Raw genomic sequence first — 57,671 nt, forward strand, 5'->3', positions numbered from 1 at the left:
AAAAACAGCTTTCCGAATTTTAAGAATTTGCTTGGCGACCATAGCGTTTTGGACCCACCTGATTCCATTCCGAACTCAGAAGTGAAACGAAACAGCGTCGATGGTAGTGTGGGGTTTCCCCATGTGAGAGTAGAACATCGCCAGGCTTTAAATTTTAAGAGCCCGTTGTCAGACGGGCTTTTTTAGTCCACGGACAAAAGATTTCGTGTGCTGATATGGCTCAGTCGGTAGAGCGCATCCTTGGTAAGGATGAGGTCCCCAGTTCGATTCTGGGTATCAGCACCATTTATTCGATACGCGACACGCGGTCAAAAAATTTGTTTGGCGACCATAGCACTTTGGACCCACCTGATTCCATTCCGAACTCAGAAGTGAAACGAAGTAGCGCCGATGGTAGTGTGGGGTTTCCCCATGTGAGAGTAGGACATCGCCAGGCTCTATTCTAAAGTCCTGACTGAAAAGTCAGGGCTTTCTCGTTTTCAGCTAATAACGTTATCACACACTATTCTATCCAAGTAAAAAGCCTCGATTGTATCGAGGCTTTTTACTATTTGTTCTTCTGGTCATTGAGTTGCCAGTTATACTCGTATTTCAACTTGCCTTGATAATCTGCAAGTTCGGGGCGGTAGGTGGCTAAATGCTGTATCAGTGCTTGTTGGGAGCCAAAGTCTTCGCTAAACCAGTCGTAAATGGAAGAAATGACCCACTGATTTCCCTCTTTGTGTGCGCCTTTCGTGCTATTGATAAACGTGCGTGCCGCTCGCTCCAATAATCGTTCACGGTTCTCTGCTGTAAAAGCCTCTCCTTGCAAGTTGGGACAACCTAAGCTGGCACAGTTCACCGCATAATGGGTCCGAGGGTCACGCCAAATCGGGCGTAAAATGCGATGCTCGATATCATTTAATGTTACCGCCTGACCTTGAATCGTAAGCAGCTCTTCATCCCAAGGGCCAAAGCTTAACCAGCTACCTAATTTGGTGATGGAAGATACCGGGTAATTCGCCATGATCAACTGCACCGTTGTTGCATTATACAGATTGACCCAATAGGCATACTGCTGAGGCTTCGTTAACGTGCGAGGGTCAATATTGCTAAGATATTCGATGTAGTGATTGAGAGACTGCTGATCCTCATTGCTCACGGCAGAATAACGGAACAAGCTGTATTCACCTTGTGTGACTAAGTAGCGGTCAAGTATTTGCTGCCAGGCTTGATGTGAAATGGATACCGATTGAGTTACTGAGCTGCTGTTCCAAAGAGGCCAAAGTTCAGCTTTAGGTGCAGCCCAACTTGTGGCAGATAAGGTTGATAACAGAATGGCGATAAGAGGTTTCATAACATTGGACCGGTTTAGTATCGTGCTGATAAGACCCGATGATGTTGGACTTTCTTTCAGGGATAAAAAAGGGCTGCGAAGCAGCCCGTATGGTTATTTCAGAAAGCTTGGGATTTTCGCTTCATATTCGGCAATTTTGCTCTCATGTTGCAGAGTTAGACCGATGTTGTCCAAGCCATTCAGTAAGCAGTGACGACGAAACTCGTCAATCTCAAATGAATAACTTTTTCCATTTGCGGATACTGTCATTGACTCTAAGTCGACAGTAATTTCTGCACCTTCGTTGGCCTCAACATAAGTAAACAGTTCATCTACCTCTTGTTCGGTCAGACGAACAGGCACCATTTGGTTGTTAATGGAGTTACCATAGAAGATGTCCGCAAAGCTTGGCGCGATCATGACACGAATGCCGTAATCAGCCAGCGCCCAAGGAGCATGTTCACGCGACGAACCACAACCGAAGTTTTCACGCGCCAGCAGAATGCTAGCCCCTTGATAACGCGGTTTATTCATCACGAAATCCGGATTTGGCTGTTGACCCGCATCATCAAGGAAGCGCCAGTCGTGGAATAGGTGCTTACCAAAACCGATACGGTTTACTTTCTGCAGAAATTGCTTTGGAATGATAGCATCCGTATCGACGTTTGCCGCATCCAGAGGAACCACTAAGCCTGTATGTTGTTGAAAACCTGCCATTGAATATTTCCTCTGTCCTTAGTTAATTTCACGAATATCGACGAAGTGGCCTGCAATTGCGGCGGCCGCGGCCATCGCCGGGCTGACGAGGTGAGTACGACCATCGCGACCCTGACGACCTTCGAAGTTACGGTTTGACGTTGATGCGCAGCGTTCTCCTGGACCTAAGCGGTCATTGTTCATCGCCAGACACATCGAACAACCCGGCAGACGCCATTCAAAACCTGCTTCGATAAAGATCTTATCCAGGCCTTCAGCTTCCGCCTGAGCTTTAACTTGCTCTGAACCTGGGACGATCAGAGCCTGAACGTGACCTGCTACTTTCTTGCCTTTCGCTACGGCAGCTGCGGCACGCATGTCTTCAATGCGCGAGTTGGTACAAGAACCGACAAACACCTTGTCTACCTTGTAGTCAGCCAGCATTTTACCCGCTTCTAAGCCCATGTAGGCCAGCGCTTTTTCAGCCGAAGCGCGCTCAACCGGATCACTGAATGAGGCTGGAGATGGAATCGGTTGATCGACCGCGATAACCTGACCTGGGTTCGTGCCCCAAGTGATTTGTGGTTTGATGTCGGCAGCGTTGAGCGTCACCACAGCATCAAACTGTGCATCTTCATCAGTCTTAAAGGTTTGCCAGTATTCCACTGCCGCATCCCAATCTGCGCCAGTCGGCGCGAACTTGCGACCTTTGATGTAGTTGAAGGTGGTGTCATCCGGCGCAATTAAGCCCGCTTTGGCGCCGAGTTCGATCGCCATGTTACACACGGTCATGCGGCCTTCCATGGACAGGTCGCGAATCGCTTCGCCGCAGAATTCAACGACGTAACCTGTACCGCCTGCTGCAGTGGTCTTGCCAATGATCGCAAGCACGATGTCTTTCGCGGTAATGCCCGGTGCCACTTTACCCTGAACGTCGATTTTCATGGTTTTGGCGCGGGCTTGCTTCAATGTTTGTGTCGCCAGTACGTGTTCTACTTCTGATGTACCGATACCAAACGCTAGTGAGCCAAACGCGCCGTGTGTTGCGGTGTGTGAGTCACCACATACGATGGTCATTGCTGGCAGAGTAATGCCCAACTCTGGTCCCATGACATGGACGATACCCTGATATTTGTGGTTGATGTCATACAGAGTCACACCGAACTCTTCACAGTTTTTTGACAGCGTTTCCATCTGGATGCGAGCCATTTCACCAGAGGCATTGATGTCTTTAGTGGTGGTTGACACGTTATGGTCCATGGTGGCGAATGTTTTACCGACCTGGCGCACTTGGCGCCCTTTTTCACGCAGGCCATCAAAGGCTTGCGGAGAAGTCACTTCGTGCACTAAGTGACGATCGATGTACAAAATTGGGTTCTCGCCCTGCGCCGCAACGACAACGTGCGCATCATAGATTTTTTCGTATAAGGTTTTTGCTTGTGACATTGCTTCTTCCTTGAGCTCAAAGAGCTAAATGGAGCCGGAGCGTCGCCGGCTCTGCGAATTATGCGTTCTGAATGTAGGCGGCGATGATATCGCCCATTTCACTGGTCGACAGTGCAGGTTTGTTGCCCGCCAGGTCCGCCGTTAGCTGACCGGCTGACAGCGCTTTGCCTACTGCGGTTTCAATCGCTTGAGCCGCTTCTTCTTCACCCAGACTGTAACGTAGCATCAGAGCGGCTGACAGGATCTGCGCAACCGGGTTAGCGATGTTCTTACCCGCGATATCCGGTGCGCTGCCGCCTGCTGGTTCATACAGGCCGAATTTGCTTTCGTTCATACTTGCCGAAGGCAGCATGCCCATCGAGCCTGTGATCATGGCGCATTCATCAGAGATGATGTCACCAAAGATGTTGGAGCACAGCATCACATCAAACTGCGCAGGATCTTTAATCAGCTGCATGGTCGCGTTGTCGATGTACATGTGTGATAGCTCGACATCCGGGTAATCTTTGGCAATCTCGCTGACCACTTCACGCCACAGAATAGAGCTTTGCAGCACGTTGGCTTTATCGATAGAACAGACTTTTTTACGACGCGGACGTGCAGACTCAAACGCAATCTTGGCAATACGCTCAATCTCAAAGCGGTGGTACACCTCGGTGTCGAACGCTTTCTCATTGGCGCCTTCGCCTTCACGGCCTTTGGGCTGACCGAAGTAGATGCCACCGGTTAACTCGCGAACCACAACAATGTCAAAGCCGCGGTCAGAGATGTCAGCGCGCAATGGTGAAAATGCTTCCAAACCCTTGTGGATTTGCGCCGGGCGCAAGTTGCAGAATAGTTGGAAATGCTTACGCAGAGGCAACAGTGCACCACGCTCAGGCTGATCATTGGGTGGCAGATGTTCCCATTTCGGACCGCCAACTGAACCGAACAGAACCGCGTCAGAATCTTCACAAGCTTGCAGCGTGCTTTCTGGGAGTGGGCAACCGTGATTGTCAATCGCGATACCGCCGACATCATGTTCTTCACGCACGAAAGCTAACTGAAATTTCTGTTCGATAGCGTCCAGCACTTTGTGTGCCTGCTGCATTACTTCTGGGCCGATGCCATCACCCGGAAGTACGGCAATCTTGTAAGTTTTGTCTGTCATGCGAATCCTTTACTTATTTAATCGTTATTCGTTCAAAGTTGTGTTTGTGATAGCGGCGGCATTACACCGACGCTACTTTCTTTTTCTGTTTGATTTCGGCGATTTGGTCTGCGCGATGAATGCTGTTGATGACATGCAGCAGCGCCTGACCTGAGGCTTCAACGATATCGGTAGATACACCGGTACCGTGATATTTACGGCCTTTGTAGTTAGCAATAATGTCAGCCTGGCCCAATCCATCTTCGCCTTCCCCTTTCGCAGTCAGGTCGAATTTATCCAGTACGATATCGTAACCAGTGATGCGGTAAATACACTGATATAGAGCATCGACCGGGCCATTACCGACGGCCGCTTCACACTTCTCATCATCGCCACATTGCAGCTTAATTGAGGTGGTCGCCATTACACTACCAGATTGCACGCTCAAGTAGTTCAATTTATAGAAATCATCTTCTTCACGCAGATTAGAGAAATGCATCAACGCTTCCAAATCGTAGTCAAATACCTGGCCTTTACGGTCGGCTAATTTCAAGAAGTCTTCGTACAGGGCGTCTAGGTTATATTCGTTTTCGTTGTAACCCATGGATTCCATGTGGCTCTTCACCGCTGCGCGGCCGCTGCGGCTGGTTAGGTTCAACGCTTGGTTTTTCAGACCAATGGACTCTGGAGTCATGATTTCGTAGGTGTTTTTGTTCTTCAGCATGCCGTCCTGGTGGATACCTGAAGAGTGGCTGAAGGCGTTGGCACCGACGATAGCTTTGTTGCTTTGAATCGGCATATTGCACAATTGGCTAACCAGTTTGCTGGTGCGGCTGATTTCATCGTGTTTGAAGTTGGTGGTCACGCCAAGTAAATCCTGACGCGTTTTGATGATCATCGCGATTTCTTCCAGCGCACAGTTACCCGCACGCTCACCAATACCGTTAATGGTACCTTCAATCTGACGGGCACCGGCTTGCACAGCGGCAATGGAGTTGGCAACGGACAAGCCTAAGTCATCGTGGCAGTGTACGGAAATCACGGCTTTATCGATGTTAGGTACTCGATTGAACAGTTGCTCAATGATGCCACCAAATTCGCTTGGCAGGGTGTAACCCACGGTATCTGGAATGTTGATGGTGCTTGCTCCCGCATTAATGGCAGCTTCAACCATACGACATAGGTTGTCGATGGGAGTACGGCCCGCATCTTCACAGGAGAATTCCACATCGTCAGTGTACTGACGTGCATGTTTCACGGCTTTGACGGCCATCTCGACCACATCGTCGTAAGTGCGGCGTAATTTGTCTTGAACGTGAATGGTGGAAGTAGCAAGGAAGGTGTGAATACGGAAGGCTTCAGCGACTTTTAACGCTTCGGCAGCGGCGTCAATGTCTTTCGCAACGGCTCGCGAAAGTGCACAGATGCGACTGTTCTTAATATGTTTGGCGATGGTTTGTACGGATTCGAAATCGCCAGGTGATGATACAGGGAAGCCTGCCTCGATCACGTCGACACCCAGACGCTCGAGTGCGAAAGCAATTTGCAGCTTCTCCTTAACGGTTAAGCTGGCTGATAATGCTTGTTCACCATCGCGTAAGGTGGTGTCGAATATAATGACCTGATCGTTCATGTTTGCTTCCTCATTCCGAGAGTTAATCGTTTACTTCCTGGATTTAGTTATAAAAAAACCCGCATCATGTGCGGGTTTTTGTGTTTCTGTTGTGGTGTCTTTCTTCCACAGCCTACCCGCGCGATTGGTTCACGATAAGGAGCAGGCTCAGGAGTAGAGAAAAACGAGTTGTCATTAGTAACAATCCACAATTTAAGTTAACAAATTAGTACCGCACTCGCTGAGTGACGTCAACCCTAAAGTTGATTTTTTATTCATGCTCAAGAGCTTTTGGTTTCAAGGCTCTGAAAATTAGCATTTTCTGCTGAGTCGGCGGTTTTTTATCCTGATGCTATTCAGTCACAAAAGATACTTCTATAATTCATCGATTGATGAATAGGCGGAATCAAAAATGAGTACAAGGAAAGCGGGGCGTCCTCAACAACCCACGGATGTGCGTGAATTGCTGTTGCAGCACGCCAAAGAACTGTTCACCGTGATGGATTACGACAAAGTGTCGACCCGGTTGATTGCCCAAAAAGCGCAAGTCGATATTGGCATGATTCGCTACTACTTTGGCAGCAAAGGAGGGCTGTTTGAAACCATGTTGCGTGAAACGCTGGCTCCTATGAAAGAGCAGATCGATCATCTGCTGGCAGACAGCAATCACCAGAACCTGACTGAAGTGATGCGGACCTACTATCGCGAGATGATTAAGGTGCCACATTTCCCGCGCTTGATCATGCAGGTGATGCAGATGCCGCCATCGGAACTGCAGCGCCAGTTGATCGAAAAAGTGATTCTGGATGTGACTAAACCTGTTCAGGATATGATGTTCCAGAAATTGATTCAGCGTGGCGTGGTTCGTCCCGATGTAGATCCTCAGCTTTGCAGGGTCTCTTATATCAGCTTGATGGTGTTTCCGTTTATCGCCCCGCGGGCTTTGCTGGCCGTGCATGGTATTGAACTCAATGAGGAGTTTCTGGATCGTTTGATTGAACACAACATTCGCTTAATGGAGCAGGGCTTTCTAATCGTGGATTAGCATCCGCATTGATTGTCATCCATTTACAAACAAAGCATCACGGATTTGTCATCTCCTCCTCTTATCTTGTGCCTAGATAGGAGACTCAACAAGGAGAGGAGGTGCTTATGCGTGCCATCGAGCCTATCGCTAAGCTGGACTTAGCCTTTTCAATTTTCTGCTTACAGCACAAATTCAATCAACCTATTGCCCGCGTAAGCAAAGCAGTCTCGCATACCGGCGATGGTCATCTTTATGCTTTGTTTGGCGCTCTGGCATGGTGGCTGGATGGTCAACACGGCCAGTATTTTCTGTTGGCTGGCTTGCTCGCCTTTGCGATCGAACTGCCAATCTATTGGGGGCTGAAAAACAGTTTTCAGCGCCGCCGCCCACAAGAGCTCTCACCACTGCTGACGGCTTTTATCACACCATCTGATCGCTACAGTTTACCTTCAGGGCACACCGCTGCGGCTTTTGTAATGGCAACGCTCATCGGGCAGTTTTACCCGGAAATCTACGGCCTTGCACTGATGTGGGCGGTGTTAATTGGCAGTGCGCGTATTCTGCTTGGGGTTCATTTTCTTACTGATGTGATTATTGGTGCCATGCTGGGAACGGGATGTGCCACGCTCTCATTCACACTGCTGGAGTATATGGCTTGAAAATATTGTATGGCGTACAAGGTACAGGCAATGGCCACATCACGCGCGCGCGCGCGATGTGTGAAGCATTTTCACAGCGCGATGCAAACGTTGATTTTCTTTTTTCAGGTCGTGAGCAGAACAAGTATTTTTCGATGGAATGTTTTGGCCGTTACCAAACTCGCCGCGGATTGACGTTCTCGACTCATCAGGGGCAAGTTAATTACGTCAAAACGGCTTTTAACAACAGCCCGATGCAGTTAATGCGAGAAATTAAGCAGCTTGATTTGTCTGCTTACGATTTGATTATTAACGACTTTGAACCTGTCTCAGCCTGGGCTGCCAAGCGTCAGGGCATTCCTTGTATTGGCATCAGTCACCAGAACGCATTCCGCTATCCGGTACCGCTCAAAGGAGCGAATTGGCTGGACAAGCTGATCATGCAACGCTTTGCGCCTGCCGATTATCATCTGGGGTTGCATTGGTATCACTTTGACCAGCCAATCCTGCCACCGATTGTGCATACGGCCGGGCTTTCCTCCATCAGTCAGGATTACATTCTGGTCTATTTGCCGTTTGAGCAGATTGACCATGTGTGTGAGTTACTGTTTCGTTTTGTGAATCAACATTTTGTTTTCTATCACCCGAATGTGATGGAAGAAGAGGTGATTGAGAATGTTGAATTACGCCCACTATGTCACAGCAAATTTCACCAGCATCTGCAGCACTGTGCTGGTGTGATTGCCAATGGCGGATTTGAATTGCCTTCTGAGGCGCTCTCGTTGGGCAAAAAGCTGCTACTGAAACCGCTGAATGGCCAGTTTGAACAACAAAGTAATGTCGCGACCTTAGATATTTTGGGGCTCGCTTCGGTGATGGATTTTCTTGACGCTTCTGCGGTGAGTAAGTGGTTGGATGAAAAGCAGGCTGAACGCGTGGTCTATCCGAATGTCGCCAATGCGATCGCCGACTGGGTATTGCAGGGACGCTGGCATGATCATTCTGAACTTTGTCATTCACTGTGGCAGCAAGTCGACTTCCCGAGTTACGTTTCCATTAATTAATGACGCTGTAGATTGCAAAAATGCTAACTTATAGCGAGCGTGAATATTAGTTGTTGCGCATAAGTTCAATCATTAATCTCGTCAATGTTTTATAAAAAAGCCATTGATATCGATTTTTATGTTTTTTTATAAAAAGCTAATATTTTGAAAAATATTGGCTTTTTTTCTAATTGGGTAAAATAAACTGAGATTTTATCAATCTTATTGCTATTCGATAAATTAATGGTTGATAGTAACGGCCAGCCCGGAAACATCTGGGGAATAAATACTACAAATAGCGGTTATCTATTCGCCAACCCAAATTCATTGTGTCACTGATCATCCAGCGACATAGATCAGAATAACAATAAGAGGCGTGCCTAATGTTAGACAAAAAAGATCCGATGAGCGCGATTGCGAGCTATCGAATGGAAAGCACTCTACGTGGTGTGGACCTCAACCTGTTGACGGTTTTCGATGCCGTAATGCAAGAGCAGAATATTACTCGTGCCGCGCACAATCTCGGAATGTCACAACCTGCAGTCAGTAACGCGGTTGCTCGTCTGAAAGTGATGTTCAATGATGAACTCTTTATGCGCCAGGGACGTGGTATTCAGCCAACCCAACGAGCTCGTCAGCTTTTCGGTCCTATTCGTCAGGCACTGCAACTGATCCGTAATGAACTGCCAAGTTCCGTGTTCTCTCCGGAGACATCGACCCGCCTGTTTAAACTGGCAATTTGCAGCCCATGTGATATCCGTTTTGCACCTAAAATTATATCCAGCATCTATGAGCAGGCGCCAAGTGTGCAGCTGCATCTGGATGCGGAATTCGATCGCAAACTGGCTGAGCGCATGCGCTACCAGGAAATTGACTTTGTGATTGATTATGCTCGCTTTGACGAGCAGGGTTTTTCCAGCACCGAAATCTTCCAGGATGAGCTGGTGGTAGTGGCTGCAAAATCTCACCCTCGCATGCAGGGTGCAGTCACTCGTGAAGCGCTGGCCAACGAGCAACACGCTAAACTGTCAAAAATTCATGGTCAACGCAGCTTCTCTGAACAGGCGTATCGTGATTTGGATTGCCAGCCAAGCTATGAAGGCACCAGCCTGAGCAACGTACTCTACGTGGTCGGTCAGTCTGAACTGGTGACGATTGCGCCGCGTTGGATGGTAGAAAATGCCGCCAATAAAGATCAGCTCCAAGTTCTGGAATTCCCGTTTGATAATGGCAGCATCAGTGGTTATCTGAGCTGGCACGAATCAAGCGAAAAAGACAAAGGACACATTTGGTTACGAGATCAATTGATGATGATTTGCGGAGAAGTGGTTGCGTTGAAATAACGCCAAACGCCTCTTTATTTAGCCTTAGGTTAGGAAGCCCTGATCTAAGGCTTTTTTATTGGCTGTAAGCCAAGGTTTAGTTGATAACTTTGACATCCGTCAGTTGCCTTTTTTAAGGCTGAATGTACACTTGTGCGCTCAAAAGAGCTTACAGGTGTAAGCTATAGGTAAATAAGATGGCCAATTTAGATTTTCATATCGTAAAACGCATTCGGGAGCAGGTTGCTTCTGGCGGTAGTCGTATCGCGTTGAAACATAAAATGGACAACGAATGGCAGGGCATCAGCTGGACTCAGTTTGGCGATGAGATGGATGCAATGTCGATGGCGTTACTGACATTCGGAATGGATGTTCAGGACAAGATCGGGATTTTTTCCAACAATATGCCTCAATGGACGATCGCCGATTTTGCAGCGTTGCAGATCCGGGCAGTAACCGTGCCGATTTACCCGACCAATACTGCCGAACAGGCTGCTTACATTCTGCAGGATGCGGATGTCAAAGTGTTGTTTGTTGGCGAACAGCCGCAGTTTGATGCTGCCGTCGCCATGTTTGAACAATGTGGTCAACTCCAGCTGATCGTGGCGATGAGTGATGCGATTGAGCTTGGCGACTTTGAATTTGCCATGAGCTGGAAAGCGTTTGTTGCTTTGGGCGAGAATACATCGCGCGCGTTGCTTGATGAACGTCTGGATCAGGCCAGCGATGATGATCTGTTTACACTGATTTATACCTCGGGGACTACAGGTAAACCTAAAGGCGTGATGCTCGATTACCGCAATGTCGGCGCGCAGCTTGAAGGTCATGATCTGCGCCTGAACCTGAGCCGTGATGACGTGTCGCTGTGTTTCCTGCCGCTGTCACATGTGTTTGAGCGCGCTTGGACCTGCTACGTGCTGTATAAAGGTGCAACCAACTGCTATTTGCAGGACGTGGGGCAGGTGCGTGATGCTCTGAGTCAGGTCCGTCCGACTGTGATGTGTGCAGTTCCGCGATTCTATGAAAAAATCTTCTCGGCGATTCATGAAAAAGTCGCCCGCGCGCCGCTGCATCGTAAAGTCATGTTCACCTGGTCGGTCAACATGGGCGCGAAGATGGCGTTGTGTCATCAGGAAAAACGCTCGCCATCCTGGCTACTGAAAAAGAGCCATCAGTTGGCAGACAAACTGGTGCTGAGTAAACTGCGTGCGTTATTAGGTGGACGTATTAACTTTATGCCTTGTGGCGGTGCGAAGCTGGACGAAACCATTGGCCGCTTTTTCCACGCCATCGGTATTAATGTCAAACTGGGCTACGGCATGACCGAAACCACCGCGACTGTCTCCTGTTGGGATGACCAATGTTTTGACCCGGACTCAATCGGCATGGCTATGCCGGGTGCTCAGGTGAAAATTGGTGAGAACAATGAAATTTTGGTTCGTGGCCCGATGGTGATGCGTGGCTACTACAAGATGCCGGAAGAAACGGCACAGTCGTTTGATGAACATGGCTTCCTGAAAACGGGCGACGCCGGACATATTGACGAGCAGGGTAACCTTTTTATTACTGACCGTATCAAAGAGCTGATGAAAACGTCAGGTGGTAAATACATTGCACCGCAAGTGATCGAAGGCGCGATTGGCAAGGATCATTTTATCGAGCAGATCGCTGTCATTGCTGACACGCGCAAGTTTGTGTCCGCGTTGATCGTGCCATGTTTTGATACTTTGGAAGAGTACGCCAAAGAGCTGAACATCAAATATCATGATCGTCTGGAGCTGATCAAACACAGCCAAATCATTGAGATGTTTGAAAAGCGGGTGAACGAGTTACAACATGGCTTAGCTAAGTTTGAGCAAGTCAAACGCTTCAAGTTGCTACCAAAAGCCTTTTCGATGGATGATGGTGAACTGACACCAACGCAAAAACTGCGTAGAAAAGTCATTAATGACCGTTATCAGGATGAAATCGAAGAAATGTACCAAGATAAGCCAAAAGACAAACGTTCTTAGGTTTGTTTCCGCTTTATACCGAGCCTTTATATCCCCGCCAGGTTTTCCTTACGGGGATGTTTATTTTTACGCAGTGACAAAATCCATCGCTCTTACCTATTTTCTGTGGTTTTTATTTGGCTCTAACAAAATATTCCACTTTTTTTAATCCACTAAATTGCTCTCTGGTCTGAATCTCGCGTCAGATTTGGAATTGAATACTTAATATCCGTTTTTTTGCCATATCTTGTTAAAAATGCGCCATTTTCACCGTTAGACCTGATGAAAAGAAAGCGTTACAGTTGTTGCGTTACCTTAGTGCTTGTTATGACAAGTACGGGACATAGCCGAAAGCGGAGAGTTTTCGAATTAGGCTACGAATAAGCCCTAACTATGTATAACCAGATCCTTTTACTGACCTTGTGATTGGCACTGGTAAGGAGAAAATATGGCAATGTTATCCGGCGCAGAGATGGTGGTTCAGTCTCTGATCGAAGAAGGCGTAGAACAAATTTTTGGATACCCTGGCGGTTCCGTTCTTGATATCTACGACGCCCTCCACGAAAAAACCGACAAAATCAAACACGTTCTCGTTCGTCATGAACAAGCCGCAACTCATATGGCCGATGGCTACGCACGTGCAACTGGTAAGCCGGGTGTGGTGTTAGTCTGTTCAGGCCCGGGTGCGACCAATACCGTTACTGGTATTGCCACTGCTTATATGGATTCCATTCCGATGATCGTTATCTCTGGTAACGTTGCGACCAATCTGATTGGTAACGATGCATTCCAGGAGTGTGACATTGTCGGCGTATCGCGTCCGATCGTAAAACACAGCTTTTTGGTGAAGAAAGCGGAAGATATTCCTGATACGATCAAAAAAGCCTTTTATATCGCCTCAACTGGCCGTCCCGGCCCGGTGGTGATCGATCTTCCTAAGGACGTGATGAACCCGCAGATCAAACTGCCGTACCAATACCCTGAATCGATTAAGATGCGTTCTTACAACCCGACCACATCGGGTCATAAAGGACAGATCAAAAAAGCACTGAAAGCGTTGCTGGAAGCGAAGAAGCCAGTGCTGTACATCGGTGGTGGGGCAATCATCTCTGAAGCGCACCAACAAGTGTTCAAGTTGGCAGAATCGTTAAACTTGCCAGTCGTCAGTACTCTGATGGGATTGGGCGCGTTTCCTGGTACGCATAAAAACTTCCTCGGTATGTTGGGTATGCATGGGATGTATGAAGCCAACATGGCGATGCATAACTCGGATCTGATTTTTGGTGTGGGCGTCCGTTTTGACGACCGTACCACCAATAACCTCGAAAAATACTGTCCGAATGCCAAAGTGATGCACATCGATATCGATCCGTCTTCGATCTCGAAAAACGTCAAAGTTGATCTGCCGATTGTCGGTTCGGCAGATCAGGTGCTGGAAACCATGCTCAAGCTGCTGGCCGAACAGGAAGGCAGTAATGACGAGCAGGCGATGGACAGCTGGTGGAGTGAGATTCAGAGCTGGCGCGAGCGTCAGTGTCTGGCTTACGAAACCTCTGCTGAGCGTATTAAACCGCAGCAAGTTATTGAAACCTTACATAAGCTCACCAATGGTGATGCGTATGTGGCGTCAGATGTGGGCCAGCACCAAATGTTTGCCGCGCTGTACTACCCATTTAACAAGCCGCGTCGCTGGATCAACTCGGGTGGCCTTGGCACGATGGGCTTTGGCCTGCCAGCTGGTATGGGCGTGAAGTTTGCGATGCCGGATGAAGAAGTGGTGGTGGTAACAGGGGATGGCAGTATCCAGATGAACATTCAGGAGCTGTCGACTGCACTGCAGTACGATATTCCAGTCAAAATCATCAACCTGAACAACCGCTTTCTGGGGATGGTGAAACAGTGGCAGGATATTATTTATCAGGGCCGTCACTCTAACTCGTACATGAGTTCTGTGCCGGATTTTGCAGCTATCGCAGAAGCTTACGGTCACGTGGGTATTCGAATTTCAACACCGGATGAATTGGAATCTGGCTTGAAGAAAGCGCTGGAGATGAAAGATCGACTGGTGTTTGTGGATATTAACGTTGATGAAACGGAGCACGTCTACCCAATGCAGATAAAAGGCGAGGGGATGGACAAAATGTGGTTGAGCAAAACGGAGAGAACTTAAGATGAGACACATTATTTCGCTATTACTAGAAAACCAGCCAGGTGCTCTGTCTCGTGTTGTCGGTTTGTTCTCGCAGCGTGGTTACAACATCGAGAGTCTGAACGTATCGCCAACTGATGATGAGACGTTATCACGCCTGAACATCACAACTACCTCGGATGAAATGCAGCTGGAGCAAATCCAGAAGCAGCTGCATAAGCTGATCGACGTCCTGAAAGTTCAGGAAGTGTCTGAGTTTGAGCACATTGAGCGTGAGTTGATGTTGGTGAAAGTCAAAGCCAGTGGTTTTGCCCGTGCTGAAGTAAAACGTACCGCTGATATTTTCCGTGGTCAGATTGTGGATGTGACAGCCTCGCAATACACCGTGCAGCTTGCAGGTGCCAGTGAAAAACTCGATGCTTTTATTGATGCGATTGCTGAAGTCACCGAAGTGATTGAAGTGGCCCGCAGTGGTGTTGTTGGGATTGCGCGTGGAGAACGAGCGCTACGTGGTTAATCAGTATTCAATGAAATAAAAAACCAGCCGTTTGGCTGGTTTTTTATTTCTCAATCAAACGGAGCTGAGACTCCATTTTGCTGCATTAGTGCAGAATACGCGCACGAATCGTGCCGTCGATCTCTTTCAGTTTCGCCAATGCTTCTTCTGAACGTTCCGCTTCAACATCGACAACCACGTAGCCAATATCAGCAGACGTTTGCAGGTACTGCGCCGCAATGTTGATACCGTCTTGAGCAAAGATGGTGTTGATTTGAGTCAGAATACCTGGACGGTTCTCGTGAATATGCAATAGACGAGAAGTGTTGCGGTGTTCTGGCAGAGAAACTTCCGGGAAGTTGACGCTCGACAGCGTTGAACCGTTGTCTGAGTATTTCGCCAGTTTGCCCGCGACTTCAATACCGATGTTCTCTTGCGCTTCCTGAGTTGAGCCGCCCACGTGCGGAGTCAGAATCACGTTGTCGAACTTCATCAGTGGTGATTCAAACGCTTCTTTGTTTGACGCTGGCTCAGTCGGGAATACGTCGATGGCTGCACCAGACAGATGACCCGATTCCATTGCATCGCAAAGCGCTGGGATATCGACCACGGTGCCGCGCGCTGCGTTGATGAAGATTGAGCCTGGTTTCATGCGTGCAAATTCTTCTTTGCCCATCATGTTTTTAGTTTCTGGAGTTTCAGGCACGTGCAGAGAAATCACGTCACATTTATTCAGCAGTTCGCTCATGGTGTGAACTTGAGTGGCGTTGCCCAGCGACAGTTTGTTTTCAATGTCGTAGTAGTAAACGTGCATACCCAGGTTTTCAGCAATGATACCTAACTGAGTACCAATGTGACCGTAACCGATGATGCCCAGGCGTTTTCCACGTGCTTCGTAAGAGTTGTCGGCACTCTTTTTCCAGATACCGCGGTGAGCCAGAGCGTTTTTCTCCGGAATGCCGCGCAGCAGAAGCAGGATTTCGCCCAGAACCAGCTCGGCCACACTGCGAGTGTTTGAGAACGGTGCGTTAAACACCGGAATACCACGTTTAGCTGCAGCGCTCAGGTTAACTTGGTTCGTACCGATACAGAAACAGCCGATCGCAACCAGTTTATCTGCAGCGTTGATGACGTTTTCGGTCAGATTAGTGCGCGAGCGGATACCAATGAAGTGAACATCTTTAATGGCTTCGATCAGTTCTGATTCTTCCAGGGAGCCCTTGTGGTATTCAATGTTGCTATAGCCGGCAGCTTGCAGAACTTCTACTGAAGATGGATGAAGTCCTTCAAGGAGTAGGATTTTAATTTTGTCTTTTTCCAGTGAAACTTTGGCCATTATTCTCGTCCTTAAATATGGGAAGGTGGGCTAATGAAGCGAACATAAAGCGAAACGTGCAATAACTGAGCCTTTTATAAGAAAGCAAACGTTTGCATTGTGTATCTTCTACGCAATAAATTAACAAACTTTTTTTGTTTTGGGTAAGAAAATTACGGAATAAGGCATAATTTTCTTAGAGAAAAGAAACAAAAAACGGCACCCTGAGTGCCGTTTGTAATCTAATGACGGAAAAAAGACGCTTTTTCCAATCTTATTCTTCGATTTTCGCCCCTTCAGGGGTGCCGGTGATAACAACGTCAGCACCACGGTGGGCGAACAGACCGTTCGTTACCACACCTGCAATCGCGTTGATTTTGCTTTCCAGATCTTTCGCATCTGTAATGCGCATGTTGTACACATCCAGGATGATGTTGCCATTGTCTGTGACTACGCCTTCACGGTAAACCGGATCGCCGCCCAGTTTGACCAGTTCGCGCGCGACATAAGAGCGCGCCATCGGAATCACTTCCACTGGCAGTGGGAAAGCCCCCAATACGTCAACTGCTTTGGTGCCATCAACGATACAAATGAATTTGTCCGCAATCGCTGCCACGATTTTTTCGCGGGTCAGCGCCGCACCACCACCTTTGATCATTTCACGGTGTGCGTTAATTTCGTCTGCTCCATCCACATACACATCCAGACCAGCGACGTCGTTGCAGTCGAACACTTCAATACCTAAACCTTTCAGTTTTTCCGTGGAAGCAATCGAGCTTGATACAGCCCCTTTGATGTCATCTTTGATCGAACCCAGAGCGTCGATGAAGTGATTCACCGTTGAACCGGTGCCAACACCGACAATGCTGCCTTTCTCTACATATTTCAGTGCAGCCCAACCGGCGGCTTTTTTCATTTCATCTTGAGTCATGCCTATCTCCTGATTTCGATTCTGTGGGGGAACGCGTTTGCGCGGCGCGATTATACCCTCAAACCAACGGGAGATGTACTCTGATAGCGGCATAATCACCTCACTTAATTATGCAGAGATCACGCTTTCCACTGCCAAATTTGGCTGGGGGTGATGATCTTCGGTAGCGGTATATCCCAGGCTTCGGTAGGCAGCTGTTCAACATGCTGACAATCATGTGCCAGTCCCATAGGCTGGGCACCTTCCCCGGTTTTAAACCAATGCGCCAACGTACGATCGTAATAGCCGCCACCCATGCCAAGGCGATGGCCGTGAGAGTCGAATGCAACTAAAGGTGTGCAGATAAGATCGAGCTCTTTAACCGGTTTCACCAGTGTTTGGTCGAGTTTTGGCTCCAGAATACCGAATTTGTTATACGTCATCGGCGTGGAGCTTTGATAGTGAAGAAATAGCAGGTGACCCGCAGAAAAGGGATGTAATACGGGCAGGTAGACGGCTTTGCCTTGCGACCATAACCATTCGATCAGCGGTTGAGTGTCGAGCTCGCCGTCGGTCGACAGGTAAAGAGCAATATGATGACAGGTTTGCATTTCAGGCAGAGCGGCAAAACGGCGGATCAAATCCTGGCTCGCTTGATATTGAATGTCGCTGGACAGCTGATTGCGTTGTTGGCGAACGAGCTTACGCAGCTCATGACGAGAGTATTGCATAGAGGGACCCCAGAGTGCCGTTGAGGATTGTAGCCCTTGAACCAGCTGGTTCAAGGCGGATCAGCAATGATAACCGTAGGCTTCTCGGTACAAGCCGAGCATGCTCAATAGCTACCAAGTACTAACCCTTACGTGTTGCTTATCGGCTCAGGGACATAAATCCGCTGACGAACACTCCAGGGAAAATCTTTGGATGGTAAAGGCTACAGCTCTCCTGGCTTGACTTTACTGAGTGCTTCTTCAAGCGAAGCCGTGAGCTTTTCCATTCGCTCGCTCATTTCCGACTGCTGGCCATCTTTTTCTTGCTGCTTGGTTTGCAGCTCATAACAGATGTTCAGTGCGGCGATTGTCAGTAACTTTACCTCATTCGATACCTTAGTACGATCAGCCATTTCTTTCAATCGTCGGTCGAGGTCCTGTGCGGCACGCAACAATGGTTCTTCTTGCCCTGGCGGACAATTGACCCGTGTTACTTTGCCTAAAATTTCAACGTCAACCGCTTGATTACTCATGATAAATGAACTCTATTGGCGTAACTAAAGATGATATCGCTTACGTGACCATCGAGGGTCAAACTATAGGTAAAGCGTTCCTAAGATTCAAGCTTTTCACACACGGAAGCTAGATTTGGTTGGGCAAAAACACAGTTCTTGGGCAATTTGCATAAAAGCTGGTCACAATTGGCGACGCGAGCGTTTTCGCCGGATCGTTGAAGTGGTACGATTGGACATATTTTTTTAATGACGAGCCCATTATGAGCGACAACACTTTTCCAAATTATGCAAACTTAGCCTCCGAACTGCAATCGGCATCACTGGGTGTCACGCCGGCAGAGTTGCACGGTTTGCTCACCGGTATGCTGGCTGGCGGGTTGAGTTTGAGCGATAAAAGTTGGCAGCCGCTGATTTTTGATTACACCAATGATGGTATGGGCTGGCCGATGCAGGTGCTGGCACTGGCTGAGCAGACGCTCAAAGCGACTAACGCAGAACTGACCAGTACCGATTTAGAATTGACTCTGATGTTGCCAGTCACAGAAGGTGAAGAAGCACTGTTCCAATTTGCTGATAGCGTGGCGGAATGGGTTAATCATTTCATTTCCGGCCTGGGGTTGGTCGGCGCGAAATTACAGAGTGCGTCAGACGTCGCGAAAGAAGCGCTGGAAGATCTGGAAGAGATCGCCAAGCTGGGTATCGATGAAGAAGATGATTTTGAAGAGCAGGCTCAGTTACTGGAGCAAGTCATTGAGCACGTGAAGGCCTGCGTTCTGACGCTACACGCAGAATTCGGCGTCAAACCACAACAAGATTCTGAACCAACCATTCATTAAGTGAGGCGGCAGTGAGCGAGGCAAAGTCTTTTGATGTGATTATTGCTGGTGGCGCGATGGCTGGTGCCACTTTGGCACTGGCGTTGGACTCCCTCAGTCAGGGAGGTCTGAACATCGCGGTGATCGAAGCGTATCAGACGAATCACCACGCCCACCCGGGATTTGATGCCCGCTCGATTGCTCTCTCATATGGCACGGTTGGGGTTCTGCAACAACTGAAACTGTGGCCTGCGATTCAACCCGTGGCTACACCGATCACTCACATTCATGTATCTGACCGCTTTCATGCGGGGATGACGGATATTACTCGCGAATCTGCTGGCGTTGATGCGCTGGGTTACGTCGTTGAACTGGCTGATGTCGGCCGTATTTACGCGGAAAAAATGGCGCAGTGCGCTGCGATTCATCAATTTTGTCCAGCCAGTGTATCGACGGTAGAACGCAGTGATGCATCGGTCACAGTGACACTGAGTAACGGTGAATGCCTCAACGGTAAATTGTTGGTGGCGGCTGATGGCGCGGTATCTACCTGTTGCCAGCAGATCGGTTTAGAGCTTAAAGAACACGATTTCGAGCAAGTGGCCATCATTGCCAATGTTGTTGCCAGCCAACCACACAAGGGCCGCGCCTTTGAACGTTTTACGTCGACGGGGCCGGTGGCGCTGCTGCCGATGAGCGACAACCGTTTGTCGCTGGTGTGGTGTTTGCCTCCCGAAGAGGCGGCAAACGTGATGCAATACAGTGAGAGCGAGTTTCTGGCTGAATTGCAGCAGGCATTTGGCTGGCGTTTAGGTCGTTTGACGAAAGCGGGTGAGCGCAGCGCGTATCCGTTGCTGCTGCGTTATCGCGAGCAGAATGTTTCTCACCGCTTTGCGATTGTCGGTAATGCCGCGCAAACCCTGCATCCTATCGCCGGTCAGGGATTCAACCTTGGTATTCGCGATGTCGCGACGTTGGCAGAAGAACTGACCCATGGCGATGAAATTGGCGGCTACGCGCAGCTGAACCGTTTCAGAAAGCGCCGAGAAGCCGATCGAGAGGCGACCATTGCTCTCACTTCAACCCTAGTGCACTTGTTCTCGAATGACTGGCTGACATTAAGAATCGGACGAAATCTGGGCCTGGCTGCGATAGATAATCTGCCAGTGCTGAAAACTCCGTTGCTGCGCCGCACGCTGGGTGTGGTAAATCGATAAAAGGTACAAAATTATGATGCAAAGCGTGGATATTGCGATTGTCGGCGGCGGAATGGTCGGACTGGCTTTAGCGGCTGCATTCAAAAACACCGATTTGCGAATTGCCGTGATAGAAGGCAAATTGCCGCAAGAAGGGTTGAGCGAGCTGCCAGATGTGCGTGTTTCGGCGCTTAGCCGTTCCAGTGAAATTATTTTGCAGAACCTGAACGCCTGGCAGGGAATCAAGGCCCGCCGAGCGGCACCTTACACTGCGATGGAAGTGTGGGAACAAGACAGTTTTGCCCGCATTGAATTCAGCGCAAATAGTCTCACTCAGCCTAATCTGGGGCACATTGTCGAAAATCGCGTGATTCAACTGGCGCTGCTGGAGCAGGTTAAACAGCAATCCAACGTCTCTTTGTACATGCCGGCAAGTTGTCAGAGCCTGGCGATTGGTGAAAGCGAAGCGTGGCTGACACTGAGTAACGGTCAGTCGCTGACAGCGAAACTGGTTGTGGGCGCAGATGGGGCGAACTCCTGGGTACGCAAACAACAAGACATTCCGCTGACGCACTGGGATTATGGTCACAGCGCGGTGGTGGCAAACGTGCGAACGACTGAACCGCATGAATCGGTGGCGCGTCAGATCTTTACGCCGCAAGGTCCGCTGGCATTTCTGCCTATGGGCAATTCGCACATGAGTTCCATTGTCTGGTCGACAGACCCGAACCGCGCTGAACGCTTGGTCGCTATGGATGCGAGTGAGTTCAATAAAGCCCTGACGGCTGAATTTGACGTCAAACTGGGTGTGTGTGAAGTCGTTGGTGAACGCCATGCGTTTCCGCTCAAAATGCGTTACGCCCGAGACTTTGTCGTCGAGCGCGTCGCCCTCGTTGGTGATGCGGCGCATACCATTCATCCGCTGGCTGGACAGGGGGTCAACCTTGGTCTGCTGGACGCCGCGAGTCTGGCGCAGGAAGTGATGGCGTTATGGCATCAGGGGCAGGACATCGGCAGCAAACGTAACCTGCGCGGATATGAGCGCTGGCGTAAAGCGGAAGCGGCGAAAATGATTGCCGCAATGCAAGGCTTTAAAGATCTGTTTGCTGGCAATAACCCAGCCAAGAAATTGATTCGTGGTATCGGTATGCGTTTGGCGGGGCAACTGCCTGGGGCGAAAGATGAAATCATGAAACACGCGCTGGGCTTAAAAGGCAACTTGCCTGAACTGGCGAAAATAAATCGTGCTTCTCATATCGCGTAACATGATGTGTGACAAAATGGCAAAAGGGTTGGCAATCGCCAACCCTTTTTAATTCGTTTCGAGAGCGTTACGCGTAAGCACAGCGTAATCTTCTTATCTCCAGATTCACTTCTTTGACGGTCTGGAAGTGCCGCTGTTCTGCGCGGTCTGGCAACATCAGTTTGCCGTTGTCGAATTCAAATTTACCTACGCCGTAGATATATATTCTTCCCTTAAAAAGGCGACTTACGTGTTTAGCAATCATACCTGGTGTATAGCGCTTAAACAGTCTCATACTTCGATCCTTTGTTTGTTTTCGCACTGCAAAGTATATGGAAACCCCTGAGAAAATAGTGTGATTGAGCTAGGGATACATGCAGTATTAGCTGACCAATTTAGATATTTGTGCTGCTGTAAGCAAATTCATGGATAAATATCCACAATTGTGTGACTTTTACCTCAAATAGATAGGGTTGACGAAACTTCCTCTCTAACCAAGACGGCGCTCATTAAGCCAGAGGAATATGACAGTTTTAAGAATAGTTGGCTTTAAGAAAAACGGGTAAAAAAGATGTCATATTTCTGCATAAAAAAAGCCCGCAATCAGATGCGGGCGAAATAGTCACAGATGCATTACACAAAAAGTGGATGTCCTGAAACAATCAGTGGATTCACTTTTTTGTTGGAGAAGGATATCAACAGAGTCGTACCTCTGTGTGAACTTTAACCAACGAAACAGAGAGTAAACTAAAAAAAATGGCGTGACTATTTATGTTTTTAAATTGGATAAAAATTCATAACAAAATAATCTTAAATTAGAAGTTGATCACGATCACATGTAATGGATTGCATGGTTTGCATCACTTATTCACGTTGAATGTGTGCAAACTGAGGCTGACAAAGTTGTACGAGATCGTTTACGTCGAGCGCGATACCTGCCAACGTCGAACCGCTGCTGATAGTGACCAGTGGTTGTTGCAAAATAGCGTGATCAAAAATGATCGGCATGGGGGTTTTGAGTAACAGTGGTGTGACTGTGCCGAGCGCATAGCCCGTGATCGTTTCCACTTGCGAGAGATCCACGCACGTCATTCGTCGCCAATTAAGTAAGGCGCGCACTTTTTTGGGATCCACATTGCGATCGCCCGGAGCGCAAGCCAGAGCGAGATGATCCCCCATATCACGCAATAAAATACATTTGACCATTTGGTTGGGCTTAATGCCGCGTTGGCGCGCAGCATCTTCGATCGTGGTCGCGGGTGTAAGGTGCGGCAGCAGGCGATAGGGTACCTGCTGCGCATCCAGATATTGGGTGATTGGTGTGCTGATGGTGCTATTCATCATCCAGTGAATACGGCAGTGGCTGAATTGTCCAACGGGTTCCCGGTTGAGCCGTCAGACGCAGTTCCGTGCCTTCTTCCAGATTGTTAGGTAACACAATCAAACCAATAGCTGTGTTATCGGCAAAGGTGTAGTGCGCTATTAAGCGGCCTGCGCTGCGCCAGTTTTCACCGACAGAACGTTCCATTTCCTGTGCATCACTGTTGGTCAGTGCCTGAGTGACATCGCCCGCTACGATGTACATCGCGCGTTTATTGATGCCGCGGTATTTTGCGCGCGCGACGGTTTCCTGACCAGTGTAACAGCCTTTGGTAAAGCTGATGCCGCCGACCGCCTGAACGTTGACTGCTTGAGGAATGTGTTCGTTTTGGTCAGCGCGCTCGATCACTGGAATTGCTTCTTCAATGTCAAAGCGTGTCCAGAGTGTGGCGTCGACTTTAGTGGCATCGGTGCTGGTCGCCAATTGTTCTGCGGTCTCTGGGGTGACGAACAGTAACCAGCGTAGGTCGCTGATACGAACCGCTGTTCCGCCTTGGATTGCACGCACGTCGCCTTGTGAGTCGCTGAGACGATCAATATAAGCCTGTGCTTGCACGCCCATCACGCCGAGCGCGATATCCTGGCTTTCAGCGATCTCGACTTTGGAGAAAATGGCGTACTTTTTCAGTTCACGCAGCTCTGCTTCAATCGCGGATTGCGGCTGAAACATGGCGTAGCCATCGTGATGATGAAACAGTCGAAATACCGACCATACTTTGCCTTTGGCATCGCAGTGGGCACCGAATGTGGATTGATCGCTGGCCAGAGTCACAACGTTACAGGTGACCTGACCTTGCAGATAGCTTTTCTTGTCTGCGCCGACCATAGTGATTGCGCCCCAAGAATCAAGATAAGTGAGCATCAGCTCAGGCAGAGCATCGCTTGCGTTGACGCTGAGCGGAGAGAATGTGTTTTTCCAGTCCATGTCCTTCACCTAAGTGAAATAATTTCCACTATGTTAATCTGGATCAACTTTTTTGTCAGCTTGAACAGGGACTGTGACTGAGCTACTAGTTGAGCAAGCCCGGTGTTTGATAAACTTGGCCGCAAATAATCATAAGGTGAGGATAACCGATGTACACCGCGGAAGAAAAAGCGCGTATTAAATGGGCCTGTCGTCGTGGAATGTTAGAGCTTGATGTTGTCATCATGCCATTTTTCGAAGAGTGTTTTGATACGCTGACTGAATCAGAACAACAAGACTTTGTTTCTTTGCTTGAGTGTGATGATCCGGATTTGTTTACCTGGGTCATGGGTCATGGTCGTTCAGAGAATCTTGGTCATGCCGCTATGGTAGACAAGATTGTCGCTCATAACCTCAGCAAAGTGCGTTAAGCTCCACCTAACTCCTTCTTATAACGCCCGCGTTGTCGCCGCCATGGTCTTTGGTTGTGTGCTGTGGGCGTTACTTCTCGCTCCAATTCCCCTTGTTGTTACATTACTCATTATCGGTATGGGCATGACTCTGCCTATGCAGCAATGGTTGACTCCTGCGCTCTGCGGCGATGTTGAAATCGATTTTTCCGGTAGCGTTCAGATCGGTGACGAGCGGTATGCAATTTCTCGCATGCAGTACCTGTTTGCTTTTGCGTTTATCGTAATGGAGGGGCAAGGGCGGCGCTGGCTGTTGTGGCGCGACAGCTGCTCCGAACGGGAATACCGTCAATTATTGGTGAGACTAAAACGGGAGCTGTAGCGCTCCCGTTTTTAGGATTTATTCCTGCTCCGGCGTCAGAATCGTCGGACCGCTATCTTCCTGAAGTTCCGGGTAATCGAGCGTGTAGTGCAGGCCTCGGCTCTCTTTGCGCTGCATCGCACAACGTACCATCAGCTCTGCGACTTGCAGCAGGTTACGCAGTTCCAGCAGGTTGTTCGATACACGGAAGTTGCTGTAGTACTCATGAGTTTCCTGTTGCAACAGTTGGATGCGGCGTAATGCGCGTTCCAAGCGTTTGTCGGTGCGCACGATACCCATGTAGTCCCACATAAACAGGCGCAGCTCGTGCCAGTTGTGCTGAATGACCACTTCTTCGTCTGAGCAGGTCACCTGACTTTCATCCCAGCCTGGCAGGCTAGGCGGCAGTTGAGCGTCTTTCAGTTTACTCAGGATATCTTTCGCTGCTGACCAAGCGTAAACCACACACTCCAACAAGGAGTTCGATGCCATGCGGTTGGCACCGTGCAGGCCGGTGTAGCTCACTTCGCCAATTGCATAAAGCTGATCAAGGTCGGTCTGACCATTCTGATTGACCATCACGCCGCCACAGGTGTAGTGCGCGGCCGGAACAATCGGGATAGGCTCTTGGGTCATATCGATACCGAGATCCATCAATCGGCTGTAGATCATCGGGAAATGCTTTTCGATGAAATCGGCGGGTTTGTGGCTGATGTCGAGATACATGCAGTCTGCGCCAAGGCGCTTCATTTCAAAGTCTATCGCGCGGGCGACCACGTCACGTGGCGCAAGCTCGGCGCGTTCATCAAAGTCCGGCATAAAACGCGAACCATCCGGACGGCGCAGATAGGCGCCTTCGCCGCGCAGCGCTTCGGTGAGCAGGAAGTTACGGGCATCCGGGTGATATAAACAAGTCGGATGGAACTGGTTAAATTCCAGGTTGGCCACTCGGCAACCGGCACGCCACGCAATCGCGATTCCGTCACCGGAAGAGACATCCGGGTTTGAGGTGTACTGATACACTTTTGATGCGCCGCCAGTGGCGAGAACCACAAACTTGGCGCGAATGACTTCGACGTGTTCTTCGTTACGGTTCCAGACATAGGCACCGACGACTTTGTCGGCGCGGCCGCCAACTTTATCTTCAGTGATTAAGTCCAGCGCGTTGTAGCGCTCAAGCAACGTAATGTTCGGGTGATTATGAACGTTGTCCTGCAGAGACGTTTGCACGGCCATGCCAGTGGCATCGGCGGCATGCAGAATGCGGCGATGACTGTGGCCGCCTTCACGAGTCAGGTGATAACGCGGCTCGTCTTCGTCACTGTCTTCTTCTTTATCAAACGGCACTCCGCCATCGATCAGCCACTGCACACACTCTTTGGCGTGTTCGGCAATAAAGCGAACCGTGCCTTCTTCGCAAATCCCTGCGCCGGCAATGAGAGTATCCTGAACGTGAGAATCAATGCTGTCCGATTCATCAAACACGGCGGCAATTCCGCCCTGAGCATAATAGGTCGACCCTTCGCTGCGAGGGCCCTTACTCAGAACGATGACTTTGCTATGCTTGGCCACACGCAGGGCTAACGACAAGCCTGCGGCACCACTTCCCACGACTAATACATCACACTGATGTTCTCGGTTGGCGTTCATAAAATGTTTATATTCCCGAACTAAAGTTAGAGTGGTCCTACTCTAAGTTTAAAATACAGCACGCTGTGTTCCCGTTGCCCGCTAGCGAGATTGAGCAACCGTGTCATCTGAATGGCCTAATTGTCAGGGAACAATACAACGTGAGTCCGTTTTGCTTCAAAGTGTCGGGTGGTCATAGGCATGACCCGAAATTCTTTGAGGGCTTTATCTTCGCGCTAAAAGCAATACTTTGTAAATGCTATTGTCTTTTCCGATTCCTGTCCCCAATATTCAGGGAGTTTTCCAGGAACCTAGATTACATCACAATGCGATTGGTGAATGGTAAAAAAATTCACACAGAATTGAACTTTCCCTGCGCGGCTGAGTCACAATAGTGCTCATGTAGGCAGTGGTGTCAAGATAACATTCTGCATAATTAGAGCCCATATCTGAGAAGGTACGGGATATAACAATAGGAGTAACCGCTCGAATGAACGAGCAGCTGACCGATCAAGTGTTGATTGAGCGAGTTCAGAACGGAGATAAGCAAGCGTTTAATCTTTTGGTACTGAGATATCAAAACAAGGTCTGCAATCTTATCTCCAGGTATGTGAGCAATTCAGGAGATGTGGCGGATGTTGCCCAGGAAGCTTTTATTAAGGCTTATCGTGCTATTCCGACCTTTCGCGGCGAAAGTGCGTTTTACACTTGGCTTTACCGTATTGCTGTTAATACCGCAAAAAATCACATCGTGGCGCAAAGCCGTCGTCCGCCGGCAAATGATGTTGATGCTGAAGAAGCTGAATTTTACGAAAGCGGCAACGCGTTAAAAGAAATATCGAACCCAGAAAACATTACGCTGTCCAAAGAGTTAAAGCAGGCGGTGTTTAGTGCGATAGAAGCGTTGCCTGAAGATTTAAAAACCGCGATGACGTTGCGCGAGCTTGATGGCTTGAGTTACGAAGATATCGCAGAAGTCATGGATTGCCCCGTAGGTACGGTGCGTTCTCGTATCTTCCGTGCTCGTGAAGCGGTGGAAAAGAGAATCAAACCTCTTTTATAGCGCAAACCGGCAAAAACAATGGTGAAAATAATGGCTGACAAAGAGAAACTTTCAGCTCTCATGGATGGAGAACTGGTCGACAAGCTGCTGATTCAAGAATTGGCCAGCGACAGTGACAGTCTCGACACGTGGAAAAATTACCATCTGATTGGTGATGTGATGCGTGGCGATGCGCCTGTACGACCAGAATGGAATATCGCTGAAAGTGTGGCATTAGCGTTGGAAAATGAACCTGCGCATACCTCGTTTAGCACTGCCAGCACAAATGTTACCGATCTCAACCAAGCCCGCGTCGAAGCTCAGCCGAAACCCGAGCAGGCTCGTCGTCAGTTACCGGCTTGGTTATCCCAGTTTGGACAAGTTGCCGTTGCAGCTTGCGTATCTTTAGCGGTAATCATTGGTGTGCAGCAATACGGCGGTGGCGACGGCACAACGCCACAGCAGGAGCAGTTACCTGTGCTGCAAACGGTTCCGTTTTCAGGCAGTGCAGAACCTGTTAGCCTGACTCGTGAATCTGTCGAAAGACACAGTAATGAAGCGAATGTTCAAGAGCAGCGTCGTCGTGTAAACGCCTTGCTGCAAGACTATGAACTGCAATTAAGATTGAACAGTGAGAACCTGGGTTCTCAGTCCGATCCAGTCGAACCGGTAGTTGAATGAAGAAACTTCTGATCAGTGTGCTGACACTGTTCAGTTTGGGCACCAGTACCGCCTTTGCAGAGGAAGAGTCTGCAGAGGCGTTGTTGCATCAAATGAACGAAGCCAGTCAGCATCTCAATTATGAACTGTCTTATATCCTGATTAAGAAAAACAGCATTGAACCTTTGTTGTATCGTCATGCGCGTGAAGCCAACGATCAACAGCTGGCTCATCTGGTGTACCTCAGTGGACCTGTGCGCGAAGTGATTCGTCGTGGCAACGAAGTCAGCTACGTAGAGCCGGGTGTTGAACCTTTCACGATCGAATCGGGCAACATGGTGGCACCGACCATTCCGATGCTCAACAGCGATGTTGATGAACTCAGCCAGTACTACGACTTTGTCAAAGTAGGGCGCGCTCGTGAAGCTGGCGCCGCTTGTCAGGTGCTGCGTATTGTCCCGAAAGATGGTCTGCGTTATTCGTATGTGTTGTGGGTTGATGAACACAGCAATCTGCCGTTGCGCGCCGATCTGGTTGACCGCGATGGTGAAGTGTTGGAGCAATACCGCACCATTTCATACTCAGTCAGCGACAAACTGGCTGAACTGATGGCCGGGCTGAATAAAGTACAGCTGCCGGAAGTGCTGTCACTGCCTAAAGGCAATATCACTGACACATTCTGGTCGGTGGGTTGGACACCGGAAGGCTTTAAACCATTGGAGCTGAACCGTTACCGCATGGCGATTACGGAACGTCTGGTGGAGAGTCAGATGTTCTCTGATGGGCTGTTCAGCTTCTCAGTCTATGTGTCTGCCAGTGACAACTTCTCCCTTAAAGGTCAATTGGTTCGTCAGGGCCGTCGCACGTTGCACAGCTTTGTGAAAGGCGACAGTGAAATTTCTGTGGTGGGTGATATTCCGCCGGATACCGCCAAACGCATCGCACAATCGGTGGTGTTCCATACCGACGGAGCACCGAAACCATGATGACCGCATTAGCCACAGTGACTGCCGTAGCAAGCCAAAAACACGGCTATCATGTTGAACTCAGTTGTGAGCAGCAGACCAGTTGCAACAGCTGTGCGTCTTCAAAAAGCTGTGGCACAGGGATTGTCTCGAAAGCGATCGGCAATAAATCACTGTTCTGGCAACTGGATACCGACAAAAAAGTCGAGCAGGGCCAGGTGGTTGAAATCGGTTTTCCTGAAAAAAGCCTGCTGCAGTCAGCGGCGCTGGTTTATCTGGTTCCGCTACTGATGATGATTCTCGGCGCCTGGCTGGCGGATGCCTGGCTGGCACCGCTGCTCGGCATGGGCGAAGGCGTGATTATCCTCACGTCTCTGCTGTTTATCGGATTAGGCATCGCGATGGCGAAACGCTGGTCGACGCGACTGGAGAAGCGCTCTGCACAAGAGGTGGTTCTGCTGCGTGTCCTTGGGCAACCCATCGCCTAAATTATGGTGCGAACCCCAACGAAATTGGGTAGAATCGGCCAACTTGAATGAAATGCCGCCAGCTGCGGCCTTTCTTATGTCCTAATTAGTAAAGAGTTTAGTCATCCCAAACCTATGAAGCACATTCGTAACTTTTCGATTATCGCCCACATTGACCATGGTAAATCGACCCTGTCTGACCGCTTAATCCAAGTCTGTGGAGGCTTAAGCGACCGTGAAATGGCCGAGCAAGTTCTTGATTCCATGGACCTTGAACGTGAGCGTGGTATCACCATCAAAGCGCAGAGTGTGACTCTCGATTACCATGCAAAAGATGGCGAAACCTACCAACTTAACTTCATCGATACTCCGGGACACGTGGACTTCTCGTATGAAGTGTCTCGTTCTCTGGCTGCGTGTGAAGGTGCACTGCTGGTGGTGGACGCGGGTCAAGGCGTAGAAGCGCAAACATTGGCCAACTGTTACACCGCGATCGAAATGGATCTGGAAGTGGTGCCAATCCTGAACAAGATCGACCTGCCAGCGGCAGAGCCGGAGCGTGTGGCTGAAGAGATTGAAGACATCGTCGGTATCGATGCGATTGACGCTGTACGTTGTTCAGCGAAAACCGGCGTTGGTGTTGATGATGTACTGGAAAAAATCGTGTCTGCGATTCCAGCACCAGAAGGCGATCCTGATGCACCTCTGCAAGCGCTGATCATCGACTCTTGGTTCGATAACTACCTGGGCGTAGTGTCTCTGGTTCGAATCAAAAACGGTAAGCTGAAGAAAAACGATAAGATCAAAGTGATGAGCACTGGTCAGGTTTGGGGTGTGGATCGCTTAGGTATTTTCACACCAAAACAAGTCGACACTAACGATCTCGAAACGGGTGAAGTGGGCTGGGTTGTGTGTGGTATTAAAGACATTCTTGGCGCGCCAGTAGGTGATACCCTGACGCTGGCGAAGAACGGCTGTGACAAACCACTGCCAGGCTTTAAGAAAGTCAAACCTCAGGTTTATGCGGGTCTGTTCCCGGTGTCGTCTGACGACTACGAAGCTTTCCGTGATGCGCTGGGTAAACTGAGCCTGAACGATGCGTCGCTGTTCTACGAACCAGAAACGTCTGCGGCTCTGGGCTTTGGTTTCCGTTGTGGTTTCCTTGGCATGCTGCACATGGAAATCATTCAGGAACGTCTGGAGCGTGAATACGATCTGGACCTGATCACCACGGCACCAACCGTAGTGTACGAAGTTCTGAAGACTGACAAAGAAATCATGCATGTTGATAGCCCGGCCAAACTGCCTGCTATTAACGATGTAGAAGAAATTCGCGAGCCGATTGCGCGCTGTAACATTCTGGTTCCAGCGGATTACCTGGGTAACGTGATTACACTGTGTATTGAAAAACGCGGTATTCAGGTTGACATGGTTTACCACGGTAATCAGGTTGCGCTGACGTACGATATTCCTATGGCCGAAGTGGTTCTGGATTTCTTCGACCGTCTGAAATCGACCTCTCGTGGCTATGCTTCTCTGGATTACGGCTTCCAGCGTTTTGAAGCGTCGAACATGGTACGTGTAGACGTGCTGCTGAACGGCGACAAAGTGGATGCTCTGGCAATCATCACGCACAAAGATCAGTCTCAGACTCGCGGTCGTCAGCTGGTTGAGAAGATGAAAGAGTTCATTCCTCGTCAGATGTTTGATATCGCGATTCAGGCGGCGATCGGTAACCACATCATCGCGCGTTCAACCGTGAAACAGCTACGTAAAAACGTACTGGCGAAATGTTACGGTGGTGACGTGAGCCGTAAGAAGAAACTGTTGAAGAAACAGAAAGAAGGTAAGAAACGCATGAAGCAAATCGGTAACGTTGAGCTTCCACAAGAAGCGTTCTTAGCCATTCTTCACGTAGGTAAAGACTAAACCCCGTTGTCTACGTTAGGTTGCTTGCATTAACTCTCAAGTGAAAGGGTCTCGGCTCTTTCACTTTCGTATTTTTAGATAAGGGAAGTCAATGGCTAATACATTTTCACTCATTCTGGTCATCATCACACTCGTGACTGGTGTCATTTGGGCACTGGAAAAATGGGTGTGGGCGAAGAAGCGTCAGGCAAAAATGGCGCAACTACAAAGTGAAAACCACGGTATTGATGCCTCTTTGACGGCGAAAATCCATCCACAACCGTGGTGGGTGGAAAATTCGGTGTCGATTTTCCCTGTGATTGCGTTTGTTCTGGTGCTGCGTTCGTTTGTGTTTGAACCGTTCCAGATCCCGTCCGGTTCGATGATGCCAACTCTGCTGGTGGGTGATTTTATTCTGGTCGAAAAATACGCATACGGTCTGAAAGATCCGGTGTGGCGGACACAATTGGTCGAAACGGGCAAACCACAACGCGGCGATATCGTGGTATTCAAATACCCGAAAAACCTTAATGTGGATTACATCAAACGTGTGGTCGGCATGCCGGGCGACACGGTACGCTACAGCAGTACCAAAGAAGTGTGTATTCAGCCAAAAGGCGAATCGCAATGCAAACAAGTGAAGCTTTCCAACGTGGTGGAGAGTCCGTTCATTCAGAATAATATCCCGCTGATTCAACTTGATGAGCAGCTGGGACAAGTGAAACACAACATTCTTATTAACCCGCTGCGCATTGACGATGTCTCTGAATATCAGCCGCGCCGTGGTGTGAACGAATGGGTGGTTCCGCAAGGGCACTATTTTGTGATGGGTGATAACCGTGACAACAGTGCTGACAGCCGTTTTTGGGGCTTTGTTCCAGAAGCTAACTTAGTCGGTAAAGCCGTGGCGATTTGGATCAGCTTTGAGTTTGATCGTACGCCAGACAGCGTGCTGCCGGCTTGGATTCCAACTGGTGTGCGTTTCAACCGCATCGGTGGCATTAACTAGGTCAGCGGCAGCTGATCGCAACACATCGAGAGAGTATGAATTCTCCAATTAGTAGACTAGAAACTAAGCTCGGCTATCAATTCAATAATGCTGAGCTTATCTCTTTGGCGCTGACACACCGCAGCGCCAATGGTAAACACAATGAACGTCTTGAGTTTCTGGGCGATTCAATTTTAAGTTTTGTCATTGCAGATGATCTTTATCGTCGTTTCCCGAAGGTAAACGAAGGCGACATGAGTCGCATGCGTGCAACTTTGGTGCGTGGTAATACGCTTGCAGAACTGGGCCGTGAATTCGACCTAGGAGATTACTTAAAATTAGGTCCAGGCGAGTTGAAGAGTGGCGGTTTCCGTCGTGATTCAATTCTGGCCGATGCAGTAGAAGCGATTATCGGTGCCATCTATCTCGATAGCGATATCGAAATGGTGCGCACTATTGTGCTGAGCTGGTATCAGTCTCGTCTGGAAGCGATTAAGCCGGGCGTTTCGCAAAAAGACCCGAAAACTCGTCTGCAGGAATTCCTTCAGGGCAGAAGAAAGCCGCTGCCTGTCTACACTGTGACTAATATTAAAGGTGAGGCACACAATCAGGAATTCACTGTAGCGTGTGAAATTGCAGGCATCGGAGAGCCTGTAATTGGTAAAGGTACGAGCCGCCGCAAGGCAGAACAAGCGGCTGCAGAAACGGCACTAGAGCAATTGACAAATGTCTGATCAAGAATTCGATATCGATGCATATTTTGCATCCAGTGGTGAAAGTTCATCTTCACCAGACAATCAACACTGTGGTTTCGTGGCGATCGTCGGTCGTCCGAACGTAGGTAAATCGACGCTGCTGAATAACATTCTCGGCCAGAAGATTTCGATCACGTCGCGCAAACCACAAACCACGCGTCACCGCATCATGGGCGTGGACACCGATGGTGATTATCAGGCGATTTACGTCGATACACCGGGACTGCACATTGAAGAAAAACGCGCCATCAACCGCCTGATGAACCGTGCGGCGAGCAGCTCGCTCAGCGACGTGAATCTGGTGTTTTTTGTGGTGGAAGGCACGCACTGGACCGCCGATGATGAGATGGTGCTGAACAAGCTGAAGAATGCCAACTTCCCGGTGGTGCTGTGTGTCAATAAAGTCGACAACGTGAAAGACCGCAACGACGTCATGCTGCACATGATGGAGCTGTCGAACAAGATGGGCTTTGTCGATGTGGTGCCAATTTCCGCCAAACTCGGCAAGAACGTTGACGTGCTGCGCAAGCATGTGCGTGATCATCTGCCAAAAGCGGTGCACCATTTTCCGGAAGAGTACGTCACTGACCGCTCTCAACGCTTTATGGCATCAGAAATCATTCGTGAAAAGCTGATGCGCTTCACCGGTGAAGAACTGCCATACTCGGTGACCGTTGAGATTGAACGCTTTGACTACAACCCGGAAACCGACGGTTTCCATATCAACGCCCTGATTCTGGTTGAGCGTATCGGTCAGAAGAAAATGGTGATTGGTAACAAAGGTGAGAAGATCAAAACCATCGGTACCCAAGCACGTCTCGATATGGAAGAGCTGTTTGGCCGCAAGGTGTATCTGGAAACCTGGGTGAAAGTGAAATCGGGCTGGGCGGACGACGAACGTGCGCTGCGCTCACTGGGTTATATCGACGACCTGTAATTTATCCTGCACTGGCTCCGTTACGGGGCCAGTGTTTTATTGACGCCTTGCCCACTGCGAGAACGGATTTCCTCAATATGTCAGACGGCCTACAACGCTGCTTTGTGCTCCATCGGCGTCCGTACAGCGAAACCAGCCTGATTCTGGATGTGTTCAGCGAAGAGTACGGACGACTGACGCTGCTTGCCAAAGGTGCGCGCAGTAAGCGCTCCAATCTCAAAGGTGCATTGCAGCCGTTCACGCCTCTGTTGCTCAAATGGTCGGGTAACAGTTCGATGAAAACGCTGCGTCAGGCAGAAGCGATCAGTCTCGGGCTGCCGCTGTCGGGTATCCATCTCTATTCGGCGATGTACGTCAACGAACTGGTTGGACGCGTGCTTGCACCGGAAGTACCATCGCCGGGGCTGTTTCATGACTATCTGTTTGCGCTGACCGAACTGGCTCAGTGCGATAATCCGGAGCCGCCGCTGCGCCGTTTTGAACTGGCTCTGCTCTCTTCAATGGGGTACGGCGTTGATTTTCTTCACTGCGCGGGAACGGGGGAGCCGATCGATCCGGACATGACTTACCGTTATCGCGAACAAAAAGGCTTTATTGCGTCGGTGCGGCGCGATAACCTGACATTTATTGGCAATGAACTGATCGCTATCAGTGAACGCCGCTTCACCACCAAAGAGCAGCTGCAGGCGGCAAAACGCTTTACACGTATTGCCTTAAAGCCGTATCTTGGCGGTAAACCTTTAAAAAGCCGGGAATTGTTCCGGCAAGCAACGCAACCCAGAGCACGGAGTATAGGAAAATGAGCTCAATTCTTTTAGGTGTGAATATCGATCATGTCGCCACTTTGCGTAATGCACGCGGCACCAAATATCCGGATCCAGTGCATGCGGCGGAAATCGCAGAGCGTGCGGGTGCGGATGGTATCACCATTCACCTGCGAGAAGACCGTCGCCATATCCTGGACCGTGACGTACGCATTCTGCGTGAAACGATTCAGACCCGTATGAACCTGGAAATGGCGGTGACGGATGAAATGGTGGAGATCGCGCTGCAAACGCAACCGGAATTTGTGTGCCTGGTGCCGGAAAAACGTGAAGAGCTGACCACTGAAGGTGGCCTGGACGTAATTGGCCAGCTGGAAAAAGTCAAAGCGGCAACGCAAAAACTGACTGCTGCGGGCATCAAAGTGTCACTGTTCATCGATGCAGACCGTGAACAGATTGACGCGGCAAAAGCGTGTGGCGCACCGTTCATCGAGCTGCACACTGGTCACTACGCCGATGCTGAGTGCGAAGTGGAACAGCAGAACGAACTGAAGAAAATCGCCGCAGCAGCAAGCTACGCGGCCGATCAAGGCATCACTGTCAACGCAGGTCACGGCCTGACGTACCACAACGTCGCGGCGATTGCAGCGATTCCAGAAATCTACGAACTGAATATCGGCCACTCGATTATTGGTCGCGCGGTATTTGATGGTCTGTCAAAAGCAGTCGCGGACATGAAAGCCGTGATGGAAGACGCGCGTCGTTAATCAGCATGATTGTCGGACTCGGTACAGACATCGCGGAAATTGAGCGCATTGAAAAAGCCCTGGCCCGCAGTGGCCGTGCTTTTGCCGAGCGCATTCTGACGCCGCAAGAACTCACGCAGTTTGATGGCCTGAAACAACAAGGTCGTTATCTGGCTAAGCGTTTTGCTGCCAAAGAAGCGGCGTCCAAGGCGCTGGGTACAGGCATTGCGCATGGCGTGAGTTTTCAGGACTTTGCCATCAGCAACGATGACAATGGTAAACCTTTGCTGAACCTGAGTGGCAAAGCGGCGGAATTGGCGCAGCGCAGCCAAGTGGCGTCGGTGCATCTGACCATTTCCGATGAGCGCCACTATGCGGTGGCGACAGTGATACTCGAAGCGTGAAGCAGAACGATATCTCAATAAAAAAGAGGTGCTGAGCACCTCTTTTTTTGTTTGCGGTAGCAGCCCTCTACTCGTGCTGCTCGGTTAAGTACGGTTGGGCGGTGGCGATGACTTTTTCCATCTCATCCTGCAGTTCAAACAGTTCTGGCTCGACATCGCTGATGCTGGCGCCCGAACGCAGCGTTTGCTCCAGCGTGGCACACACTTTCTTCAAGCGTGGTACGCCGCTGTAGGAGCAACTGCCGTGCAGTTTGTGCACGTGATGGAGCAGATCGGCAATCAAGTATTCATCATCTTCCAGTGCCATTTCGACTACCTGATTCACTTCCGGAATCGACTCGACCAGCATCCTGAGCATTTCACGCGCCAAGTCTTCCTTATTGGCCGCTTGTTTGAGCGCTGCCTGCCAGTCGACGATGATGTTGCTGTGTTCTGGCTCATCGCTGCTGATGGCGTTGGCATCGAACTCAATCGGCTCGGGCAACTCTATCTTGTTTACATCATGCTGCAGTGATTCCGGACTCCAGTGCACCAGTACCTGTTGCAGAATATGCTCTTCAATCGGTTTGGTCAGGTAGTCGTCCATGCCTGCCTTAAGCAGGCGATCGCGTTCGCCGGACATCGCATGCGCGGTGACGGCAATCACGGGCGTATTCTGATTGAGTTCCAGTTGCTTAATCTCTTTACACGCCGTCACGCCGTCCATGTGTGGCATCTGAATGTCCATCAGAACGATGTCGAAGTGACGCTGGCGAGCTTGCTCAATCGCATCCTGACCGTTGGTGCAGGAGACTACGGCATCCACGCGTTCTTGCAGTAGTGCAGTGATCAGTTTCAGGTTAGCCGGGTTGTCATCGACCGCCATTACGGTGAGTGGCATCTTGTCTTGCTTGACGGGCAGTTCCTGCGGCGGCGCTTCCACCACCGCAGGTTGATGCGCGATCAGCGTCTGCAGCAGTTTCTTACGCGACAGCGGCTTGGTAATACACTGCACCGGATACTGCTTCATCAGCAGGTCGGCCAGTGCCAGTTCAGTACTCGGGGTACCGACAATCACATTCGAGGTGATACCAATCGCACGCTGCACCCACTGCTCAACCAGTTCAACATCGGTTTCTTTGCTCGGCGCCAGATTCAGCAACACATAATCGAAATGATCCGATTCTTCTGGCATCGCTGAACGATACGTCACGGTCAGGCCCGCTTGCACCAGCAGTTGCTGCACTATCGACGCCGCCTGCATGTTCGGCTCAACCAGCAGCAATTGTTTGTTGCTCAGCACTTGCGGATCCAGCCAGTCGCTCATTGGCATTTCGGTAATGTGCAGACGCAGAGTGAACCAGAAGGTGGAACCCTGGTGCAGGCGGCTGGTGAGGCTGATTTCGCCGCCCATCTGGCTGACCAGTTTCTGGGTAATAACCAAGCCCAAACCGGTGCCGCCGTAGCGACGTGAAATGCTGGCGTCGGCCTGACTGAAGGCCTGGAACAACTGCGCTTGCTGACGCTCGGAAATACCAATCCCGGTATCACGCACCATAAATTGCAGCTCCACCACATCATCGCGCTGCGAGCGCATTTCGACACTGATGTCGATGTTGCCACGCTCGGTAAACTTGATGGAGTTACCGACCAGGTTGGTCAGTACCTGTTGAATACGCAGCGGGTCGCCGACCAGACCGGCCGGGATCTTCGGATCCACTTTGAGTGTAATTTCCAGTCCTTTCTCATGTGCACTGGTGGCTTGCAGGTTGACCACTTCTTCCAGCGTTTCCTGGAACTCAAACGGAATGTTTTCCAGCGCCAGTTTGCCTGCTTCCAGTTTCGAGAAATCGAGAATGTCGTTGATGATGGTTAGCAGGTTGTTGGCCGACTTTTCAATCGTTTGCAGGTAATCGGCCTGACTGTTAGTCAGCTGGGTTTTCAGCATCTGACGGGTAAAGCCAATCACACCATTCAGCGGAGTGCGCAGCTCGTGCGACATGTTGGCCAGGAATTCCGATTTGACCCGCGCTGCTTCCTGCGCCCGTTTTTTCGCGATATCCAGCTCGACGTTCTGGATCTCCAACTGTTCCAGCGTTTCGCGCAAATCCGAAGTCGCCTGATCGATGCTGTGCTGCATCTCTACATGGTATTCCGACAGCGAGACCGCCATTGCGTTGATGCCTTTTTTCAGCGAATCGAGCTCGCCGTGCATTTTGCCTTCGATACGCACATCAAGATGGCCGCGGCGAATGCGGTCGACCATATTTTTCATGTGCGTAATCGGGCGGGTCACGTCGTGCATCAGACGGAAGGCAAATACGCCGGACAGCAGCAGTCCCATGATCAGCACCAGACAGGCGGAGAAAATTTCCTGATATTGCTGCAGGCGCAGTGACGAGAGATCCAGTTCAATGGCGATGTAACCCAGCACTGGGGTGGATTGCGCATTAAGGTTATCTTCGACCAAACGGCTTTCAGCCAGGATTGGTGTGCGCAGGATCAGGGTGTTGTCATCCAGTTGTGAGCTGCTGAGGACCGGGATTGGTTTGTCCTTCGGATACATCAGCGCTTCGAAATTGGGATGGAAGTTGGAGGTGACGAACAGCTCATGGCGCGCGTCAAATACCGCGATACTGCGGACAAATTTAGAATTCTTGCGGTGTGCGTAACTGATGATGCGGCGCACCGATTCGCGGCTCTGATTTTTCAACGCATCTTCACTGGCAATCGCCAGTGGTTCAATGATACTGGCGCCGGCATTGAGGACTTGCGTCTCCAGATCATGATAGCGGTTGAAAGAAAACAGGGCGCTGAGCAACAGCCCGATAATCAGGGTCGGAGCCAGAGTCAGAGTAATTACGCGCGCACGTAAGCCATATCGGGTCATTATTGTCTAAACATCGTGGTGTGGATATGGGAAAATAACCGACAAAATGATTCGCCGGAGTATCGAATAAGCGGTTAGCTTAATTCAAGTACAGTTACTTCGACAATCTTCCCCGGACAGAATAGTGATTCGGGGGCGAAAACCATCATATAAATCACATTTAGGCACAGAGCATGGCACGTTTTTTCCAACCGAAAAAGAAAACCACCATCAATCAGAAACATCAGTCCGTCACGGTGACGAAACTCGACCATCAGGGCGCGGGTATCGCCTACCACGAAGGTAAGCCGGTGTTCATTGACGGTGCCTTACCCGGCGAAGATGTACTGATGCAACTGACCGAAAGCAAAAGTAAGTTTGCCCGTGCCAAGCTGATTAAAGTACTGAAACCGAGCGCGCAACGTGTGACGCCTTTTTGCCCGTATTATGCTGAGTGTGGTGGCTGCGACTTACAGCACCTAGAGCACGCGGCACAAATCGAACACAAGCAGCAGGCGCTCAGCCAATTGATGACGAAATTCGCCGGTCAGCAACTGGCGCTGTCTGAGCCGGTTATCGCGAGCGATAAAGGTTATCGCCGCCGCGCACGTCTGAGCCTGATGTGGGATAGAAAAACGCAGCAACTGCAGTTCGGTTTTCGCCGTAAGCAAAGCAAAAGCATTGTCACTGTCACCGACTGTGCGGTTCTGGAACCTAAGTTAAATGAATTGTTGCTGGAGCTGAACACGCTGCTGGGCGGCTTTGCTCACCCGGAGCAGTTGGGGCATGTCGAGCTGGTCAAAGCCGACAACACGCGCGTACTGGTGCTGCGTCATCTGACGCCGCTGGCCGCCAAAGACCAAAGCGCATTGGAGGCATTTGTCGCTCTGCATGACCTCACTCTGTATCTGATGCCAAGCAGCGATAAGCTGGAGCTAATACGCGGTGAAGGCGCCGTCTATGGTGAAGCGGGCGTGACGATTCCGTTTCTGCCGAGCAACTTTATTCAGGTGAATCAGCAGGTCAATCAGGCGATGGTCGCCCAGGCTCTGGAGTGGTTGGAGGTTTCACCTGACGAGCGTGTGTTAGATTTGTTCTGTGGTTTGGGTAACTTCAGTCTGCCGCTGGCGAAAATCGCGAAACAAGTCGTCGGCGTGGAAGGCATTGACGACATGGTTGAGCGCGCCAAAGCGAACGCCGCACTAAATAATCTCAATAACGTCTCGTTTTATCAGGCTAATTTGGAACAAGATATGACAGGTGAGGCGTGGGCAGCCGAAAAATTTGATAAAGTATTGCTCGACCCGGCCAGAGCCGGAGCGGCAGGTATCGTTGACCAATTGGCCGAATTGGGTGCCAAACGCGTGGTTTACGTCTCGTGTAATCCTGCTACGCTTGCTCGTGACAGTCAAAGCTTGCTGAGTCAGGGATACCAGTTGGTGAAATTGGGAATGCTTGATATGTTCCCTCATACCAGCCATCTGGAATCAATGGCTTTGTTTGTAAAATATCGGTAAGCGCCGAACTTCCGGGAGCGGAAGGGAGTCGAATACCACAAAATATAAGAATTAGGATAATCCCATGGTTGCGGTACGTAGCGCACACTTAAATCCAGACGAACAGTTTGAGCTAGAAAAATGGATTTCTAGTTTGCAACAGGAGCAGAAAACCTCAGCGAGGCTGACCGAGGTGTATCGCCAGTGCGAACATCTGCTGGAAGGTAATGCTCAGGGGCCACTACTATTGTGGCGCGGTCGTGAAATGATCGAAATCCTGATCACGCTGTCGATGGACCGCCCGACGCTGGTGGCGGCGTTGCTGTTCCCGATCGCGACCAGCGGCTTAGTGGATCGCGAAGAGCTGGAAGAAGATTACGGCAAAGAAATCATCAAGCTGATCCATGGCGTCGAAGAGATGGCGGCGATTGGTCAGCTCAACGTGACCGTGCAGGGCAGCGAAGCCTCGGCGCAGGTCGATAACGTGCGCCGCATGTTGCTCGCGATGGTCGATGATTTCCGCTGCGTGGTCATCAAGCTGGCAGAACGTATCTGTAATCTGCGTGAAGTGAAAGATCAGCCGGATGACGTCCGTCGCTCGGCTGCGAAAGAGTGTGCCAATATCTACGCGCCGCTGGCCAACCGTCTTGGTATTGGTCAGCTCAAGTGGGAAATCGAAGATTACGCCTTCCGCTATCAGCAGCCAGACACTTACAAGCAGATCGCCAAGCAGCTGTCTGAGCGCCGTATCGTGCGCGAGCAATACATTCGCGACTTCGTCAATGATCTGCGTAACGAGATGAAAATCTGCAGTATCAACGCCGAAGTGAGCGGTCGTCCGAAACACATCTACAGCATCTGGCGCAAGATGCAGAAGAAAAACCTCGCGTTTGACGAGCTGTTCGACGTGCGCGCGGTACGTATCATTGCCGACAAACTGCAAGATTGTTATGCCGCGCTGGGCGTGGTGCACACCAAATACAAACATCTGCCCAGCGAGTTTGATGATTACGTCGCCAACCCGAAACCGAACGGCTACCAGTCGATTCATACGGTGATCCTGGGTCCGGAAGGCAAAACGATCGAAATCCAGATTCGTACCAAGCAGATGCATGAAGAATCGGAACTTGGCGTAGCGGCGCACTGGAAGTACAAAGAAGGCGCCAGCAGCGGCCGCAGTGGTTACGATGAAAAGATCACTTGGCTGCGTAAACTGCTCGATTGGCAGGAAGAGATGTCCGATTCTGGCGAAATGCTGGATGAACTGCGCAGTCAGGTGTTTGATGATCGCGTATACGCATTTACGCCGCGCGGTGATGTGGTCGATCTGCCGATGGGTGCGACACCACTGGATTTTGCTTACCACATTCACTCTGAAGTCGGCCATCGCTGTATCGGTGCGAAAGTGGCGGGACGTATCGTGCCGTTTACGCACAAACTGCACATGGGCGATCAGGTGGAAATCATCACCGCCAAAGAGCCCAACCCATCGCGTGACTGGCTGAACCCGTCGCTTGGCTTTGTGCACTCGGGGCGTGCGCGTGCCAAGATCAACGCTTGGTTCCGCAAGCAGAGCCGCGAGAAGAACCTCGAAGCAGGGCGTGAGATCCTTGAAGCCGAACTGGTGAAAATTGGTGCCACGCTGAAAGATGCCGAAGCGTATGCGCTGAAGCGGTTTAACGTCAATACCGCAGATGAGCTGTATGTCGGTGTCGGCAGTGGTGACCTGCGTATCAACCAAATTGTTAACCATATCAATGCATTGGTGAACAAGCCGACCGCCGAAGAAGAAGACAAGCTGGTGCTTGAAAAACTTCAGGTCGGAGAGAACAAATCCGCAAGCGCGCACCATCGTCCGCATAAAGATGCGGTGGTGGTGGAAGGTGTCGATAACCTGATGACTCATCTGGCACGCTGCTGTCAGCCGATACCGGGCGATGAAATCAAAGGTTACATCACGCAGGGGCGTGGGATTTCTGTCCATCGCAGCGACTGTGAACAGCTTGAAGAGCTGAGCCATCACGCGCCAGAGCGTATCATTGATACCGTGTGGGGCAGTGGTTTTGTCGGCAGTTATCATCTGACCCTGCGCGTTGAAGCGATGGAACGTGTTGGTCTGCTGAAAGACATCACGACGCTGCTGAGTAACGAGAAAGTAAAAGTTAGCACCATGAAGAGTCGCAGCGACTACAAGCGCCAGATCATCATCATGGACTTCGAGCTGGAAGTGAACAGCGTTGAAGTGTTGGAGCGCGTATCTAAACGTATCGAACAGATCAAAGATGTCATGCTGGTGAAACGTCTCGGCTAACCTCTGCGAGGTTCAGCGCCAAATAATCTAAGGCGAGTGGTGATGCTGCTCGCCTTTTTGTTTTAAGGAAGTAAGTCATATGAGTCATCCAATCGAACAGCTTGAAAACATCATGGCCAGCCTGCGAGATCCGCAAACGGGCTGCCCTTGGGATAAACTGCAAACCTTCGACACCATTGTGCCGCACACAATTGAAGAAACTTATGAAGTGGTGGATGCGATTCACAATCAAGACTGGCCGAATCTGCAGGAAGAGTTGGGCGATTTGCTGTTTCAGGTGATTTTCTACAGCCAGCTGGCGAAAGAGCAGGGGCTGTTTGAGTTTCGTGATGTGGTGGAGTCGGTGAATGAGAAGCTGACCCGCCGTCATCCGCATGTGTTTGGCGAGGCCAGTTTCGAGGACGAAGCGGCGTTGAATGCCAACTGGGAAGCGGAGAAAGCCAAAGAAAAAGCCGAGGCAGGCAAAAGCGAACAAAGTATCCTAGACTCTATACCACAATCGCTTCCGGCATTATCTCGCGCCAACAAGATTCAGAAGAAGTGCGCTAAATATGGCTTCGACTGGAAAACGCTCGGGCCGGTGGTCGATAAAGTGCACGAAGAAATCGATGAAGTGATGGCGGAAGTGCTGCACGTCGACGTCGATCAACAGAAAGTGGAAGAAGAACTGGGTGATCTGCTGTTTGCTACCGTGAATTTGGTTCGCCATCTTGGCAAGGACCCGGAAGTGGCGCTGATGAAAGCCAATCAGAAGTTTACCCGCCGTTTTCACGGGGTCGAAGCTCAAGTGCGAAATCAGGGTAAGTCCTTAAATTCCTTCACACTTGAAGAGCTGGATGCGATGTGGGACAAGGTCAAACAGCAAGAAAAAGCATGACCACCATGTGACAAATTATGTTGAGTCAAAATTGACTCAGATAATAACGACGGATCTTTTTCACGTTAATGCTCTTTGATTTGAAGCAAAAAATAAAAAACTGAGTGTGATAGATTTCACGTTGTGGCGATAAATGGGTTCTGGTATAGTTTCGTCCCGTCCAGAAGAAATCCATTTCCCTCATTCAACCAATTTCAGGTTAAACATGACGACAAATTATATTTTTGTTACTGGCGGGGTTGTATCCTCTCTAGGTAAAGGTATTGCAGCGGCATCCCTTGCAGCGATTCTAGAAGCTCGTGGTCTTAAAGTGACTATGATGAAGCTTGACCCTTACATCAACGTTGACCCAGGCACAATGAGCCCAACTCAACACGGTGAAGTGTTCGTTACGGAAGATGGCGCGGAAACTGACCTAGACCTTGGTCACTACGAGCGTTTCATTCGTACCAAAATGACCAAGCGCAACAACTTTACCGCAGGTCGTGTTTACGCTGACGTTCTACGTAAAGAACGCCGTGGCGACTACCTGGGTGCAACCATTCAGGTTATTCCTCATATTACTAATGCGATCAAAGATCGTGTGATTGCTGGCTCTGAAGGCCATGATATCGCTATCGTAGAAGTGGGCGGTACTGTGGGTGACATCGAGTCACTACCATTCATGGAAGCGATCCGTCAGCTGGCGATCGAAGTTGGCCGCGAAAACGCGATGTTCATGCACCTGACGCTGGTTCCTTACCTGGCAGCGGCAGGCGAAGTGAAAACTAAGCCAACTCAGCACTCGGTTAAAGAACTGCTGTCTATCGGTATTCAGCCTGACATCCTGGTTTGTCGTAGCGATCGTATGATCCCGGCGAACGAGCGTAAGAAGATTGCGCTGTTCTGTAACGTGCCTGAAAAAGCCGTTATCTCAATGAAAGACGTAGACTCTATCTACAAGATTCCACAACTGATCCGTTCTCAGGGTCTGGATGATCTTGTCTGTGCACGTTTTGGCATCAATGCGCCTGAAGCTGATCTGTCTGAATGGGAACAGGTTATCTATGAAGAAGCGAACCCAACCGGTGAAGTGACTATCGGTATGGTTGGTAAGTACATTGAACTGCCAGATGCTTACAAATCAGTGAACGAAGCGCTGAAACACGCGGGTCTGAAAAATCGTCTGAGCGTGACTATCAAGTACGTTGATTCACAAGATGTTGAGACTAAAGGTGTTGAAATCCTTGAAGGTCTTGACGCTATTCTGGTACCCGGTGGCTTCGGCGATCGTGGTATCGAAGGTAAGATTCGTGCGGCGCAATACGCACGTGAAAACAACATTCCTTACCTGGGTATCTGTCTGGGTATGCAGGTCGCACTGATCGAATACGCGCGCAATGTGGCGGGTATGGAAGGTGCGCATTCAACAGAATTTAACAAAGACACCAAATACCCTGTGGTAGGCTTAATCACAGAATGGGTAGACAGCGAAGGTAACGTTGAAGAACGTACTGAAACGTCAGACCTGGGTGGTACGATGCGTCTGGGTTCACAACTGTGCCACCTGGCGAAAGGTTCTAAAGCTTACGATATGTACGGTAGCGCAACGATTCATGAGCGTCACCGTCACCGTTACGAAGTGAACAACAACCTGCGTCCGCAAATTGAAAAAGCGGGTCTGAAAGTGTCTGGTTTGTCTGCTGATAAGAAACTGGTAGAAGTGATTGAGAACCCTGCTCACCCATGGTTTGTAGCAGCTCAGTTCCACCCAGAATTCACATCAACGCCTCGCGATGGTCACCCATTGTTTGAAGGCTTTGTGAAAGCTGCGGGTCAGTTCCAGCGCGGCGAATTGAAGTAAAAGGATATGGGTAGCGGCTTGTGTTGTGCGGCTACCCTTTTAGTTTTGACATTTAAATTCAATGAGAGGAAACATTAATGTCTAAGATCGTTAAAGTTCTAGGTCGTGAAATCATCGACTCACGTGGTAACCCAACTGTTGAAGCTGAAGTTCACCTAGAAGGCGGTTTCGTAGGTATGGCTGCTGCACCATCGGGTGCATCAACGGGTTCTCGTGAAGCTCTTGAGCTGCGTGATGGCGACAAATCTCGTTTCCTAGGTAAAGGCGTTCTGAAAGCTATCGCAGCTGTTAACGGTCCAATCGCTGACGCTCTAGCTGGCAAAGACGCGAAAGATCAAGCAACTGTTGACCAGATCATGATCGACCTAGATGGCACTGAAAACAAATCTAACTTCGGTGCGAACGCAATCCTAGCGGTTTCTCTAGCGAACGCTAAAGCAGCAGCAGCTTCTAAAGGCATGCCTCTGTACGAGCACATCGCTGAACTGAACGGCACTGCTGGTCAATTCTCTATGCCTCTGCCTATGATGAACATCATCAACGGTGGTGAGCACGCAGACAACAACGTTGATATCCAAGAATTCATGATTCAACCAGTTGGCGCGAAAACTCTGAAAGAAGCGGTACGTATCGGTTCTGAAGTGTTCCACAACCTGGCTAAAGTTCTGAAAGCGAAAGGTTACAACACTGCAGTTGGTGACGAAGGTGGTTTCGCTCCTAACCTGAAATCTAACGCAGAAGCACTAGAAGTAATCGCAGAAGCGGTAGCTGCTGCTGGTTACGTTCTGGGTAAAGACGTAACTCTTGCTATGGACTGTGCTGCATCTGAGTTCTTCGACAAAGACGCTGGCATCTACAACATGAAAGGCGAAGGTAAAACTTTCACTTCTGAAGAGTTCAACCACTACCTGGCAGAGCTAGTTGAGAAATTCCCAATCGTTTCTATCGAAGACGGTCTGGACGAATCTGACTGGACTGGTTTCGCACACCAAACTCAACTTCTTGGCAACAAGATCCAACTTGTTGGTGACGATCTGTTCGTAACTAACACTAAGATCCTTGCTGAAGGTATCGAGAAAGGCATCGCTAACTCTATCCTGATCAAGTTCAACCAAATCGGTTCTCTGACTGAGACTCTAGCTGCAATCAAGATGGCTAAAGATGCAGGTTACACTGCAGTAATCTCTCACCGTTCAGGCGAAACTGAAGACGCAACTATCGCTGACCTAGCGGTAGGTACTGCAGCAGGCCAAATCAAAACGGGTTCTATGAGCCGTTCTGACCGCGTTGCTAAGTACAACCAACTGATCCGTATCGAAGAAGCACTGGGCGAACGTGCACCTTTCAACGGTCTGAAAGAAGTGAAAGGCCAAGCTTAATTTAAAGCTTAGCGTTGACGCTTAAAAAGAAGCCCTGCATTGCAGGGCTTTTTGTTTTCAAACGTTTATCAATATTGATTATTCATCCAGCGCAAATGCTTCATCCCGCATTCTGAATGGCATGGACCCGGCGTTTATCCAGTTCGTCGCGAATCTGTTTGCCACTAAAACCTGCGGCGATCACCTGCTGAACATCCACTTTGACCGCAGCACTGTAGGCGCGCAGAAAACTATCCCGTTGTGGATAGGGGTTCTGTTCTAAGCCTAAACGTCCACGATGGTCCGCTTCGCAGCACAGCAGTACTTCATCGAGTCGCTGCGGTTTACGCCATACATCCAGTAGATTTAGCACTTTCAGCTTGGTTGCCGGTTTGAGCTCGGCGGCGCGATGAACATTGGAATGTTGCGCGCAAACCGCCAAGGCTAAGTCGCGAAACTCATTCGGTACTTTGACGCGTGCGCACAGCGCCTCAATGAGCTTCAATCCGGTATGACAATGCAGCTTGTGGCTCGGCCACTCTGATTCAGGCGTTACGCCCTTGCCGAGATCGTGCACCTGCGCGGCAAAGCGTACAGTGAGTGATTCCGACAGCAGCGCTGCTTGTTCGGCCACCATCAGCGTGTGTACGCCCGTATCGATTTCCGGATGCCATTTCTCAGGCTGAGGTACGCCAAACAAGCGGTCGAGTTCCGGCAGTACGATCTTCAATGCACCGCAGTCACGCAGGACTTGCAGAAAAATATGCGGGCTTCGCGTCGACAGCGATTTTTGCCACTCCTGCCAGACGCGCTCCGGCGTCAGATGTTGCAGTTCACCCGATGCGCTGATGTGTTGCATCAGCGCCAGCGTCTCTTCGGCGACAGAAAAGCCGAGATGCGTGAGTTTGGCGGCAAAGCGCGCGACGCGCAGTACGCGCAGAGGGTCTTCGACAAACGCTTCCGAGACATGACGCAGCACGCGATCTTGCAAATCGCGCTGACCTCCGTAGGGGTCGATCAGCGTTCCGTCTTTGGTTTGTGCCATGGCGTTGATGGTGAGATCGCGGCGCAGCAGATCCTCTTCCAGCGTGACATCTGGCGCGAAGTGGCAGGCAAAGCCAGTATAGCCGGAACCTGTTTTACGCTCGGTACGAGCTAAAGCGTGCTCTTCACGGGTCTTAGGATGCAGAAACACCGGAAAGTCTTTGCCCACGGCCTGAAAGCCAGCGTTGAGCATCTCTTCCGGACTGCTGCCAACGACCACCCAATCTTTGTCATATACTGGAAGCTGAAGCAATTGATCGCGAACTGCGCCGCCAACGAGATAAATTTGCACCACCGAACCTCAATATTTACGTTTATGGCGTTGGATAATCATAGTCACAATGATACTTTGCGCCTAACAACATTCAAAGAGACGAGAGCATGTATCCAGAATTTTTCGGCCTGATAGAACATCCGTTCTCGATTGTGCCCAATTCTCGGTATTTATATTTAAGTCAACGACATAAAGAAGCGATGGCTCATCTTCAGGCCGGACTGGGCGATGGCGGTGGTTTTGCGATGCTGACTGGCGAAGTGGGCACCGGAAAAACCACGGTCGCCAAGGCGATTCTGTCCGGACTTCCGCCACATACCCGTGCGGGTTTCATTCTCAACCCGACCTTTTCAGAGCGTGAGCTGCTGGAAGCTATCTGTGATGAGTTCGCCATCAAATACCCGCAGCAGGCGACGCTCAAGCAGCTGAGTCAGGTTTTGTACCAGTTTCTGCTCAATGAGTACGCCAACGGAATTCAGGTGTTGCTGGTGATTGATGAAGCCCAGCATCTGGCGCCGGATGTGCTGGAGCAACTGCGTTTATTAACCAATCTGGAAACAGAAAGCCGCAAGCTGCTTAAAGTGCTCTTGATTGGCCAACCCGAGCTGCAGTACAAACTGCAATTGCCGCAATTGCGACAGCTGGCACAGCGAATCACCGGACGCTACCACTTGCTACCGCTCGATGTCAGCGAAACCGCGCACTACATTCGTTTTCGTCTGCAACAGGCCGGGGGCGACGGTAATCTGTTTTCGGCTCGCAGTGCCAAATGGATTGCGCAGCAGACGCATGGAATTCCACGTTTGATCAATCTGGCGTGTGATGCCGCGCTGAAAGGGGCGTATCAGGCCGGAGAACGTGCCATCAGCCTTGAACGAGTGAAGCAGGCATGCACACAAATCATGAGTTTTCAGTCCACGGTGTATCAGCCTCAGGTGCAGGAAAGGTCTCGACGTTTTCCGCTTGTCGGAGTGATGTCTGCGCTCATCGGGATTGGTTCGGCAGCGGCCATCGCATATTGGTTGCCACCTTATCTCAATCAACAAATTCAGCAACAGTGGCCATTGCCTGCGCCTGTGGAAGCCGCGGAGCAGACGGTGTTCCCGACGACAGTGGAAGACCAGCTCAAAGGTGCGACCGACCGTGAGCAGGCGATGAAGGCGCTGTATGCGGTGTGGGGTTATGATGCCTCGGTGATTGAAAGCTTCTGTCAGCGCTCTGCGTCATCACAATTGGAGTGCGAGCAAAATATGGGGAGCTGGCAGGATCTGAAAAAGCTGAACCTGCCGGTGACGTTAACCCTCAACCTGCGAGGGTTGAGAACCTATGCGGTGCTCTATCATCTGCAAGGTGATGAGGTAGAACTGCTGATCAACGATAAACGGGTACGTATCGGCCGCGAGTGGATTGAACCTCTGTGGCAGGGGGAGTATCGGGTAGTATGGCAACCATCGTTCTATCAGACCCTGCGTGCCGGCATGCGCGGTGAAGATATCACGCTGCTGGATAACAAACTGTCTCGCTTGTTGGGCGAACCTGAACGCCATGTCACGGTGTATGACAAAGAGGTTAAACGTAAGGTGGAAGTATTCCAACGTTGGCAGAATATGCAGGTGGACGGCATTGCCGGACGCCAGACACTGCGCCAGTTAGATTTGCTGACTCAGCAGAGCGGACCACGCCTGACGGAGGTGCAGTGATGTCGCAGGTGATGAAAGCGTTGCAACGTTCTGAACTCAGTCATCAGCAATACACCGGGCATGTGATGCCTACCCCACACAGCGCGCAGGCTAGTGCTCAGTCAGCAGGTTTTCGCTGGTATCACGCGTTATGGCTCACGCTGCCGGGCTTGGCCACGGCGGCAGTCATCGGTTATCAGGGATTCCAGCGTCAGCAGCTCGCGATTGCTGAGCAGGCCACTGCGTCGCCTGCGATCAATCAGGTGGCGGCACCGTTTGAACAATTGGATTACCCCAACTTCGGCCCGCTGATCCGCACGGATGTGGATGTCCCCGTGTTCAATGAGTTCGCCGAGGTGTCGGTTGCAGAGCCGGAAGAGGAGCCTGTTGCAGCATCGGCTCAACCTGTGAGGTCTGCTGCTAATGTCGTGACGGCAACGTCTCCATCGAAACCGCAAACTCAGGTGGATAAACAGAGCCAGATGGCACTGAGCGAGCTGGATCTCAGTCAGTTGTCTCCAGAAATGGCCGCCAGAGTCGAATCGATTCTCAAAGCGGATGATAGCGAACAACGCAATCAGACAGATTCGCAGGCATCTCAGGCCGTGCCGCTGTTACAACACAGTGATGAGTTTAGTGGCGCGCTGCCGGCGATGAACTTTCAGACGCATGTCTACGCCAGTAATGCGGTCAAGCGCTGGATTAAAGTCAACGGCGTGGAATATCACGAAGGCGACAACATTTTTGATAATGTGCAGCTGGTGGCGATTAAGCCACAAAGTACGATTGTGCGTTTTCGCAATAAGCAGATAGAAATACCGGCACTGTATGATTGGCGGGGATAAAAAAAACGGTCACTATTGAGTGACCGTTTTTCTTCAATCAGGATTATGCCCAGCCAGCAGGGTTGCGTTTACGGCGAGGGATAATGTGCGGCAGTACTAAGCCTAACAGCAGGCCACCACCGGCAACACCGCCGCCGTACATGAAGTACTTCAGCAGCAGATCTTCTTTTTGTGTGTCCAGCTTGGCACGCAGTTCACGTACTTCGCTTTGTGAAGCAGTCAGCTGCTTGCTGATGTCGCTGTAATTCTTTTCCAGTTCGGCAATCTGTTTGTTGCGTACTTCCAGAGAGTCCACTAAGCCTGCTTTTTCGCTGTCCGCGCTTTGACGTGCATTGGCCAGCTTGCTTTTCACATCCGCCAGCTCTTTTTCCAGTTGAGGCAGGCGCACGGCCATGCTCACATCGCGAGTCACAAATCGACTTTCTACCCAGCCGGTACGGCCACGTTCGTCGACGATTTGGGTGTAGTCCGTGTCTTTATTCGTGTTGATAAGTTTCACTTTCTCACCCGCATCAATACTGCCGATAATGCGATATTGATTGCTTGGACCTGAGTGCATGTAAGTAAACAATTTGTCCGCGATATAGCGGTCTTGTGCAAACGTTGGTGCAGCCAACATGGAGAAAAGCACCATGCAGATCAGTTTTTTCACGGTTAATCCCTTGTTATGACGAGTTTGGCATGAAAAGCCATAGTGTTTGATTGCCAAATAGTAAGAACTTTCCACATGCGGTGCAACAAAGAAGGGAGGCAAAGCCTCCCTTTCTGTGCGTTTGAGTCAATAATGACAAAGCGCTTACACAGTACTGACGTGGCTACTTAGGCGAAAATGCCTTGAATTGCATAATAGAACACCACGGCCAGCAGCGCACCTGCAGGCAGGGTAACAATCCATGAAGCCACGATGTTACGAACTACGCCAAGGTTCAGTGCTGCAATACCACGAGCAAAACCTACGCCCAGTACCGCACCGACCAGAGTCTGAGTGGTCGAGATTGGCAGACCAGTACCTGATGCCAGTACTACCGTCGATGCTGTTGCCAGCTGCGCGGCAAAACCACGGCTCGGAGTCAGTTCGGTGATACCGGTACCGACCGTTGCCATAACTTTGTGGCCCATCGTTGCCAGACCCACGACGATACCGAAACCACCCAGTGGCAGAATCCACCAAGCGATAGAGCTCTTCGCTGCGATTTCACCCAGGTTTTCAACGGTTGATACCACGGCAGACAGAGGGCCGATCGCGTTTGCGACGTCGTTTGAGCCGTGAGCAAATGCCATTGCACACGCTGTGATAACCATCAGAATGCTGAAGATGCTTTCCACACCAGCAAAGCTGTGGTCTTCATCGCGGTTCGCGAATTTCTTCTGAATATAGATGTAACCACCTACCATCACGATTGCAGAAACAATTGCTGCACAGATCCAAGCTTCTGAGCTGGTCAGGTGCAGGCCTACGTGTTTCAGACCTTTTTTGATGGTTACCAGAGCGATCACCATGGTGGTGATGAACATGTACACCGGAACAAATCGCTTGGCGTTAATAAGAGGATCTTCGGTATCAAAAATCAGACGCTGCGCGCTGACGAAGATGATGTAGGCGAAGACGCCGGAAATCACTGGAGTGACGATCCAACTGCCTACGATGCCCTGAACTGAGCTCCAGTCCACCGCTTCTGTACCCACGGAAACACAGGCAAAACCGATGATAGCACCAATAATAGAGTGGGTTGTTGAGACAGGCCAGCCCATGTAGGAGGCCAGCAGAAGCCAGGTGCCGGCTGCCAGCAGTGCTGACATCATGCCGTAAACCAGAACATCTGGTTGATTGGCAAAAAGAGATGTTTCGATAACACCGTTACGGATTGTTTCGGTTACTTCACCGCCCGCCAGATAGGCGCCCGCAAATTCAAAAATCATCGCGATGATGATCGCTTGTTTCACGGTTAGTGCTTTTGACCCTACGGAGGTGCCCATTGCATTGGCCACGTCGTTCGCGCCAATACCAATTGCCATGAGAAAGCCGAAGAGCGCAGCAACAATAATCAGGATAGTGCCGTAGTTCGCAAGGATATCCATCGTAATACCTAGTTGTTTATAACAAGCGGAGCGCATTCGAATCGTGGTTTTTTGACACGAGTAAAGACCATCAGCGAGGTAACATATTCAACGCCTAAACTGTGGTCTTTCGAAATTGTGCTCTTAGTTATTTGGTTAACTTTATGATTTATGAACGAGACAACATGACTTCCAGACGAGCGCCAACGCGCTGAGCCTGGTCGGCAATGCCACCAATCCACTCAAAAATTTTGTACAAGAACATCACATCGATAGGGTTCATGGTAGATTCAATCGCCATCAGTTGTTGGCGCAGGCGAATCTGCATGGCATCGGTGTCATCTTCAATCACATCCAGTTGATGGATCATTTCAGCCACAAGCGTTACTTCACGGCCTTTAAATCCAGTTTCCAATAACTCATCGAGCTCATTGATGACTTTCTGCGCTTGGTTGGCTGCATCTAGGCAACGCTTTACGTAGGCAAGGAAGTTTTCTTGAAGAGGCTCAGGAATAACGAGTTGACGACCGTAAACACGGCCTGCGATGTCTTTCGCAAGGTTGGCAAGTTTATCTTGTTGAGTGAGAAGCTCCAGCATGTCGGTACGATCAACTGGCAAAAACAGACCGCGAGGAAGTTTAAGACGAATTTCACGCTTTAATACATCCGCTTCTTTCTCAAGATGAGAGATCTGCGCGCGAATTTCTGCTGCTTTTTCCCAATCACCTTTGGCACACACTTCAAAGAAGTTAACCAGGTGGGAACAACATTCATTCACACACACAACGTGTCGTTGCAAAGGCTTAATAGGGGACTTTGCAAATAACCCCATGATTGTATTTACTGGCATGGTCATTCAACCTAATAGCTATAACCTAAAAAGAACATACACCATTGTATGGTGAAATGTTGAGCGTTGGCTATAAAGGCGCGCATGTTAACCCATTCACTGGCGCATTTAAACTGTTTTAGATCATCAATCGGGCGATATTTCTTTCTTGCCCCGGTGCCTATTAGGCAATATCCTGTCGCTATCTGCTTCGAAAGGTATAACTATGGAAACCGAGATAGAACTGAAGTTTTTTGTTTCTCCTGAATTTTCAGAGGTTTTACTGAAAAAAATTTCTGAAACCAAAGTACTTCAGCATAGTTGTCGTGAGTTAGGGAACACATATTTTGACTCTCCCGATAACTGGTTACGACAACATGATATTGGACTTCGTATCCGCCGTTTTGATGACGTTTATGTACAGACTGTGAAAACAGCAGGCCGGGTAGTCGCAGGGCTACACCAAAGGCCAGAGTACAACGCAGAACACAATTGCAATGATCCGGATTTATCTCTCCATCCGGCAGACATCTGGCCTGCAGAGCGTGATATCGCGACGCTGCAATCTGAGCTGGTTGCTCTGTTCTCTACCAATTTTAACCGTGAGCAATGGCTGATTGGCATGCCAGATGGCAGCCAGGTTGAAGTGGCGTTCGACCAGGGACTTGTCATCGCGGGCGACCGTGAAGACCCGATCTGTGAAGTGGAACTGGAACTGAAATCCGGTCAGACCGATGCGCTGTTTACCCTTGCCCGTCAGCTGTGTGAGCAGGGCGGAATGCGACTGGGTAACCTGAGCAAAGCGGCGCGCGGTTATCGCCTTGCTGCGGACTATCTGGGCGATGAAGTGAAGCCTTTGGCGCTGGTTAACACCCAAAAACACGACAGCGTTGAATCCTGCTTTATTAACTCGCTGGAACATGCCTTGTCACATTGGCATTACCACGAGCAAATTTACACCGAACGCGATTCTATCCCTGCGCTGCATGAAATCAGTCATGCCATCAGTTTTATTCGTCAGGTGCTGGCAGTGTATGGCGGTGTGGTGCCACGTCGTGCCAGTGCGATTCTGCGCCAGGAGCTGAAATGGCTCGAAGGTGAACTGACCTGGCTCAAACAGTACGATTACTTAAGCGAGTTGCTGGAAGACAAAGGTTATGCACTGCGTAAGCTGGATGCGCGCAAGTTTCTGATCAGCGAGCTGAAACAGCTGCAGGATGATTTGCCACAACGTGATGAAATCCTGAAGCTACTCAACTCGGCTCGTTATACCGGCCTGTTGCTCGATTTAAGCCGCTGGATTCTGACCCGAGGCTGGCAGCCGTTCCTGGATGAAAAAGCGCGTGAGAAGATGGCGCTGAATATCCATCATTTCTCCGTTAAGCAACTTGAACGCACGTGGACGGAGCTATTGGAAGTGTTTCCACCGGAGCGTCAGCTCACCAGTCAGGAATACATTGACCAACAGTACCGCCTGATGCGCAGCCTTTATACTGGTATCAGCTTTGCGAGCCTGTACGATGCGGAAGAGCGTCAGGCATTCCGTATGCCGTGGGCCGATCTGTTGCATGGTATTGATGATTTGCTGACGCTAAAACCCGTTGAAGCCATGGTCGAGTGTTTGCAAGGCGAAGAGCAGGAGCAGTTAAAGCGCTGGTTGATTCGTCAGGAAAACTCAATTCTGCACGCGATGGAACAGACCCGTATCATCGGGATTGAAACGCCGCCTTACTGGCGAGAATAATCTGTCCAACATTAAGGGATGCTCAGGCATCCCTTTCTTTTTCGCGGCTTTCGCGCTCCAAATCAATGCGTGCTTCCAGCTCTTTGAGGCGCAGAATCAGTTCCTGCTGTTGAGTAACGACTTGTTTTATCAGTCGCTCTTGGTGCTCCGCTCTGGCAGTTTGACCATGATCGGGGGAGGACAGAAACGACGCGATCAGACCGGAAATCATACCGAACATCCCCACACCACAGACGATCATGATCGAGGCGACGATTTTACCTGCTGTGGTCACCGGATAATGATCGCCGTAACCGACGGTTGAGATCGTCACCAACGCCCACCACAGTGCATCACCACCATCAGTGATATTGGCGTTGGGATCTTGCACTTCAAAGAACAGCATCATGCTTGATCCGAGCGTCAGCAATACCACTAAGAGCAGCAGAATGGTCGCCAGCGTGGTTTCGCGGCGATTGGCGAGCAGCTGGCGCAAAATAGTGCGGCCAGAGCGGATCACTAAAATGACGCGCAGAATATGAAAGATTCGTGCAAAGCGCAGCGGTTCGATCATCGGAATGCTGGCGAGAATATCGATCCAGTGGCGTTTCAGAAATTGCACGCGATCTGCGGCTCGGATCAAATCTATGCAGAGTTGCAGAATAAAAATACTACAGATGACGAAATCGAGGCCGATAAGTACCTGTCGAGTTTCGTGTTCTACAGGAACAAACAACAAGCCTGAGATCACAAATAGCGCCATGAAAGACAGGATTAGCGACAATAAGCTCATTGGCTTGGTTTCATCTTTGATATCATCGTTTTTCATACGAAGCTCGAAATAAATAAGTTTGCGGCTTAGCCAGTAAGCGGCAAAAAATAATGAGTGTTTTCAATATAAAAGACTTAGTGGAGAACTGACAATGGCGAGGATGGCTTTTAAACCATGGGAGCGCGTGATTACGGATATCCGACTCGTGCCGAAAATGATCATGCTGATGGTATTCAGTACCGTCTTGATCATTGGTAAGCAACTGTGGGATGCCGGTACTTTTTACGATTCTCTGCTGGCTGCAACGCAAAATGCTGAAGTCGCACAAAAGCATTACGATGATTATCTGGTGCAGGTGGTGTGGCAAACAGGCCTGATGATCGTGGTATTTGTGGTTCTGCTGCTGTTTGCTGCGCGTATCATGCTTCGTCAGACTCAGTATCTCAGTGAAGCCATTAACCAGATGGCGCGACGTGATTTGTCTGAACCGATTTCCATGGACTGTAAAGATGAATACGGTGATGTAGCGCGCGAGCTGGAAAAGACCCGCCTGCAACTGCAAGAGCTGATTAAAACTCAGGTGAATGCGTCGCAGGAGCTGACCGCGTTGACCGAAGTCATGACCATGAGTATGTCTGAAACCAAAGAGTCGGCGCAGGAAGAGTTCAATGAGATCGACCAACTGGCCACGGCGATGAGCGAAATGTCTTCGACCGTTCAGACGGTTGCCGAACATGCACAGAACGCCTCTTCCCTGACAGAAAACGCCTCGCACCAGGCCGGTACCGGCCAGCAGTTTGTCAAACAGACGATCGGTAAAATGAGCGAGCTGTCGAAAGATATCGCGGCCTCGGCGGAAGCGGTCAATCAGGTTGAAGAGCGCGTCGTCGCTATCGGCAGTGTGGTGGGCACCATTCAAGGTATTTCTGAGCAGACCAACCTGCTGGCACTGAATGCGGCGATTGAAGCAGCGCGTGCTGGCGAAGCGGGTCGCGGCTTTGCCGTGGTGGCTGACGAAGTGCGTAACCTTGCGCAGCGCACCCAAAACGCAACGGTGGAAATTCAGGACATGATTTCACATTTGCAGGCGAGTGCGAATTCTGCCGTGAATCTGATGGAAAAAAGCGTGGTGGAAGCTGCGGATGGGGTTGAGCTGGTCACCAACGCCGGACGTGAACTGGATGGCATTGTCCAGCAAGTGCAGCAGATCAATGACATGAACTTCCAAATTGCGACGGCGGCGGGCCAGCAGAGCAGCGTCGCTGAAGAGATGAACCAGAATCTGACCAATGTGCGTGAGCTGGTGGAAGCATCGGTCACGGTGGTCAGCGAGCTGCTGGAAACCTCCGAAATCATGCAAAGCAACGCGGAAGAGCTGGATCGTAAAATTACCGTATTCAAAGTCTGATTCCCGGTTGAATCCACACTATGAAAGAGCGCCCACAATTGATTTGTGGGCGTTTTTTATTGGTCCAAGTCTGTTATAACTACTCTATTCGTAAAGACAAGGATGCATCATGTCATTGCCGCCAAAACTCGAGGCTCACGCCGATCATCAGTATCAACTTCTTCTTCAGCAACAGCCGGTGATCGCCGACTGGGATAGCGAACATCAACAGCAGCTCAAAAATGTGCTCGGTTTCAGTCAGTTTGTTGCGGACACTCTGCAACGTGATGGCATTCTGTGCCGCGATCTGCCAGCTATGCTGGCCACATCGCAGCGCAGTGAAAGCTATCGCCAGCACCTGAGTGCGCTGTTGAGTGAATGTCAGGATGAGACCAGTGGTCAGCGCGTGCTGCGCCAGTTCCGTAACCGTGAAATGGTG

General features: G+C 50.1%; 52 protein-coding genes, 1 tRNA gene, 2 rRNA genes and 1 other RNA gene (1 of these 56 running past the window's edge). 36 read left to right on the forward strand and 20 right to left on the reverse strand.

What is annotated here, in order from left to right; genetic code table 11:
• Nucleotides 1-30: 30 nt before the first annotated feature.
• From rrf (JIG40_RS21670) to rrf (JIG40_RS21680), 3 genes are all read left to right on the forward strand, one after another.
• Nucleotides 31-146 (forward strand): 5S ribosomal RNA (rrf, locus tag JIG40_RS21670).
• A 63-nt stretch (nt 147-209) separates the two neighbouring features.
• A tRNA-Thr gene (locus tag JIG40_RS21675) sits at nt 210-285 on the forward strand.
• Nucleotides 286-320: 35 nt separating this feature from the next.
• Nucleotides 321-436: ribosomal RNA gene (gene rrf / locus JIG40_RS21680) — 5S ribosomal RNA — on the forward strand.
• 111 nt (nt 437-547) lie between these two features.
• On the opposite strand, the gene JIG40_RS21685 is transcribed toward rrf (JIG40_RS21680), so the two are convergent.
• The 5 genes from JIG40_RS21685 to leuA all read right to left on the reverse strand — a co-directional run bounded on the left by JIG40_RS21685 (nt 548) and on the right by leuA (nt 6,219).
• On the reverse strand, nt 548-1,336 hold the full coding sequence (locus tag JIG40_RS21685) for a DUF547 domain-containing protein (RefSeq protein WP_143683481.1): 789 nt from the start codon (nt 1,334-1,336) through the stop codon (nt 548-550).
• A 93-nt stretch (nt 1,337-1,429) separates the two neighbouring features.
• Nucleotides 1,430-2,032: a 3-isopropylmalate dehydratase small subunit gene (gene leuD / locus JIG40_RS21690; RefSeq protein ID WP_020332131.1), complete on the reverse strand. Its 603-nt coding sequence runs from the start codon at nt 2,030-2,032 to the stop codon at nt 1,430-1,432.
• An 18-nt stretch (nt 2,033-2,050) separates the two neighbouring features.
• Nucleotides 2,051-3,457: a 3-isopropylmalate dehydratase large subunit gene (gene leuC / locus JIG40_RS21695; protein ID WP_020332132.1), complete on the reverse strand. Its 1,407-nt coding sequence runs from the start codon at nt 3,455-3,457 to the stop codon at nt 2,051-2,053.
• Between the two features lie 58 nt (nt 3,458-3,515).
• Nucleotides 3,516-4,607: a 3-isopropylmalate dehydrogenase gene (gene leuB, locus JIG40_RS21700; protein ID WP_199466079.1), complete on the reverse strand. Its 1,092-nt coding sequence runs from the start codon at nt 4,605-4,607 to the stop codon at nt 3,516-3,518.
• 61 nt (nt 4,608-4,668) lie between these two features.
• The gene (gene leuA / locus JIG40_RS21705; RefSeq protein ID WP_020332134.1) at nt 4,669-6,219 is read right to left on the reverse strand and encodes a 2-isopropylmalate synthase; all 1,551 of its coding nucleotides are present in this window, start codon (nt 6,217-6,219) and stop codon (nt 4,669-4,671) included.
• 391 nt (nt 6,220-6,610) lie between these two features.
• On the opposite strand from leuA, the gene JIG40_RS21710 reads away from it, so the two are divergent.
• The 7 genes from JIG40_RS21710 (at nt 6,611) to ilvN (ending at nt 14,885) form a co-directional block, all read left to right on the forward strand.
• A complete protein-coding gene (locus JIG40_RS21710) occupies nt 6,611-7,243 on the forward strand; it encodes a TetR/AcrR family transcriptional regulator (protein WP_047457655.1) in 633 nt (210 codons plus the stop codon).
• A 107-nt stretch (nt 7,244-7,350) separates the two neighbouring features.
• Nucleotides 7,351-7,884, forward strand: a complete 534-nt coding sequence (locus JIG40_RS21715; RefSeq protein ID WP_020432374.1) for a phosphatase PAP2 family protein — start codon at nt 7,351-7,353, stop codon at nt 7,882-7,884.
• A complete protein-coding gene (locus JIG40_RS21720; RefSeq protein ID WP_199466080.1) occupies nt 7,881-8,927 on the forward strand; it encodes an MJ1255/VC2487 family glycosyltransferase in 1,047 nt (348 codons plus the stop codon). The genes JIG40_RS21715 and JIG40_RS21720 overlap by 4 nt, the downstream gene beginning before the upstream one ends.
• Nucleotides 8,928-9,289: 362 nt before the next feature.
• Complete coding sequence (gene leuO / locus JIG40_RS21725) at nt 9,290-10,249, forward strand: transcriptional regulator LeuO (protein WP_199466081.1); 960 nt, start codon at nt 9,290-9,292, stop codon at nt 10,247-10,249.
• A 176-nt stretch (nt 10,250-10,425) separates the two neighbouring features.
• Nucleotides 10,426-12,240 (forward strand): long-chain fatty acid--CoA ligase, encoded by a 1,815-nt coding sequence (locus JIG40_RS21730; RefSeq protein ID WP_199466082.1) that lies wholly within the window; start codon nt 10,426-10,428, stop codon nt 12,238-12,240.
• A 427-nt stretch (nt 12,241-12,667) separates the two neighbouring features.
• The gene (locus JIG40_RS21735) at nt 12,668-14,389 is read left to right on the forward strand and encodes an acetolactate synthase 3 large subunit (protein ID WP_199466083.1); all 1,722 of its coding nucleotides are present in this window, start codon (nt 12,668-12,670) and stop codon (nt 14,387-14,389) included.
• Between the two features lies 1 nt (nt 14,390).
• Nucleotides 14,391-14,885 (forward strand): acetolactate synthase small subunit, encoded by a 495-nt coding sequence (gene ilvN, locus JIG40_RS21740; RefSeq protein ID WP_020332142.1) that lies wholly within the window; start codon nt 14,391-14,393, stop codon nt 14,883-14,885.
• A gap of 85 nt (nt 14,886-14,970) precedes the next feature.
• Here ilvN and serA read toward each other — a convergent pair whose 3' ends face one another.
• The 5 genes from serA to JIG40_RS21765 form a co-directional block, all read right to left on the reverse strand.
• Nucleotides 14,971-16,200 carry a phosphoglycerate dehydrogenase gene (serA, locus tag JIG40_RS21745; protein WP_024373485.1) on the reverse strand — a complete coding sequence of 410 codons (1,230 nt, stop codon included), beginning with the start codon at nt 16,198-16,200 and terminating at the stop codon, nt 14,971-14,973.
• 253 nt (nt 16,201-16,453) lie between these two features.
• Nucleotides 16,454-17,110, reverse strand: coding sequence for a ribose-5-phosphate isomerase RpiA (gene rpiA, locus JIG40_RS21750; RefSeq protein WP_158147115.1), 657 nt, complete (start codon nt 17,108-17,110; stop codon nt 16,454-16,456).
• Between the two features lie 119 nt (nt 17,111-17,229).
• Nucleotides 17,230-17,820 (reverse strand): 5-formyltetrahydrofolate cyclo-ligase, encoded by a 591-nt coding sequence (locus JIG40_RS21755; RefSeq protein WP_055452835.1) that lies wholly within the window; start codon nt 17,818-17,820, stop codon nt 17,230-17,232.
• Nucleotides 17,821-17,822: 2 nt separating this feature from the next.
• A non-coding RNA gene (gene ssrS, locus JIG40_RS21760) (6S RNA) lies at nt 17,823-18,006 on the reverse strand.
• Between the two features lie 17 nt (nt 18,007-18,023).
• Nucleotides 18,024-18,332: a cell division protein ZapA gene (locus JIG40_RS21765; protein ID WP_024373483.1), complete on the reverse strand. Its 309-nt coding sequence runs from the start codon at nt 18,330-18,332 to the stop codon at nt 18,024-18,026.
• 242 nt (nt 18,333-18,574) lie between these two features.
• Here JIG40_RS21765 and JIG40_RS21770 point away from each other — a divergent pair, with 242 nt between their 5' ends.
• The 3 genes from JIG40_RS21770 to JIG40_RS21780 are packed head-to-tail and all read left to right on the forward strand — an operon-like array spanning nt 18,575 to nt 21,589.
• On the forward strand, nt 18,575-19,150 hold the full coding sequence (locus JIG40_RS21770) for a YecA family protein (protein WP_100268737.1): 576 nt from the start codon (nt 18,575-18,577) through the stop codon (nt 19,148-19,150).
• Nucleotides 19,151-19,161: 11 nt separating this feature from the next.
• Nucleotides 19,162-20,346, forward strand: a complete 1,185-nt coding sequence (ubiH, locus tag JIG40_RS21775; protein WP_199466084.1) for a 2-octaprenyl-6-methoxyphenyl hydroxylase — start codon at nt 19,162-19,164, stop codon at nt 20,344-20,346.
• Nucleotides 20,347-20,359: 13 nt separating this feature from the next.
• Complete coding sequence (locus tag JIG40_RS21780) at nt 20,360-21,589, forward strand: FAD-dependent 2-octaprenylphenol hydroxylase (RefSeq protein WP_061056129.1); 1,230 nt, start codon at nt 20,360-20,362, stop codon at nt 21,587-21,589.
• Nucleotides 21,590-21,656: 67 nt separating this feature from the next.
• Here JIG40_RS21780 and JIG40_RS21785 read toward each other — a convergent pair whose 3' ends face one another.
• From JIG40_RS21785 to ygfZ, 3 genes are all read right to left on the reverse strand, one after another.
• On the reverse strand, nt 21,657-21,863 hold the full coding sequence (locus tag JIG40_RS21785; protein ID WP_020332150.1) for a DUF1107 domain-containing protein: 207 nt from the start codon (nt 21,861-21,863) through the stop codon (nt 21,657-21,659).
• A gap of 569 nt (nt 21,864-22,432) precedes the next feature.
• Nucleotides 22,433-22,909, reverse strand: a complete 477-nt coding sequence (locus JIG40_RS21790) for a YbaK/EbsC family protein (RefSeq protein WP_199466130.1) — start codon at nt 22,907-22,909, stop codon at nt 22,433-22,435.
• A complete protein-coding gene (gene ygfZ / locus JIG40_RS21795; RefSeq protein ID WP_199466085.1) occupies nt 22,902-23,873 on the reverse strand; it encodes a tRNA-modifying protein YgfZ in 972 nt (323 codons plus the stop codon). Before ygfZ ends, JIG40_RS21790 begins: the two co-directional genes overlap by 8 nt.
• Before the next feature lie 149 nt (nt 23,874-24,022).
• On the opposite strand from ygfZ, the gene JIG40_RS21800 reads away from it, so the two are divergent.
• Together JIG40_RS21800 and JIG40_RS21805 are read left to right on the forward strand one after the other, a co-directional pair.
• On the forward strand, nt 24,023-24,283 hold the full coding sequence (locus JIG40_RS21800; RefSeq protein ID WP_024373477.1) for a succinate dehydrogenase assembly factor 2: 261 nt from the start codon (nt 24,023-24,025) through the stop codon (nt 24,281-24,283).
• Between the two features lie 43 nt (nt 24,284-24,326).
• Entirely contained in the window at nt 24,327-24,644 is a 318-nt protein-coding gene (locus JIG40_RS21805; protein WP_158143031.1) for a protein YgfX, read from the forward strand.
• 18 nt (nt 24,645-24,662) lie between these two features.
• Here JIG40_RS21805 and nadB read toward each other — a convergent pair whose 3' ends face one another.
• Nucleotides 24,663-26,273: an L-aspartate oxidase gene (gene nadB, locus JIG40_RS21810; RefSeq protein WP_020332155.1), complete on the reverse strand. Its 1,611-nt coding sequence runs from the start codon at nt 26,271-26,273 to the stop codon at nt 24,663-24,665.
• A 469-nt stretch (nt 26,274-26,742) separates the two neighbouring features.
• Here nadB and rpoE point away from each other — a divergent pair, with 469 nt between their 5' ends.
• The 11 genes from rpoE to acpS all read left to right on the forward strand — a co-directional run bounded on the left by rpoE (nt 26,743) and on the right by acpS (nt 35,888).
• Entirely contained in the window at nt 26,743-27,315 is a 573-nt protein-coding gene (gene rpoE / locus JIG40_RS21815; RefSeq protein ID WP_020332156.1) for an RNA polymerase sigma factor RpoE, read from the forward strand.
• A gap of 30 nt (nt 27,316-27,345) precedes the next feature.
• Nucleotides 27,346-27,975 carry a sigma-E factor negative regulatory protein gene (locus JIG40_RS21820; protein ID WP_199251194.1) on the forward strand — a complete coding sequence of 210 codons (630 nt, stop codon included), beginning with the start codon at nt 27,346-27,348 and terminating at the stop codon, nt 27,973-27,975.
• On the forward strand, nt 27,972-28,940 hold the full coding sequence (gene rseB / locus JIG40_RS21825; RefSeq protein ID WP_020332158.1) for a sigma-E factor regulatory protein RseB: 969 nt from the start codon (nt 27,972-27,974) through the stop codon (nt 28,938-28,940). The genes JIG40_RS21820 and rseB overlap by 4 nt, the downstream gene beginning before the upstream one ends.
• Complete coding sequence (locus JIG40_RS21830; protein WP_020332159.1) at nt 28,937-29,407, forward strand: SoxR reducing system RseC family protein; 471 nt, start codon at nt 28,937-28,939, stop codon at nt 29,405-29,407. The genes rseB and JIG40_RS21830 overlap by 4 nt, the downstream gene beginning before the upstream one ends.
• Nucleotides 29,408-29,521: 114 nt before the next feature.
• On the forward strand, nt 29,522-31,315 hold the full coding sequence (lepA, locus tag JIG40_RS21835; RefSeq protein WP_020332160.1) for a translation elongation factor 4: 1,794 nt from the start codon (nt 29,522-29,524) through the stop codon (nt 31,313-31,315).
• A gap of 91 nt (nt 31,316-31,406) precedes the next feature.
• On the forward strand, nt 31,407-32,303 hold the full coding sequence (gene lepB / locus JIG40_RS21840; protein WP_199466086.1) for a signal peptidase I: 897 nt from the start codon (nt 31,407-31,409) through the stop codon (nt 32,301-32,303).
• 35 nt (nt 32,304-32,338) lie between these two features.
• The gene (rnc, locus tag JIG40_RS21845; protein ID WP_020332162.1) at nt 32,339-33,016 is read left to right on the forward strand and encodes a ribonuclease III; all 678 of its coding nucleotides are present in this window, start codon (nt 32,339-32,341) and stop codon (nt 33,014-33,016) included.
• Nucleotides 33,009-33,974, forward strand: coding sequence for a GTPase Era (gene era / locus JIG40_RS21850; protein ID WP_032081247.1), 966 nt, complete (start codon nt 33,009-33,011; stop codon nt 33,972-33,974). The genes rnc and era overlap by 8 nt, the downstream gene beginning before the upstream one ends.
• 77 nt (nt 33,975-34,051) lie before the next feature.
• Nucleotides 34,052-34,777, forward strand: a complete 726-nt coding sequence (gene recO, locus JIG40_RS21855; RefSeq protein WP_158147120.1) for a DNA repair protein RecO — start codon at nt 34,052-34,054, stop codon at nt 34,775-34,777.
• A complete protein-coding gene (gene pdxJ / locus JIG40_RS21860; protein ID WP_020332165.1) occupies nt 34,774-35,505 on the forward strand; it encodes a pyridoxine 5'-phosphate synthase in 732 nt (243 codons plus the stop codon). Before recO ends, pdxJ begins: the two co-directional genes overlap by 4 nt.
• Before the next feature lie 5 nt (nt 35,506-35,510).
• Nucleotides 35,511-35,888 carry a holo-ACP synthase gene (acpS, locus tag JIG40_RS21865; RefSeq protein ID WP_199466087.1) on the forward strand — a complete coding sequence of 126 codons (378 nt, stop codon included), beginning with the start codon at nt 35,511-35,513 and terminating at the stop codon, nt 35,886-35,888.
• A 67-nt stretch (nt 35,889-35,955) separates the two neighbouring features.
• On the opposite strand, the gene barA is transcribed toward acpS, so the two are convergent.
• Entirely contained in the window at nt 35,956-38,757 is a 2,802-nt protein-coding gene (gene barA / locus JIG40_RS21870) for a two-component sensor histidine kinase BarA (RefSeq protein WP_199466088.1), read from the reverse strand.
• A 173-nt stretch (nt 38,758-38,930) separates the two neighbouring features.
• Here barA and rlmD point away from each other — a divergent pair, with 173 nt between their 5' ends.
• The 5 genes from rlmD (at nt 38,931) to eno (ending at nt 46,642) form a co-directional block, all read left to right on the forward strand.
• On the forward strand, nt 38,931-40,253 hold the full coding sequence (rlmD, locus tag JIG40_RS21875; protein WP_199466089.1) for a 23S rRNA (uracil(1939)-C(5))-methyltransferase RlmD: 1,323 nt from the start codon (nt 38,931-38,933) through the stop codon (nt 40,251-40,253).
• A 64-nt stretch (nt 40,254-40,317) separates the two neighbouring features.
• Nucleotides 40,318-42,543: a GTP diphosphokinase gene (gene relA, locus JIG40_RS21880; protein WP_024373468.1), complete on the forward strand. Its 2,226-nt coding sequence runs from the start codon at nt 40,318-40,320 to the stop codon at nt 42,541-42,543.
• Between the two features lie 79 nt (nt 42,544-42,622).
• Nucleotides 42,623-43,420: a nucleoside triphosphate pyrophosphohydrolase gene (gene mazG / locus JIG40_RS21885; protein WP_158151723.1), complete on the forward strand. Its 798-nt coding sequence runs from the start codon at nt 42,623-42,625 to the stop codon at nt 43,418-43,420.
• 205 nt (nt 43,421-43,625) lie between these two features.
• Nucleotides 43,626-45,263: a CTP synthase gene (locus JIG40_RS21890; RefSeq protein WP_199466090.1), complete on the forward strand. Its 1,638-nt coding sequence runs from the start codon at nt 43,626-43,628 to the stop codon at nt 45,261-45,263.
• Between the two features lie 77 nt (nt 45,264-45,340).
• Nucleotides 45,341-46,642: a phosphopyruvate hydratase gene (gene eno / locus JIG40_RS21895; protein WP_020332173.1), complete on the forward strand. Its 1,302-nt coding sequence runs from the start codon at nt 45,341-45,343 to the stop codon at nt 46,640-46,642.
• Nucleotides 46,643-46,742: 100 nt separating this feature from the next.
• Here the strand turns inward: eno and JIG40_RS21900 are convergent, their stop codons facing one another.
• On the reverse strand, nt 46,743-47,957 hold the full coding sequence (locus tag JIG40_RS21900) for a multifunctional CCA addition/repair protein (protein ID WP_199466091.1): 1,215 nt from the start codon (nt 47,955-47,957) through the stop codon (nt 46,743-46,745).
• An 89-nt stretch (nt 47,958-48,046) separates the two neighbouring features.
• On the opposite strand from JIG40_RS21900, the gene JIG40_RS21905 reads away from it, so the two are divergent.
• A complete protein-coding gene (locus JIG40_RS21905) occupies nt 48,047-49,639 on the forward strand; it encodes an ExeA family protein (protein WP_199466092.1) in 1,593 nt (530 codons plus the stop codon).
• Nucleotides 49,639-50,463, forward strand: coding sequence for a general secretion pathway protein GspB (locus tag JIG40_RS21910; protein ID WP_199466093.1), 825 nt, complete (start codon nt 49,639-49,641; stop codon nt 50,461-50,463). The genes JIG40_RS21905 and JIG40_RS21910 overlap by 1 nt, the downstream gene beginning before the upstream one ends.
• A 43-nt stretch (nt 50,464-50,506) precedes the next feature.
• Here JIG40_RS21910 and JIG40_RS21915 read toward each other — a convergent pair whose 3' ends face one another.
• The 3 genes from JIG40_RS21915 to JIG40_RS21925 all read right to left on the reverse strand — a co-directional run bounded on the left by JIG40_RS21915 (nt 50,507) and on the right by JIG40_RS21925 (nt 53,371).
• Nucleotides 50,507-51,115 carry a TIGR04211 family SH3 domain-containing protein gene (locus tag JIG40_RS21915; RefSeq protein ID WP_020432350.1) on the reverse strand — a complete coding sequence of 203 codons (609 nt, stop codon included), beginning with the start codon at nt 51,113-51,115 and terminating at the stop codon, nt 50,507-50,509.
• Between the two features lie 167 nt (nt 51,116-51,282).
• Nucleotides 51,283-52,542 (reverse strand): inorganic phosphate transporter, encoded by a 1,260-nt coding sequence (locus tag JIG40_RS21920; protein ID WP_020332182.1) that lies wholly within the window; start codon nt 52,540-52,542, stop codon nt 51,283-51,285.
• A gap of 148 nt (nt 52,543-52,690) precedes the next feature.
• Nucleotides 52,691-53,371, reverse strand: coding sequence for a TIGR00153 family protein (locus tag JIG40_RS21925; protein ID WP_020332183.1), 681 nt, complete (start codon nt 53,369-53,371; stop codon nt 52,691-52,693).
• Between the two features lie 205 nt (nt 53,372-53,576).
• On the opposite strand from JIG40_RS21925, the gene JIG40_RS21930 reads away from it, so the two are divergent.
• Complete coding sequence (locus JIG40_RS21930; RefSeq protein ID WP_020332184.1) at nt 53,577-55,094, forward strand: inorganic triphosphatase; 1,518 nt, start codon at nt 53,577-53,579, stop codon at nt 55,092-55,094.
• Between the two features lie 22 nt (nt 55,095-55,116).
• Here the strand turns inward: JIG40_RS21930 and JIG40_RS21935 are convergent, their stop codons facing one another.
• On the reverse strand, nt 55,117-55,902 hold the full coding sequence (locus JIG40_RS21935; protein ID WP_143683496.1) for a potassium channel family protein: 786 nt from the start codon (nt 55,900-55,902) through the stop codon (nt 55,117-55,119).
• A gap of 94 nt (nt 55,903-55,996) precedes the next feature.
• Here JIG40_RS21935 and JIG40_RS21940 point away from each other — a divergent pair, with 94 nt between their 5' ends.
• Entirely contained in the window at nt 55,997-57,253 is a 1,257-nt protein-coding gene (locus JIG40_RS21940) for a methyl-accepting chemotaxis protein (RefSeq protein WP_024374521.1), read from the forward strand.
• Nucleotides 57,254-57,362: 109 nt separating this feature from the next.
• On the forward strand, nt 57,363-57,671 hold the beginning of the coding sequence (gene glnE / locus JIG40_RS21945; protein WP_199466094.1) for a bifunctional [glutamate--ammonia ligase]-adenylyl-L-tyrosine phosphorylase/[glutamate--ammonia-ligase] adenylyltransferase. The gene runs 2,538 nt beyond the window's last position; 309 of the gene's 2,847 nt are visible here — the first part of the coding sequence; it begins with the start codon at nt 57,363-57,365; its stop codon lies off the right edge, out of view.

It is taken from the genome of Vibrio sp. bablab_jr001 (assembly GCF_016464285.1).
Taxonomy (GTDB): Bacteria; Pseudomonadota; Gammaproteobacteria; order Enterobacterales; family Vibrionaceae; genus Vibrio; species Vibrio fluvialis.

Coding starts and splice junctions, on each gene's coding strand:
- JIG40_RS21685 (WP_143683481.1), bottom strand. CDS start 1,336: ATGAAACCTCTTATCGCCATTCTGTTATCAACCTTATCTGCCACAAGT.
- leuD (WP_020332131.1), bottom strand. CDS start 2,032: ATGGCAGGTTTTCAACAACATACAGGCTTAGTGGTTCCTCTGGATGCG.
- leuC (WP_020332132.1), bottom strand. CDS start 3,457: ATGTCACAAGCAAAAACCTTATACGAAAAAATCTATGATGCGCACGTT.
- leuB (WP_199466079.1), bottom strand. CDS start 4,607: ATGACAGACAAAACTTACAAGATTGCCGTACTTCCGGGTGATGGCATC.
- leuA (WP_020332134.1), bottom strand. CDS start 6,219: ATGAACGATCAGGTCATTATATTCGACACCACCTTACGCGATGGTGAA.
- JIG40_RS21710 (WP_047457655.1), top strand. CDS start 6,611: ATGAGTACAAGGAAAGCGGGGCGTCCTCAACAACCCACGGATGTGCGT.
- JIG40_RS21715 (WP_020432374.1), top strand. CDS start 7,351: ATGCGTGCCATCGAGCCTATCGCTAAGCTGGACTTAGCCTTTTCAATT.
- leuO (WP_199466081.1), top strand. CDS start 9,290: ATGTTAGACAAAAAAGATCCGATGAGCGCGATTGCGAGCTATCGAATG.
- JIG40_RS21730 (WP_199466082.1), top strand. CDS start 10,426: ATGGCCAATTTAGATTTTCATATCGTAAAACGCATTCGGGAGCAGGTT.
- JIG40_RS21735 (WP_199466083.1), top strand. CDS start 12,668: ATGGCAATGTTATCCGGCGCAGAGATGGTGGTTCAGTCTCTGATCGAA.
- ilvN (WP_020332142.1), top strand. CDS start 14,391: ATGAGACACATTATTTCGCTATTACTAGAAAACCAGCCAGGTGCTCTG.
- serA (WP_024373485.1), bottom strand. CDS start 16,200: ATGGCCAAAGTTTCACTGGAAAAAGACAAAATTAAAATCCTACTCCTT.
- rpiA (WP_158147115.1), bottom strand. CDS start 17,110: ATGACTCAAGATGAAATGAAAAAAGCCGCCGGTTGGGCTGCACTGAAA.
- JIG40_RS21755 (WP_055452835.1), bottom strand. CDS start 17,820: ATGCAATACTCTCGTCATGAGCTGCGTAAGCTCGTTCGCCAACAACGC.
- JIG40_RS21765 (WP_024373483.1), bottom strand. CDS start 18,332: ATGAGTAATCAAGCGGTTGACGTTGAAATTTTAGGCAAAGTAACACGG.
- JIG40_RS21770 (WP_100268737.1), top strand. CDS start 18,575: ATGAGCGACAACACTTTTCCAAATTATGCAAACTTAGCCTCCGAACTG.
- JIG40_RS21780 (WP_061056129.1), top strand. CDS start 20,360: ATGATGCAAAGCGTGGATATTGCGATTGTCGGCGGCGGAATGGTCGGA.
- JIG40_RS21785 (WP_020332150.1), bottom strand. CDS start 21,863: ATGAGACTGTTTAAGCGCTATACACCAGGTATGATTGCTAAACACGTA.
- JIG40_RS21790 (WP_199466130.1), bottom strand. CDS start 22,909: ATGAATAGCACCATCAGCACACCAATCACCCAATATCTGGATGCGCAG.
- ygfZ (WP_199466085.1), bottom strand. CDS start 23,873: ATGGACTGGAAAAACACATTCTCTCCGCTCAGCGTCAACGCAAGCGAT.
- JIG40_RS21800 (WP_024373477.1), top strand. CDS start 24,023: ATGTACACCGCGGAAGAAAAAGCGCGTATTAAATGGGCCTGTCGTCGT.
- JIG40_RS21805 (WP_158143031.1), top strand. CDS start 24,327: ATGGTCTTTGGTTGTGTGCTGTGGGCGTTACTTCTCGCTCCAATTCCC.
- nadB (WP_020332155.1), bottom strand. CDS start 26,273: ATGAACGCCAACCGAGAACATCAGTGTGATGTATTAGTCGTGGGAAGT.
- rpoE (WP_020332156.1), top strand. CDS start 26,743: ATGAACGAGCAGCTGACCGATCAAGTGTTGATTGAGCGAGTTCAGAAC.
- JIG40_RS21820 (WP_199251194.1), top strand. CDS start 27,346: ATGGCTGACAAAGAGAAACTTTCAGCTCTCATGGATGGAGAACTGGTC.
- rseB (WP_020332158.1), top strand. CDS start 27,972: ATGAAGAAACTTCTGATCAGTGTGCTGACACTGTTCAGTTTGGGCACC.
- JIG40_RS21830 (WP_020332159.1), top strand. CDS start 28,937: ATGATGACCGCATTAGCCACAGTGACTGCCGTAGCAAGCCAAAAACAC.
- lepA (WP_020332160.1), top strand. CDS start 29,522: ATGAAGCACATTCGTAACTTTTCGATTATCGCCCACATTGACCATGGT.
- lepB (WP_199466086.1), top strand. CDS start 31,407: ATGGCTAATACATTTTCACTCATTCTGGTCATCATCACACTCGTGACT.
- rnc (WP_020332162.1), top strand. CDS start 32,339: ATGAATTCTCCAATTAGTAGACTAGAAACTAAGCTCGGCTATCAATTC.
- era (WP_032081247.1), top strand. CDS start 33,009: ATGTCTGATCAAGAATTCGATATCGATGCATATTTTGCATCCAGTGGT.
- recO (WP_158147120.1), top strand. CDS start 34,052: ATGTCAGACGGCCTACAACGCTGCTTTGTGCTCCATCGGCGTCCGTAC.
- pdxJ (WP_020332165.1), top strand. CDS start 34,774: ATGAGCTCAATTCTTTTAGGTGTGAATATCGATCATGTCGCCACTTTG.
- acpS (WP_199466087.1), top strand. CDS start 35,511: ATGATTGTCGGACTCGGTACAGACATCGCGGAAATTGAGCGCATTGAA.
- barA (WP_199466088.1), bottom strand. CDS start 38,757: ATGACCCGATATGGCTTACGTGCGCGCGTAATTACTCTGACTCTGGCT.
- rlmD (WP_199466089.1), top strand. CDS start 38,931: ATGGCACGTTTTTTCCAACCGAAAAAGAAAACCACCATCAATCAGAAA.
- relA (WP_024373468.1), top strand. CDS start 40,318: ATGGTTGCGGTACGTAGCGCACACTTAAATCCAGACGAACAGTTTGAG.
- mazG (WP_158151723.1), top strand. CDS start 42,623: ATGAGTCATCCAATCGAACAGCTTGAAAACATCATGGCCAGCCTGCGA.
- JIG40_RS21890 (WP_199466090.1), top strand. CDS start 43,626: ATGACGACAAATTATATTTTTGTTACTGGCGGGGTTGTATCCTCTCTA.
- eno (WP_020332173.1), top strand. CDS start 45,341: ATGTCTAAGATCGTTAAAGTTCTAGGTCGTGAAATCATCGACTCACGT.
- JIG40_RS21905 (WP_199466092.1), top strand. CDS start 48,047: ATGTATCCAGAATTTTTCGGCCTGATAGAACATCCGTTCTCGATTGTG.
- JIG40_RS21910 (WP_199466093.1), top strand. CDS start 49,639: ATGTCGCAGGTGATGAAAGCGTTGCAACGTTCTGAACTCAGTCATCAG.
- JIG40_RS21920 (WP_020332182.1), bottom strand. CDS start 52,542: ATGGATATCCTTGCGAACTACGGCACTATCCTGATTATTGTTGCTGCG.
- JIG40_RS21925 (WP_020332183.1), bottom strand. CDS start 53,371: ATGCCAGTAAATACAATCATGGGGTTATTTGCAAAGTCCCCTATTAAG.
- JIG40_RS21930 (WP_020332184.1), top strand. CDS start 53,577: ATGGAAACCGAGATAGAACTGAAGTTTTTTGTTTCTCCTGAATTTTCA.
- JIG40_RS21935 (WP_143683496.1), bottom strand. CDS start 55,902: ATGAAAAACGATGATATCAAAGATGAAACCAAGCCAATGAGCTTATTG.
- JIG40_RS21940 (WP_024374521.1), top strand. CDS start 55,997: ATGGCGAGGATGGCTTTTAAACCATGGGAGCGCGTGATTACGGATATC.